Origin of the sequence: Bacillus sp. XF8, assembly GCF_017498755.1 — a bacterium.
Taxonomy (GTDB): domain Bacteria; phylum Bacillota; class Bacilli; order Bacillales; family Bacillaceae_G; genus Bacillus_A; species Bacillus_A bingmayongensis.
Genome location: NZ_JAGDQK010000044.1, coordinates 1 through 51,653 on the forward strand (window position 1 = coordinate 1; position 51,653 = coordinate 51,653).

Annotated in this window: 56 protein-coding genes and 5 pseudogenes; 43 read left to right on the plus strand and 18 right to left on the minus strand. The window is 33.9% G+C overall.

Annotation, left to right across the window (positions count from 1 at the left end; all coding sequences use genetic code 11):
* Positions 1-345: 345 nt before the first annotated feature.
* A complete protein-coding gene (locus J4P91_RS23770; RefSeq protein ID WP_207996045.1) occupies positions 346-621 on the minus strand; it encodes a DUF1292 domain-containing protein in 276 nt (91 codons plus the stop codon).
* Between the two features lie 613 nt (positions 622-1,234).
* Here J4P91_RS23770 and J4P91_RS23775 point away from each other — a divergent pair.
* From J4P91_RS23775 to J4P91_RS23795, 5 genes are all read left to right on the plus strand, one after another.
* Positions 1,235-1,729, plus strand: a complete 495-nt coding sequence (locus tag J4P91_RS23775) for a transglycosylase SLT domain-containing protein (RefSeq protein WP_207996046.1) — start codon at positions 1,235-1,237, stop codon at positions 1,727-1,729.
* Between the two features lie 109 nt (positions 1,730-1,838).
* On the plus strand, positions 1,839-3,635 hold the full coding sequence (locus tag J4P91_RS23780) for a Xaa-Pro dipeptidyl-peptidase (RefSeq protein ID WP_207996047.1): 1,797 nt from the start codon (positions 1,839-1,841) through the stop codon (positions 3,633-3,635).
* Positions 3,636-3,816: 181 nt separating this feature from the next.
* Positions 3,817-4,047: a hypothetical protein gene (locus J4P91_RS23785; RefSeq protein ID WP_003198034.1), complete on the plus strand. Its 231-nt coding sequence runs from the start codon at positions 3,817-3,819 to the stop codon at positions 4,045-4,047.
* Positions 4,048-4,751: 704 nt separating this feature from the next.
* Positions 4,752-5,225 (plus strand): ankyrin repeat domain-containing protein, encoded by a 474-nt coding sequence (locus tag J4P91_RS23790; protein ID WP_207996048.1) that lies wholly within the window; start codon positions 4,752-4,754, stop codon positions 5,223-5,225.
* A 46-nt stretch (positions 5,226-5,271) separates the two neighbouring features.
* Complete coding sequence (locus J4P91_RS23795) at positions 5,272-5,871, plus strand: DJ-1/PfpI family protein (RefSeq protein ID WP_207996049.1); 600 nt, start codon at positions 5,272-5,274, stop codon at positions 5,869-5,871.
* 76 nt (positions 5,872-5,947) lie between these two features.
* Here J4P91_RS23795 and J4P91_RS23800 read toward each other — a convergent pair whose 3' ends face one another.
* A complete protein-coding gene (locus J4P91_RS23800; RefSeq protein ID WP_207996050.1) occupies positions 5,948-6,874 on the minus strand; it encodes an aldo/keto reductase in 927 nt (308 codons plus the stop codon).
* Positions 6,875-7,162: 288 nt separating this feature from the next.
* Here J4P91_RS23800 and J4P91_RS23805 point away from each other — a divergent pair, with 288 nt between their 5' ends.
* The 8 genes from J4P91_RS23805 to J4P91_RS23840 all read left to right on the plus strand — a co-directional run bounded on the left by J4P91_RS23805 (position 7,163) and on the right by J4P91_RS23840 (position 14,998).
* Positions 7,163-7,519: an FtsB family cell division protein gene (locus J4P91_RS23805; protein ID WP_207996051.1), complete on the plus strand. Its 357-nt coding sequence runs from the start codon at positions 7,163-7,165 to the stop codon at positions 7,517-7,519.
* A 180-nt stretch (positions 7,520-7,699) separates the two neighbouring features.
* Positions 7,700-8,452, plus strand: a complete 753-nt coding sequence (locus tag J4P91_RS23810; RefSeq protein ID WP_207996052.1) for a serine hydrolase — start codon at positions 7,700-7,702, stop codon at positions 8,450-8,452.
* Positions 8,453-8,581: 129 nt separating this feature from the next.
* On the plus strand, positions 8,582-8,908 hold the full coding sequence (locus J4P91_RS23815; protein WP_207996053.1) for a DUF3870 domain-containing protein: 327 nt from the start codon (positions 8,582-8,584) through the stop codon (positions 8,906-8,908).
* Positions 8,909-8,975: 67 nt separating this feature from the next.
* Positions 8,976-10,025 (plus strand): dipeptide epimerase, encoded by a 1,050-nt coding sequence (locus J4P91_RS23820; RefSeq protein WP_207996054.1) that lies wholly within the window; start codon positions 8,976-8,978, stop codon positions 10,023-10,025.
* 78 nt (positions 10,026-10,103) lie between these two features.
* Positions 10,104-11,105, plus strand: coding sequence for a C40 family peptidase (locus J4P91_RS23825; protein ID WP_207996055.1), 1,002 nt, complete (start codon positions 10,104-10,106; stop codon positions 11,103-11,105).
* 39 nt (positions 11,106-11,144) lie between these two features.
* The gene (locus tag J4P91_RS23830) at positions 11,145-12,767 is read left to right on the plus strand and encodes a peptide ABC transporter substrate-binding protein (RefSeq protein WP_207996056.1); all 1,623 of its coding nucleotides are present in this window, start codon (positions 11,145-11,147) and stop codon (positions 12,765-12,767) included.
* Positions 12,768-13,423: 656 nt separating this feature from the next.
* Positions 13,424-13,582, plus strand: a complete 159-nt coding sequence (locus J4P91_RS23835) for a hypothetical protein (RefSeq protein ID WP_207996057.1) — start codon at positions 13,424-13,426, stop codon at positions 13,580-13,582.
* Between the two features lie 75 nt (positions 13,583-13,657).
* Positions 13,658-14,998 carry an amino acid permease gene (locus J4P91_RS23840; protein ID WP_207996058.1) on the plus strand — a complete coding sequence of 447 codons (1,341 nt, stop codon included), beginning with the start codon at positions 13,658-13,660 and terminating at the stop codon, positions 14,996-14,998.
* A 180-nt stretch (positions 14,999-15,178) separates the two neighbouring features.
* Here the strand turns inward: J4P91_RS23840 and J4P91_RS23845 are convergent, their stop codons facing one another.
* Together J4P91_RS23845 and J4P91_RS23850 are read right to left on the minus strand one after the other, a co-directional pair.
* A complete protein-coding gene (locus J4P91_RS23845; RefSeq protein ID WP_207996059.1) occupies positions 15,179-15,805 on the minus strand; it encodes a LysE family transporter in 627 nt (208 codons plus the stop codon).
* 261 nt (positions 15,806-16,066) lie between these two features.
* Positions 16,067-16,828, minus strand: coding sequence for a YqcI/YcgG family protein (locus tag J4P91_RS23850; protein ID WP_207996060.1), 762 nt, complete (start codon positions 16,826-16,828; stop codon positions 16,067-16,069).
* Between the two features lie 913 nt (positions 16,829-17,741).
* Between J4P91_RS23850 and J4P91_RS29110 the strand changes: the two are divergent.
* The 3 genes and pseudogenes from J4P91_RS29110 to dltD form a co-directional block, all read left to right on the plus strand.
* A pseudogene (locus tag J4P91_RS29110) lies at positions 17,742-17,902 on the plus strand (small, acid-soluble spore protein, alpha/beta type).
* A gap of 387 nt (positions 17,903-18,289) precedes the next feature.
* Positions 18,290-18,589, plus strand: coding sequence for a WGxxGxxG family protein (locus tag J4P91_RS23865; protein ID WP_207996061.1), 300 nt, complete (start codon positions 18,290-18,292; stop codon positions 18,587-18,589).
* Positions 18,590-19,061: 472 nt separating this feature from the next.
* Positions 19,062-19,862: pseudogene (gene dltD / locus J4P91_RS23870) on the plus strand (D-alanyl-lipoteichoic acid biosynthesis protein DltD); the annotation flags it as partial.
* 332 nt (positions 19,863-20,194) lie between these two features.
* Here dltD and J4P91_RS23875 read toward each other — a convergent pair.
* Positions 20,195-20,377 (minus strand): hypothetical protein, encoded by a 183-nt coding sequence (locus J4P91_RS23875; protein ID WP_207996062.1) that lies wholly within the window; start codon positions 20,375-20,377, stop codon positions 20,195-20,197.
* 260 nt (positions 20,378-20,637) lie between these two features.
* Positions 20,638-21,399, minus strand: a complete 762-nt coding sequence (locus tag J4P91_RS23880) for a DUF1836 domain-containing protein (RefSeq protein ID WP_207996063.1) — start codon at positions 21,397-21,399, stop codon at positions 20,638-20,640.
* 263 nt (positions 21,400-21,662) lie between these two features.
* Between J4P91_RS23880 and J4P91_RS23885 the strand changes: the two genes are divergently transcribed.
* The 3 genes from J4P91_RS23885 (at position 21,663) to J4P91_RS23895 (ending at position 22,954) form a co-directional block, all read left to right on the plus strand.
* Positions 21,663-22,112, plus strand: coding sequence for a hypothetical protein (locus tag J4P91_RS23885; protein ID WP_017149286.1), 450 nt, complete (start codon positions 21,663-21,665; stop codon positions 22,110-22,112).
* On the plus strand, positions 22,100-22,408 hold the full coding sequence (locus tag J4P91_RS23890) for a YxcD family protein (protein ID WP_207996064.1): 309 nt from the start codon (positions 22,100-22,102) through the stop codon (positions 22,406-22,408). The genes J4P91_RS23885 and J4P91_RS23890 overlap by 13 nt, the downstream gene beginning before the upstream one ends.
* Positions 22,409-22,588: 180 nt before the next feature.
* The gene (locus J4P91_RS23895) at positions 22,589-22,954 is read left to right on the plus strand and encodes a carboxymuconolactone decarboxylase family protein (protein ID WP_017149288.1); all 366 of its coding nucleotides are present in this window, start codon (positions 22,589-22,591) and stop codon (positions 22,952-22,954) included.
* A gap of 97 nt (positions 22,955-23,051) precedes the next feature.
* Here J4P91_RS23895 and J4P91_RS29115 read toward each other — a convergent pair.
* A pseudogene (locus tag J4P91_RS29115) lies at positions 23,052-23,480 on the minus strand (zinc-binding dehydrogenase); the annotation flags it as partial.
* A 330-nt stretch (positions 23,481-23,810) separates the two neighbouring features.
* Here J4P91_RS29115 and J4P91_RS23905 point away from each other — a divergent pair.
* Positions 23,811-24,500: a lytic polysaccharide monooxygenase gene (locus J4P91_RS23905; RefSeq protein WP_207996065.1), complete on the plus strand. Its 690-nt coding sequence runs from the start codon at positions 23,811-23,813 to the stop codon at positions 24,498-24,500.
* A gap of 60 nt (positions 24,501-24,560) precedes the next feature.
* Here the strand turns inward: J4P91_RS23905 and J4P91_RS23910 are convergent, their stop codons facing one another.
* Positions 24,561-25,367 carry an alpha/beta fold hydrolase gene (locus J4P91_RS23910; RefSeq protein WP_207996066.1) on the minus strand — a complete coding sequence of 269 codons (807 nt, stop codon included), beginning with the start codon at positions 25,365-25,367 and terminating at the stop codon, positions 24,561-24,563.
* Positions 25,368-25,566: 199 nt separating this feature from the next.
* On the opposite strand from J4P91_RS23910, the gene ppaC reads away from it, so the two are divergent.
* Both ppaC and J4P91_RS23920 read left to right on the plus strand, forming a co-directional pair.
* Positions 25,567-26,499, plus strand: a complete 933-nt coding sequence (gene ppaC, locus J4P91_RS23915) for a manganese-dependent inorganic pyrophosphatase (protein WP_207996067.1) — start codon at positions 25,567-25,569, stop codon at positions 26,497-26,499.
* A 258-nt stretch (positions 26,500-26,757) separates the two neighbouring features.
* The gene (locus J4P91_RS23920; protein ID WP_207996068.1) at positions 26,758-27,207 is read left to right on the plus strand and encodes a DUF6884 domain-containing protein; all 450 of its coding nucleotides are present in this window, start codon (positions 26,758-26,760) and stop codon (positions 27,205-27,207) included.
* 34 nt (positions 27,208-27,241) lie between these two features.
* Here the strand turns inward: J4P91_RS23920 and J4P91_RS23925 are convergent.
* A pseudogene (locus J4P91_RS23925) lies at positions 27,242-27,427 on the minus strand (tyrosine-type recombinase/integrase); the annotation flags it as partial.
* 19 nt (positions 27,428-27,446) lie between these two features.
* Here J4P91_RS23925 and J4P91_RS29460 point away from each other — a divergent pair.
* Both J4P91_RS29460 and J4P91_RS23930 read left to right on the plus strand, forming a co-directional pair.
* Complete coding sequence (locus J4P91_RS29460; RefSeq protein ID WP_279538695.1) at positions 27,447-27,572, plus strand: hypothetical protein; 126 nt, start codon at positions 27,447-27,449, stop codon at positions 27,570-27,572.
* Positions 27,573-27,595: 23 nt separating this feature from the next.
* Complete coding sequence (locus tag J4P91_RS23930; protein ID WP_207996070.1) at positions 27,596-27,814, plus strand: hypothetical protein; 219 nt, start codon at positions 27,596-27,598, stop codon at positions 27,812-27,814.
* A 149-nt stretch (positions 27,815-27,963) separates the two neighbouring features.
* On the opposite strand, the gene J4P91_RS23935 is transcribed toward J4P91_RS23930, so the two are convergent.
* Positions 27,964-28,389: an Imm70 family immunity protein gene (locus J4P91_RS23935; RefSeq protein ID WP_026591426.1), complete on the minus strand. Its 426-nt coding sequence runs from the start codon at positions 28,387-28,389 to the stop codon at positions 27,964-27,966.
* 6 nt (positions 28,390-28,395) lie between these two features.
* Complete coding sequence (locus J4P91_RS23940) at positions 28,396-28,782, minus strand: hypothetical protein (protein WP_207996071.1); 387 nt, start codon at positions 28,780-28,782, stop codon at positions 28,396-28,398.
* Between the two features lie 68 nt (positions 28,783-28,850).
* Here J4P91_RS23940 and J4P91_RS23945 point away from each other — a divergent pair, with 68 nt between their 5' ends.
* Positions 28,851-29,141, plus strand: coding sequence for a hypothetical protein (locus J4P91_RS23945; RefSeq protein ID WP_243763985.1), 291 nt, complete (start codon positions 28,851-28,853; stop codon positions 29,139-29,141).
* 59 nt (positions 29,142-29,200) lie between these two features.
* On the opposite strand, the gene J4P91_RS23950 is transcribed toward J4P91_RS23945, so the two are convergent.
* The gene (locus tag J4P91_RS23950; RefSeq protein WP_207996072.1) at positions 29,201-29,569 is read right to left on the minus strand and encodes a cytoplasmic protein; all 369 of its coding nucleotides are present in this window, start codon (positions 29,567-29,569) and stop codon (positions 29,201-29,203) included.
* A gap of 975 nt (positions 29,570-30,544) precedes the next feature.
* Positions 30,545-31,807 carry an APC family permease gene (locus tag J4P91_RS23955; RefSeq protein ID WP_207996073.1) on the minus strand — a complete coding sequence of 421 codons (1,263 nt, stop codon included), beginning with the start codon at positions 31,805-31,807 and terminating at the stop codon, positions 30,545-30,547.
* Positions 31,808-31,941: 134 nt separating this feature from the next.
* On the opposite strand from J4P91_RS23955, the gene J4P91_RS23960 reads away from it, so the two are divergent.
* The 13 genes from J4P91_RS23960 (at position 31,942) to J4P91_RS24020 (ending at position 44,035) form a co-directional block, all read left to right on the plus strand.
* Complete coding sequence (locus tag J4P91_RS23960) at positions 31,942-32,856, plus strand: LysR family transcriptional regulator (protein WP_207996074.1); 915 nt, start codon at positions 31,942-31,944, stop codon at positions 32,854-32,856.
* Positions 32,857-32,905: 49 nt separating this feature from the next.
* Positions 32,906-35,023 carry a DNA helicase RecQ gene (gene recQ / locus J4P91_RS23965; protein WP_207996075.1) on the plus strand — a complete coding sequence of 706 codons (2,118 nt, stop codon included), beginning with the start codon at positions 32,906-32,908 and terminating at the stop codon, positions 35,021-35,023.
* 23 nt (positions 35,024-35,046) lie between these two features.
* Positions 35,047-35,442, plus strand: a complete 396-nt coding sequence (locus tag J4P91_RS23970; RefSeq protein WP_207996076.1) for a gamma-glutamylcyclotransferase family protein — start codon at positions 35,047-35,049, stop codon at positions 35,440-35,442.
* A gap of 277 nt (positions 35,443-35,719) precedes the next feature.
* Positions 35,720-37,072, plus strand: a complete 1,353-nt coding sequence (locus J4P91_RS23975; protein ID WP_207996077.1) for a DUF4026 domain-containing protein — start codon at positions 35,720-35,722, stop codon at positions 37,070-37,072.
* 385 nt (positions 37,073-37,457) lie between these two features.
* Positions 37,458-39,554, plus strand: a complete 2,097-nt coding sequence (locus J4P91_RS23980; protein ID WP_207996078.1) for a HelD family protein — start codon at positions 37,458-37,460, stop codon at positions 39,552-39,554.
* 80 nt (positions 39,555-39,634) lie between these two features.
* Complete coding sequence (locus J4P91_RS23985; protein WP_207996079.1) at positions 39,635-39,973, plus strand: DUF952 domain-containing protein; 339 nt, start codon at positions 39,635-39,637, stop codon at positions 39,971-39,973.
* A 232-nt stretch (positions 39,974-40,205) separates the two neighbouring features.
* Positions 40,206-40,985: a serine hydrolase gene (locus J4P91_RS23990; RefSeq protein ID WP_207996080.1), complete on the plus strand. Its 780-nt coding sequence runs from the start codon at positions 40,206-40,208 to the stop codon at positions 40,983-40,985.
* 128 nt (positions 40,986-41,113) lie between these two features.
* Complete coding sequence (locus J4P91_RS23995; RefSeq protein ID WP_207996081.1) at positions 41,114-41,536, plus strand: GNAT family N-acetyltransferase; 423 nt, start codon at positions 41,114-41,116, stop codon at positions 41,534-41,536.
* A gap of 62 nt (positions 41,537-41,598) precedes the next feature.
* Positions 41,599-41,958, plus strand: coding sequence for an MmcQ/YjbR family DNA-binding protein (locus tag J4P91_RS24000; RefSeq protein WP_207996082.1), 360 nt, complete (start codon positions 41,599-41,601; stop codon positions 41,956-41,958).
* A gap of 3 nt (positions 41,959-41,961) precedes the next feature.
* Complete coding sequence (locus J4P91_RS24005) at positions 41,962-42,516, plus strand: YdcF family protein (RefSeq protein ID WP_207996095.1); 555 nt, start codon at positions 41,962-41,964, stop codon at positions 42,514-42,516.
* A 101-nt stretch (positions 42,517-42,617) separates the two neighbouring features.
* Positions 42,618-43,235: a DUF4241 domain-containing protein gene (locus J4P91_RS24010; RefSeq protein ID WP_207996083.1), complete on the plus strand. Its 618-nt coding sequence runs from the start codon at positions 42,618-42,620 to the stop codon at positions 43,233-43,235.
* 15 nt (positions 43,236-43,250) lie between these two features.
* Entirely contained in the window at positions 43,251-43,631 is a 381-nt protein-coding gene (locus tag J4P91_RS24015) for a GNAT family N-acetyltransferase (RefSeq protein WP_207996084.1), read from the plus strand.
* Between the two features lie 17 nt (positions 43,632-43,648).
* A complete protein-coding gene (locus J4P91_RS24020) occupies positions 43,649-44,035 on the plus strand; it encodes a ribosomal maturation YjgA family protein (protein WP_207996085.1) in 387 nt (128 codons plus the stop codon).
* A gap of 141 nt (positions 44,036-44,176) precedes the next feature.
* Here the strand turns inward: J4P91_RS24020 and J4P91_RS24025 are convergent, their stop codons facing one another.
* Complete coding sequence (locus tag J4P91_RS24025) at positions 44,177-44,632, minus strand: GNAT family N-acetyltransferase (RefSeq protein ID WP_207996086.1); 456 nt, start codon at positions 44,630-44,632, stop codon at positions 44,177-44,179.
* A gap of 111 nt (positions 44,633-44,743) precedes the next feature.
* Between J4P91_RS24025 and J4P91_RS24030 the strand changes: the two genes are divergently transcribed.
* Positions 44,744-45,196, plus strand: a complete 453-nt coding sequence (locus J4P91_RS24030; protein WP_207996087.1) for a MarR family winged helix-turn-helix transcriptional regulator — start codon at positions 44,744-44,746, stop codon at positions 45,194-45,196.
* A 65-nt stretch (positions 45,197-45,261) separates the two neighbouring features.
* Here the strand turns inward: J4P91_RS24030 and rpiA are convergent, their stop codons facing one another.
* Positions 45,262-45,927 carry a ribose 5-phosphate isomerase A gene (gene rpiA, locus J4P91_RS24035; protein WP_207996088.1) on the minus strand — a complete coding sequence of 222 codons (666 nt, stop codon included), beginning with the start codon at positions 45,925-45,927 and terminating at the stop codon, positions 45,262-45,264.
* A gap of 12 nt (positions 45,928-45,939) precedes the next feature.
* The gene (locus tag J4P91_RS24040; RefSeq protein ID WP_207996089.1) at positions 45,940-46,260 is read right to left on the minus strand and encodes a 2Fe-2S iron-sulfur cluster-binding protein; all 321 of its coding nucleotides are present in this window, start codon (positions 46,258-46,260) and stop codon (positions 45,940-45,942) included.
* Between the two features lie 148 nt (positions 46,261-46,408).
* On the opposite strand from J4P91_RS24040, the gene J4P91_RS24045 reads away from it, so the two are divergent.
* Together J4P91_RS24045 and clpP are read left to right on the plus strand one after the other, a co-directional pair.
* A complete protein-coding gene (locus J4P91_RS24045) occupies positions 46,409-47,098 on the plus strand; it encodes an RNA polymerase subunit sigma-70 (RefSeq protein WP_207996090.1) in 690 nt (229 codons plus the stop codon).
* 21 nt (positions 47,099-47,119) lie between these two features.
* The gene (gene clpP / locus J4P91_RS24050; protein ID WP_017149314.1) at positions 47,120-47,701 is read left to right on the plus strand and encodes an ATP-dependent Clp endopeptidase proteolytic subunit ClpP; all 582 of its coding nucleotides are present in this window, start codon (positions 47,120-47,122) and stop codon (positions 47,699-47,701) included.
* A gap of 53 nt (positions 47,702-47,754) precedes the next feature.
* Here the strand turns inward: clpP and J4P91_RS24055 are convergent, their stop codons facing one another.
* Positions 47,755-48,612: a glycine betaine ABC transporter substrate-binding protein gene (locus tag J4P91_RS24055; protein WP_207996091.1), complete on the minus strand. Its 858-nt coding sequence runs from the start codon at positions 48,610-48,612 to the stop codon at positions 47,755-47,757.
* A 204-nt stretch (positions 48,613-48,816) separates the two neighbouring features.
* Here J4P91_RS24055 and J4P91_RS24060 point away from each other — a divergent pair, with 204 nt between their 5' ends.
* Together J4P91_RS24060 and J4P91_RS24065 are read left to right on the plus strand one after the other, a co-directional pair.
* Entirely contained in the window at positions 48,817-50,022 is a 1,206-nt protein-coding gene (locus J4P91_RS24060; protein ID WP_207996092.1) for a quaternary amine ABC transporter ATP-binding protein, read from the plus strand.
* Positions 50,015-50,854, plus strand: a complete 840-nt coding sequence (locus J4P91_RS24065) for an ABC transporter permease (RefSeq protein WP_017149317.1) — start codon at positions 50,015-50,017, stop codon at positions 50,852-50,854. The genes J4P91_RS24060 and J4P91_RS24065 overlap by 8 nt, the downstream gene beginning before the upstream one ends.
* A gap of 85 nt (positions 50,855-50,939) precedes the next feature.
* On the opposite strand, the pseudogene J4P91_RS24070 reads toward J4P91_RS24065, so the two are convergent.
* Positions 50,940-51,183, minus strand: a pseudogene (locus tag J4P91_RS24070) (hypothetical protein).
* Positions 51,184-51,653 lie beyond the last annotated feature (470 nt).

Here is a 51,653-nt window from a genome sequence, read left to right on the forward strand (position 1 = left end):
ATTGAGCCCTGTGGAATACAGAATCCAATCCTTATTAGCTGCTTAGAATATTTGTCTAACTTTTTGGGTTCACTTCACTAACCATTAATGAAAGTTGTTTTTTTCATTTAAATTATCTTTATTGATGTAGCGACTAATCCCACTGCTTAATAGTCGGTACCTGCTATATATTAGATTAAACTTTTATAATGCTTTCAGAACAAAACGTGATGTCTTTTATGGCAAACAAGTTTATTTTTATCGTTTTAGGGTATTTACTTTTCTTAGGTTGATGGGCATGGGGCGGTACCCCTATATACAAAAACAGAGGGCAGATATGCATCCCCCTCTTGTGTCCAACCAATATTATTCTTGCTCGTCCATAATTTTCTCAAACGCAGCAGATACTTTTTCAAATTCCTCGTCACTCTCAATGTATGAGAATTCATTATCTTCTTCTACTTTTAAAAAGAAGATATCAATGTCTTCCTCTGTTTCCGTTTGAATGTCTTCTACAAAGCCAACAGCAATGTATTCTGCTCCTTCGACATTCATCGTTCCGAGCACTTCAACTTCCTGCTCCTCATTACTCTCATCGCTAAGGGTAAAAATTTCGCCTACTTCAATTTCTGACATATTCATTCTCCTCCTGTTATACTCTAAAAAATAGAACGTTTAAATCGTATACTTACTAGTATATCTTTCCATAAAAAATCAAATTAATGCGCAAAGAACAACAATTTCTTGCTGCTTCAGCGTAAGAATCCAACTAAAAGGACATCATCTGTGAGTATGAATGAATACATTTTGGGTTCTCGTCACATGCCCATTAACTTAAGAAATGGTTTGCACCAAAAACGAAAAAATGAGTTGAACTCTCATAAATAACTGTAAAATAATAAAATTTTCGTTTTGGGGACATTTCAAAATATTAGCTTGATGGGCATGTGGCGGTACACATAAGTAGCAGGAAATCAAGATCCACTTAACAGAAAAAATATATAAACTATTATCTTACTCGATTCATACACAGTTTATCTTAACTGTACATGAATACTGCCAGTATATTTACCAGTTCATCGTCGTTTGGATTTATGCTCCTATATTGAATATAGTATCCTCTTCGAATTATAGTACGTTTAACAAAAGTCAGCTCTTTTTATTCTTTAATTACATTCTGTCAAATAGATGTCACATGCCCATTTTATAGTAGGGGTATACAGGATTAAACATACACAATATAGGGGATGAATCTATGAAACAATTATTAAAATATATAGTAGTAATTTGCACGTTGACACTTTTATGCTATGCAGCTTATATGAAGCATGAAAAACAAAAGGAAATTGAAAATAATAAATTAGTAATTTGTGAAGTCTCAAAACAGTACGGTATACCAGAATGGATTCTACTTACAATTGCCGATCATGAAACAAAATTTAATCGAAAAGCTGTTGGAGATAATGGGACATCCTTTGGCTTATTTCAGTTACATCGGTGGGGATTAGCACCTGCGCAACTAACAGAAGAGAATTTAAAAGACGCAAAAACGAATGCGACAATAGCAACCTCGCATATGGTGAGTTCCTATAAACGTGGAGTAAACAAAGGATTAACAGAATTAGCGCTTTTGAAATATGTGGCCAATACATCAGGATGGCCTGGGAATTTAGGAGAAGATTGGACAGATAATAATACGAAATACAACGTAGGATTAGAGCAATCTTATGAATTATATAAGAAAGGTTAAAATAAAATCTTACAAATTTCTCAAGTTTTCACCTGTTTATAAACTGAACTTTCTGTTATTTCATTGTATAGTGAAAAGAGTAATAGAAAAATATAAGGGGGGAAGGAGCTTGAAGAAAAAACAGTTTGTAATTGCGCTTTCAGCAATGTTTTCATTAACACTTACATCAGGTATCTCTAGTGTTACTGTACATGCAGAACAAAAAGAAGAGAATTCAAAGAAAGTTAGTTTACCGTTTAACGGGAAAGTACCAGAAACATTAGCTCAATCAACAAAGATTGAGTTGGAAAATGGAATGACGAAGCCAATTTATTCAATTGATGAGGCGATTGTAGAAAATGTATTTGTAGAAACTGAGATTGATAGTGACCGAGATGGGAAAAAGGATCGTGTATCGATAAAGGTAATGCGACCGAAAACAGAACCGGGTGTGAAGATTCCCGTTATTTATGAAATGAGTCCTTACCGTTCGGGAATAAAAGACGTACCAGTTTATAATGTAGATGAAGAATTACACCCTACCGGAGGCAAACCTTATGCAGGGCCAGCTAATCTCGGTTCATACGGAAATTACTATGTTCCTCGTGGATATGCCGTTATTTTAGGAGAAAGCATTGGCACCGGGAAATCAGATGGATGCCCAACAACTGGTGACGAACAAGAAATTCTTGGTACAAAATCTGTCATAGATTGGGTAAATGGAAGAACAAAAGCATTCACAGAAGATGGTAAGGAAATAAAGGCGGATTGGTCTACAGGAAATGTTGGTATGACAGGTGTTTCCTATAATGGTACATTGCCGAATGCGGTTGCAACAACAGGGGTTGAAGGATTAAAAACAATTATTCCGATTGCAGCAATTAGTAGCTGGTATGATTATTACCGTGCAAATGGGGCAGTTGTTGCACCAGGTGGTTACCAAGGTGAAGATGCAGATAATATGGCCGAAGCAGTATTAACAAGAGAGAATCCTGTCATTTGTAAAAAAATTACAAAAGAGCTAACTGATGGACAAGACCGAAAAACAGGAGATTATAATGATTTTTGGGATAAACGTAACTACGTGAAGGATGCCCAAAATATAAAAGCGAGTGTATTTGTTGTACATGGCTTAAATGATTGGAATGTAAAGACAAAACAGTTTGCAGAGTGGTGGAAAGCTCTTGGAGAAAATAATGTTCCGCGTAAAATGTGGTTACATCAAGGAGGACATGGCGGAACATCTAGTAATAACTGGCAGCAAACGCAAAATAAATGGTTCGATTATTGGTTATATGGAATTGAAAACGGGATAATGAATGAACCGATGGTAGATGTACAACGAGAAAATAAAGCGTGGCAAAAATTAAAAAATTGGCCAGACCCTGCAGCAGTTCCGTCTAAAATACGTATGCTTTTAAGTAATAAAGCAGTAGATTTACCACTTAGAATGGGCGCGGTGCAACAAGTATCCTCATTATTAGATGATGCAAAAATAAAATCGAATCAATTGGTAGCAACTCCAGAATTAGAATCACCAAATCGGTTAGTATACGTAATGCCTAAGCTAGAAAAAGAAATGCGAATAAGCGGTACACCGAAAATTTCATTTAAGGGGAATATTGATCGTCCAGTTTCAAATTTAACGGCGCTACTTGTTGATTATGGTGGTGCGAAGCCAGAAATTGTTACGAGAGGATGGATGGATCCGCAAAACTTGAATGGGGAAAAACAATCAACGCCAATTATCCCAGGAAAAGATTACACACTTACATGGGACATGCAGCCAGATGATTATGTATTCCAAGCAGGCCATCAAATAGGAGTCGTATTAATTGCAAGTGATTACGACTATACAATTCGTCCAAAAGCAGGGACGAAACTTACAGTAAAATTAAGTGAATTAACATTACCAATTGTAAAATAGAAGGAAGCCTCCGAATTCGGAGGCTTTTTTTGTACTGAAAAAAGTAGGAGTTTAAAGGAATACTATATTTCTCTAGTATAAATCTTATATTATTTTGAAATAATATAAGATTTATTATATAATATTTTCGTATTAATAATGGATAATCATGATTTTTAAAATGAGGAGAATGGTAATATCTATGAAAGATGTAGATTTTATACTAGAAAGTGACGAAACATTAAAGCCATCTGAACGATTAGTATTATTACTATTAGAAAAACATAGAATTTTATATACAAATGATCTGCTGGCACTATCTAATTTATCATATAAAACATTAACGGATTCATTAACGGAGCTCGTAGTAAAATCATACGTATTAAAAGAAACGGGAAAGGGAAGAAGGCAAAATTGCTATAGGTTAATGTAGGAATTATTGTATCTATAAAAGAATATAAATTTAATCTTTTTCAAATAAAATATAAAAATCATTTTCAGATTTCATTTGAAAAATAAAATTTGATCAGGTACCTATTAACGATTATTTTTATATTAAAACCAGTTAATCATTTTCGCATTTACAAAAAATAGATACGAAATAAAAAAATAAAGTGTAACAAATTCACTAGGGTACGGAGATTTTTTGTTTAGTGCAAAATAAAAATACATAGTATTGCAACCAAAAAGTACACACACGGTTTTACATGAAGAGGCAAGTATGATAGTCTCTTAGGCAATGCCAAATGCTTGTCATTGCAGCGTTATTGGCGTGTGAATCATGCTTGTAGAGGCTCCATGTCAAACCAATATTGCTCTGCATTTTTCGTTGCAATTGTCTGCACTTTTGTTTTGCAGAAAACAGATTTTTTATTTTCATATAAATACAGCAGTGTGTTTTATGGAAAATACAAAAATATATTTTGATTAAATCCTAAACGGTTCATTCTAAAAATGAACCGTTGTTTATTATAAAAATATTTTTTATAGGATAACAAATTAAGAATTAATGAAAACAAAATAGTTATCATAATATTGTTATGTAAACTAAATTGGGTTAAAAAGGAATTTTCTATATTTGATAGAATTATTTCATAGTTAGAAAATGAAACAATTTTATGAAAGAGGGAGATAACGATGAATCCAATTGTAGCAATTACAAATGCTGTAATGAAGGGAGAACAGGAGAATGTAGTTGCATTAATAAATGAAGATCAAAATCTTGTGCATTCTTATAGTGAAGATGGTTGGACGCCTCTTCATTTAGCTGCTTATTTTGGTCATAAAGAAATTGCAAATTTTCTTCTGAAAAAGGGTGCCAATTTACATATAAAAGCGAAGAATCGAAATGAAAATACACCTCTTCAAGCAGCAATTGCAAACAAGAAAATTGAAATGGCTACATTTTTAATAGGGCAAGGAGCGGATGTCAATGCTGTACAGAGCGGCGGTTGGACAGGACTTCATGAGGCGGTATTATTAGGTGATGAAGAGATTGTAGCATTACTTATTGAAAACGGAGCCGATAAAAGTATTAAGAAAAATGATGGTAAAACAGCGTATGATATCGCATTAGAAAAGGGACATCAGCACCTTCTACACCTTGTATAAAGGGAATCAAAATAAAAAATTCATATTTACAAAAGGAAGCGATTATATGATAAACCATTGGAACGTGGGGATTTTTTTATTTAATGAAGTAGAAGTATTAGACTTTGCGGGGCCATTTGAAGTTTTTTCAGTTACAACAGAAATGAATGGAGTTCATTCGTTCACTGTTCATACAGTCAGCCAAGATGGAAATATGATTACAGCAAGAAATGGATTAAAAGTGCAACCGGATTTTAGTATTAAAGATTTACCACCAGTTGATATTTTAATAATTCCGGGTGGATTAGGTGCTAGAGAATATGGAATGAAAAATGAGATTATTATAAATTGGATCAGGCAGCAAATGAAAGAAGTAAAATTAATGGCTTCTGTATGTACTGGAGCATTACTTCTTGCGAAAGCGGGTTTACTTGATTCAAGAAAGGCGACAACACATTGGGCAAGTATTGAAAGATTTCGAGATGAATTTCCAAATGTAGAAGTATTAGAGAATGTAAAGTTCGTTGATGAAGGGCATATTATAACATCTGCGGGGATTTCTGCTGGAATTAATATGTCATTTCATATAGTAAAAAATTTATTAGGTATAGAAATCGCAGAAACAACGGCAAAAAGAATGGAGTATGATATTAAGCTTCGTAATTAGTTTTATATTAAAGTTGTTTCATATAATGTAATAAAAAAAAGATCAGTGACAATGAATTGCTACTGATCTTCTTCATTTAGAGCTCTCGTATATATGTTAACTCTTCTTCTAATAGAAGTGGTCGTACAGAAGCAGCGGTATTTTCGGTTGCTTGATTAGCTGTTTTTGCTCCAGGGATAGCAACAGATACAGCGGGGTGCGAGAGTACATAACGAAGAGCCAATTGTCCTAAAGTTCGTTTAGAATTTGAAAGGGACCTCAATTGTTCAACCTTTTGTAAATCATCTTGAAACCATGTTTCTTTTGGCCAATCTTGTCGTAAATCACCATCAGGGAATGTTGTTTGCTCTGTAAACTTTCCAGTTAGTATCCCCATTTTTAATGGTCCACGAATGACAGTTCCTAAGTTTTGTTCTTGTAAGTAAGGTAATATATCATTTTCAGGTGTCCGGTTCAGTATGCTGTAGTCAAGTTGTACAACATCAATTTCCCCATCTTTATTAAAGTTTTTAATATATTGTAAATCATGTGTAGAAACACCGACAGCTTTAACTTTTCCATCCCGTTTTAAAGTGTCAAATGCGCGAAGGAACGCTTCGGTTTCTTCTTTTTTGTCCCACCAAATATGACAAAAATAAACATCAATGTAATCGGTTTGCAGGCGAAGTAAACTAGTTTCGAATACTGCAATGACTTTTTCTGCTGTGTCGTAGACAGGTTCTCCATTAGGATCGTAGTGATGACCAATTAAACCTCCCTTTGTAGAAAGAACAATATCATTTCGATGTTCTTTTATTGCTTGTGCCACTAATTTTTCACTATGACCTAAACCATATACATCAGCAGTATCAATAAAATTCACTCCGTATTCAATTGCCTTTTTCATTGCTGCGATAGAATGTTTGTCATTTACAGGACCCCATTCATCACCACCAATTGCCCAAGCGCCAAATCCGATTTCAGAAACAGTTAAACCGGTTTTTCCTAATGTGCGGTAATGCATCTCTTTTTCTCCTCCTCCTAAGAAATCCCTAATAAATTATTCAGTGAAAACGCGAATGTGTTTGAGAGATAATTTTGCTTAGATTGGATTAAAAACATAAAACACTAATTTATAGCACAAAACATAAAATTTTCATCTGAAATATAGAGATGTCGTCGAAAGATATCTCTAATTGGTTAATTTATGAGATTTTTTTATAGAGGAGCTTATTTTACGAGAAGAGAATTTAGATTAGTAAGAGTAGATGCCTGTGGGAGTGAAATAAAATGGGTTAGGGGGATTTAAAACATGAGGAAACTCAAGAAAGTAAATGTTCCTAATACACCACACCAGCAAACACAGTCTAATGAATATCGAGTTATGAATAAGAAAAAGTTGCGTCGGTTTATTGTAGTTTTTATTTTTATTTTTTCAGCCACTTTTTATGTTCAATATATCCTTACTAAGCAACAAGAAATGATCGTAAAAAAGCGAGACACGATTAATAATCAGCAAAAGCAATTAATTTCTTTAGAAAAAGATTCACGTTATTTAAAGAGCGAAGTTAAAAATTTGACAGATAATGAAGAAGAAATTTTAAAATTTGCGAGAAAAGAGTATCAATTCTCTAAGCCGAATGAAACTATATTTGTATTACCTAAGTAGATAAGCAGTGCTGAAAAGGAAAACGTCTGTTTAAAAAACAGTTAGCAAATTGAACAGCACCTCCAATTGTTAGACACAACCTAACAATTGGAGGTGCTGTTTTTTTTGACTGCTTTTAAGGGGAAGTGTGTCATAATTGAACAGTTGTAGGTGATATAATTTTCAAAAAGGAGGGGTTATATGAAAAAAGCGAACTTTATATATGAACTAGAAAAACGAATTGAAAGTATAAACGGAGATGTAAGCGTCATGATACAAGGGGAAATTGTGTATCGATACAACGAACAATTTGTGCATCCATCAGCTAGCCTTATTAAGTTACCTATTCTTTCATGTGCTATAGAAAACATGAAGGATGGAGCCTTAAATCCATATGAACTAATTCCTGTTTCATCTCTAAAAAAAGCTGGAGGAAGTGGTATTGTTGCTTCGTTACATACACCCAATATAACGATACAAGATCTCATTACATTGATGATTGCAGTTTCTGATAACGCTGCGACAAATTGGCTTATAAATAAGTTAAAAATGAATCACATTCAAAAACATATTGATTCACTGCAGCTAAATGGAACGAAACTACAACGATATATGATGCAAGCACATAAAGAAACGGGAAAGGATAATTTTACAACAGCTGAAGATATTGTATCTCTACTAATGCATTATGAAAACGAAGAACAATTTTATAACCCACTTGAGAAGCAACAATTTACCTATAAATTATGTGGGAAGTTAGAAGGAATTGAGGGATTAGAACTAGCAAGTAAAACAGGAGAACTGCAAACTGTTACACATGATGCGGCACGATTGAAAATAAATAACCAAACGGTATATATAGCTGTTTTAAGTTCAAATGTTGAATGTGTAAGTTATACAAATTATATATTTTCAGAGATTGGGCATTTAATTGTACAATATCTACTAAAATAAATATTGTTAAAATTCTGTCAATTGTATATAATATGTAGTAAGAGGATACATTCCTTAACTAACGATGAGTCTTCAGCTTATTCGCCTGTTAAGAAAACCGTTATTCTTGTATAAGAAAGGAAGATTTATGTGTACGCTTCTAATACGATTTATATCGTAGGGGACGCAAAAGCACCTCAAAACAATCCAATTACAGAAAAATTTAAAAGCTACTTTGTTGCATTTGTTGTGGAAAAAGATACAGGGAAAATTGTGGATGCGGATTGTTCAGCAACTATTTCATTAACTGCCCAATTTGTAAAACATTTATTTCTACATAGAAATATAAATGACGCGCAATTAGTAGAAGAAATTAAAAATCGTTATTTCGGATCATCTCAAAAAGCATTGCTTGTAGCATTAAAGGATGCACAAAAAAAATATAATCAAATTGCTGCTTTGTCTACACATTCATAGACAAAATCCAGCCATAAGATCCATTCTTATGGCTGGATTTTTTTATTGGACAGAAAGGATGAATGAAATGAAAATCATGGATCTAACCGTAAAACGTCGCTATATCAAGCTTCATACACCATTTAAAACAGCTTTGCGAACTGTAACCGAAATTGAAAGTATTGCTGTTTTTATTCACACAGATGAAGGGATTGTAGGAAAAGGCGCTGGGGCTGCGACTCCGGTTATTACCGGGGATTTTGCGAGTGGAATGGAAGAAGCTATTTTAGGACCAATCCGCTCTGTATTAATCGGGAAAGATTTGCAGCAATTTCAAATATTGTTGTTACAGATTCAAATGAGCTGTGTAGGAAATACGAGTGCGAAGGCAGCAGTAGATATTGCTTTATATGATGTGTATTGTCAGTTTCATAATGTTCCGTTATATGCGTTATTAGGTGGAAAGAAAGAGATTCAAACAGACATTACAGTAAGTGTTGATGAACCTTTATTAATGGCGAAAGAAGCAAAAAAACATGTGGAAAAAGGATTTTCCACATTGAAAATTAAAGTTGGTAAATCAACAGATTTAGATTTAAAACGCATTGAAGCAATCAGAAATATTGTACCAAAGGATGTTACTTTACGATTAGATGCAAATCAAGGCTGGAGTCCGAAAGAAGCAGTGTCGATTATTCGAGAAATGGAACATAGGAATTTAAATATAGAATTTGTGGAACAGCCCGTTCATGCGAAAGATTGGGAAGGGATGAAATATGTAAAAGATCATGTGCAAACACCAATTATGGCTGACGAAAGTGTTTTCTCAGCGCAGGACGCTTTAAAGCTTGTTCAAGGTCAATACGCGGATTTATTAAATATTAAATTAATGAAATGTGGCGGGATACGAGAAGCATGGAAGATTGCCGATATTGCCGGTGCTGCCGGTGTAAAGTGTATGGTTGGTAGCATGATGGAATCATCGCTTTCTGTGGCAGCAATTGCACACGTAGCAGCCGCTCATCCAAATATTCACTACTTTGACCTGGATGCTCCTTTATGGTTAATGGAAGAGCCGAGCGGAATCACATATAACGGACCAAAGGTAAACCTGCATCATGCAGTGAATATAAAATAAAGTTTCAGTGGAAATGTTGTCTTAGAAGTCACGTTCTGTTTGAACAGGGAGAAATATTAATAGAAGGAGGATGTGTTTATGAAAAAACTCACTACTGTGTTTTTTAGTTGTTTATTAGTATTTTCATCTTTTTCTGTTGCGAATGCTGAAGAGGTAAAAAGTAATCAAGCGTATGTAGATGTGGCGGCTGCAACATTATGGACTGGTCCAAATTTGCTTCGCCCAATTGATGAGCCAAGTGCGACGAATCCTGTTGATCTATGGAAATGGACGAAATCGATGACGCTCGATGAAAAGCTTTGGTTAACAAGTACAAATAAATTAGAAACGCAAGCTTTATTGGGGCAGGAAGTAACAATCATTGATCGGCAAGGTGAATGGGCAAAAGTAGTTGTTCATGGTCAGCCAACGCCAAGAAATGAAGCGGGTTATCCAGGATGGATGCCAGTGAAACAGCTAACCTATAATCAAGAATTTGCAAAGAAAAAGGAGCAACCATTCGTTCTTATTACAAAACCGACAGCTATTTTATACATTAATCCATCTGATAAATATAAATCTTTAGAGGTTAGTTATAATACACGCTTACCACTAATAAGTGAAGATAGTATGTCGTATCGTGTATTATTACCAAACGGAAAAAAAGCATGGTTACGGAAAAATGATGGAAAGGTTTATAAATCGCAAAATGACATTCCTGTTCCAACGGGTGATGATTTAGTGAATACTGGGAAGTTATTTTTAGGATTGCCGTATATTTGGGCTGGAACAAGTGGTTTTGGCTTTGATTGTTCTGGTTTTACACATACAATTTACAAATCGCATGGTATTACAATCCCACGTGACTCTGGTCCACAATCAAAAGCAGGTATTGCTGTTGAAAGAGAAAACTTACAAAAAGGTGATTTATTATTTTTTGCTTACAATCAAGGAAAAGGAAGTGTTCATCACGTAGGAATGTATATAGGGGATGGGAAAATGATACATTCTCCAAATGCAGCGAAAACAGTTGAAATTATACCAGTAGATACACCAGGTTACATTGAAGAATATGCAGGTGCACGTCGTTATTTACCTTAATAAAAATAGATTAATAGAAAAATAAAAGGGGGTTTTTGAATGAAAAAGGTTGTTCGTTTTTCATTAGTTAGTACGTTACTTCTTTCTTCATTTTTAGCTGGTTGTGGAAATGAAAAGACTACTACAAAACCAAAAGAAGAGAAGAAAGTATTGCAGTTAACAGAGACAGGAGAAATTCCATCATTAAATTCCTTAAAAGTAACAGACGCTGTTTCATTTAACGTATTAAATAACGTAATGGAAGGATTATTTAGACTTTCAAAAAACGATGAAATCATTCCTGGAATTGCCCAAAAGCATGAGATTAGTAAAGATGGGAAAACATATACATTTTATTTGCGTGATGCGAAATGGTCTAACGGTGATCCTGTAACAGCTCATGATTTTGTATATGCTTGGAAGCAACTTGTTAATCCAGAAACGGGCTCTGAATATGCATATATCATGTATGACGTGAAAAATGCAGAAAAAATAAACAAGAAGCAAATCGGATTGGATGAATTAGGAGTAAAGGCTCAAGATGATAAAACGTTTACTGTAGAGTTAGAACATCCTGTCCCTTATTTTACAAAATTACTTTGTTTACCATCCTTTTATCCAATTAATGAGAAGTATATGAAAAAACAAGGAGATAAATATGGTTTAGAAGCGAATAAGACGCTATATAATGGACCATTTACATTATCAGAATGGAAGCATGAAGCGAGTTTTACTATGAAGAAAAACGATCAATATTGGGATGAAAAAGAAGTGAAGTTAGATGAAGTAAACTACCAAATTGTTAAAGAAATTTCGACGGTAGTAAATTTATATCAAACAGATAAAATTGATCGTGCTGTTATTTCAACAGAATTTGTTGATAAATATAAAAACGATAAGGAATTGAAACAGTATACAGATCCTGTGATGTATTTCTTCCGCTTTAATGAAAATGTCCCAATTCTTAAAAATAAAAATGCCCGCCTTGCACTAAGTATGGCTTTTGATAAAAAGGGACTAGCAACTTCATTTTTAAATGATGGATCAGTACCTGCAAATTACTATGTTCCAAATGGCTTTTTAAAAGGGCCGGATAAAAAAGATTTCAGGGAGACTGGGGCAGAGTTTAATAAAACGAATGTGAACAAGGCAAAGGAATATTGGGAAAAAGCTAAACAAGAAACAGGAACAAATGAAGTTACGTTAGAAATGCTAAACTATGATTTAGAAAACTTTAAAAAAGTAGGAGAATATATTAAAGAACAATTAGAGAAGAACTTACCAGGATTGACGATAAATGTGAAACTACAACCACACTCTCAAAAACTAGCGTTAGAGAAAAAGAAAGAATATGAAATGTCATTATCACGTTGGTTGCCGGATTATCCAGATCCGATGACTTACTTAGAAGTCTTTATTTCAGAAAGTGGTGTCAATAATACTGGTTATGCAAATCCAGAATATGATGCATTAATTAAAAAGACAAAAATGGAGCTAGGAAATGATGAAAAGGCACGCTGGAAAGCGATGCAAGATGCAGAAAAAATGTTGCTTGATGATGCGGTAATTGCACCAGTGTTCCAGCGCGGATTATCTTACTTGCAAAAACCATATGTTACAGATTTATATGTACATCAATTTGGACCTGCAACTAGCTTGAAATGGGCGGATGTGAAAAAATAAAATAGAATACAAAAAACAGACTGTACTTGAACAACAGTCTGTTTTTTGTATGTAAAGGTATCTTCAAAATTAAAAACTTCCTTTTAAACATTTAATTATGTTTGATTAAAAATAAAGTCTTTTAACATTAAACCATATAACTAAATGTTATTCTGTATTTTGTAGGGAGAAATATTAAGCTTCTTTTATCAATTTATATGGAATAACTTTTTCAAAAGTTTAGATTAAATTTACTCAATTTTAGGTTATACATTTTTTATACAGAGTAGCATCTACAAAATGAGAACTTATTACAATGAATTAATAGGTTGATAATGATCCTTTAGTTTGTACATACTATACCAAATAGGAAGTTTATTTGAAAATCAATATCATTGTTAATTAGATGACTCATTCAAATGTTAATTATTGGAATGGAGTATCTCCTCAGACACCTATTTGCTATGTGGTTTTTAAATAAACAATAGAGTTTAACTTTGTTTTATTCGATCTTAAGAATGACTTTTAAATCAAGATGGGACAGAAATTTCGAATAGGAGATCTAACTATGGGGAACTTATCTATGTGTCAACATTTATTTTATGAAATGTATAGAGATGGAAATGGACGATTTATAAAATTTCTTTGGTTAATTGAAATAGTAAGGAGTGAAATGAATGAAGTATGAAGCAATATATACTGTTGAAGTTTCCGTAGGTAGTGAATTAGTAGTAAAGCACGATATTAAGGCTCAAGGTATTGAAGAAGTCATTAGAGAACTTTCAAAAAAATATTCAGATAGAGATGAAAATTTGTTGGATAATATGGAGAGATAAGGACTTTGTATAAAAAATACAATGCTTTTGAAATATGAGGGTAGAATGAATAGGCTTTTTCAAGGAGGATAAAGAATGACATGTCACGATAGTGAAAACCGGATAGAAGAGCAGAAAGATTTAAAATGGTGGCAGCTATCGCTTATTGGGATTGGTTGTACAATAGGAACTGGCTTTTTTTTAGGATCAAGCATAGGAATTAAGCTAGGTGGACCTTCAATTGTATTCATGCTTATTTTGTCAGGATTTACCACGTATATTGTATTTGAGGCTTTAGCAAAAATGACAATAGCAGATCCACAAAAAGGTTCCTTTCGTACATACTCTCGAAAAGCATTCGGACATTGGGCAGGATTTTGTCATGGATGGACATACTGGTCCTCAGAACTATTAATCATGGGTAGTCAATTAAGTGCATTAGGGATATTTTCTCGATATTGGTTTCCTAATATCCCTCTTTGGATATTTATTTCTATTTATGGGGTAGCTGCTTTAGTGGTCATTTTCATTGGTATTAAAGCTTTTGAACGTTTGGAAAATTGGATTGCAATAATAAAGGTCATAGCCATTATAGGATTTATAATAATAGCAATCATGGTCATCTTTGGAGTGATTCATGGTGGTTTTCATAAACCACAGTTTCCTAAAAATATAAAAGAACTTTCCCCAAAAGGTTTACAAGGTTCTTGGTCCTCTCTTATTTATGCTTTTTATGCATTTGGTGGTATTGAAATTATGGGTTTGATGGCAACAAGGCTTAAAGAGCCTAAAGATTCAACTAAGTCAGGTAAGGTAATGTTGTTACTCTTAACAATTATTTATATATTATCTATAGGGTTAGCTATAATTATAGTTCCACTTCATTATTTTAATATGAAAGAGAGCCCATTTGTAGTCGCTTTACAGGACTACAATTTACCGTACATTCCATTCGTTTTCAATATAATCTTAATTTTAGCGGGATTTTCGACATTGGTAGGCTCATTGTTTGCGGTAAATAGTGTATTGATAAATCTAGCTGAAGAAGGAGACGCACCAGCTTTATTTGCAAAAAAAGGGAAAAGAAATATCTCTTTCCCGGCTTTAATACTTATAGTAATAGGACTAGGAGCTTCTATTATTACAGCCTTATTGCTTCCTAAAAGTATATATGAGTACATAACAACCGCGGCTAGTTTAATGCTGTTGTATACTTGGGTTTTAATTCTTCTTTCTTTTAGGAAGTTAATGGATCCTAAAGGTTGGGAGCATCTCAAAAACATAATAGGTCTAACAATTATTGCATTGGCTATAAGCGGAACAATATTTCAAAAAAAAATTCGGTTAGGTTTTTTGGTCAGTTTTTTGTTCCTAGGTATTATCATAGGAGTGACAGTTATTATGCATTTTTTATGGAAGAAGAAGGAAACTGTCTAGTATGAAAGAAATAACAAGAAAAGATTTTGAATTTTGCAACTGTGGTGATCGATCCTCCATTCCAAAGTAATGATTTTATTGAAGGAAATTTATAAGTTAAGAGAGCATAGTTATACTCAAATGTTACGTTTCATACATATGTATCGATTCTTTATGATTTAAATTATTCTATATTATTAGTTACTGAAAAATGATCTGGCATGTTTGAAATCCAAAGTATATCCCATAAATAATGAGCGATATTCCAGATATAACTGTAATTAGAGATAACATACGTACATTTAACATTTTACGGAATATACTAGAAGTACTTGCCATGGTAATATCCCATAAAAAGATACCTAAAATGATACCCAAGCTGTATACCCAAAGCTGTTCTTTACTATAAGAGGTAGCAGCTTTTGCTAATATAGAACCGAAAATTCCAAGCCAAAATAGAATGGTTAATGGATTGGATAAGGACATAAAGAAGCCAGAAAAAAAAGTTCTAATAATTGAATCCTCACTTTTCCTGCTTGTAATATTAATTTGATTTGCACCTTTTAAACTTTCTATACCTGTATAAATCAAAACAAAGGCTCCGAAAGACCATAGGAAAAGTTTTATGACATCTTTTTCAAGAAAATGAATTACACCAAAATAAATAAGTATCATATACAAAATATCTGCTATTAAGGCACCTATTCCTAGAATCCATGCATGAAAAAAGCCACTTCTAATACCTTTTTCAAATTGTGCAGCATTAATAGGCCCAATAGGAGCAGATAATGATAAACCTAAGAAAACATAACTTAAAAATATGCTCACTTATAACAAGCTCCTCCCACTAAATTTTATCTATACTAAATCTATTCAGTAGTTAATGTTTGTACAACTAAATAATAAATGTTTTAATCTTGAAACCTTTATTATTTGTTGCTTTTCCATATAGAAATACATCAATTATGTATTGTCTATTTAAAGTGAACATAGCAAATTATTTTGATATGCATTTAGTAATATTTTCATATTAAAATAATTTGCTAAAATCAGAAATTAATCCTCCTAATGAAAAAAAGGTTTTATTACTTATAACTTATTCTTATGCAAAAATTTTATTATTCGGGAAAACGGGCACTTTGATGGAATTGTTTCGTCATCACGCAAAAAATATTGCTGCCATTCGTAATTTTCTTTTTGACCATAACTTTTAAGTGAAGGATGAACTGGAGCTGTGTCATAGGTAGTCAAACGTTGACGAATTAAGTTTTTAAGTTTCTGACTGCGTTTGTGAGACTCCATAATTCCTTGTAAGACCCATCGAGGGGTTATAGCAAGCATCATACATGGAAAATGTCTACTTTGTCTTTTGACATGGGCAGGAGTAGCACAATAAACAAAATATGATTCATTATGGAAACAAAACTCCCATGTGTTTTCCATAGGGTCATTTGGAATATGATTAGGCCATTCCTTCTCGTCCAATTTGCTAGTTTGATTAAGAATAGACCAATAAACATGTTCAAATTTTTTAACTGTAGCTTCTTCGGCAAGTTCCTTTGGTGTTTCAATAAAAACAATAAGAGAAGCGTATTTACCTGTGCCTTTAGAGCATTCTGTGTATGTCTTAAGTAACTTAGCTAACTTTTTGCTAGCATTTGGCTTTCTAGGATCACCTATAAATCCATATCTGAGGTGGTTGGATGTAAAACCATGTTGTGCAGGGATACAAGGAAAAGGCCTATCTTTATCGGTCATTTTTAAAACGAAAGAATGGAAAGCATGTTGTTGCCACTTTGGAAGATTAGTAATGTCCCTTTGTAGAGAAACTTTATCGTAAAGTGTAATCATGTTTTATTCCCTCCATAAGCAATAATATATAGGGTATTAATTATTAAAGAATAGGTGACTGACTAGATAACAGTCTTGTGCCTTTATAACCTGCTACAATAATTGGATATGGTTAGTATTTCTTCAGAAGTTGCTGTTTTTGCTCATGATATACACTTTTGCTATTCCATAAAATTTGAAAAGTATAAAAAACATGACGGTACAATGTTCCCATTAATTCTTTTTTACTAATATGTTTTTAAGGTAATAAGAAAGGGTGTATCGTTATGAGTGAATTTAAGGATGGGAAAATCCGCTTTATAGATTGCAAAGGAAAGGAGATAATTTTGAAGATTAAAACAAAGAATGTAAAGGAAAAGTGAAAGGGAGGTAAGTATATTTTCATATCATTTATGTTCAAATAAATTGCTTAATTATCTTATCAAAATTAAACTACCTGTAAGTTTCTTTTATAAAATTAACTTCAGAAGAATAGGAGGGGCCCTACAAAGGCGGTTATGTTAAAATGAGAATCCATAAAGTGATAGTATGATTTTCTATTGATAAAAATAAAGCTATTAAGTAAGAGTATTAATTTTTTACTTAATAGCTTCTTGCTGTTTTCTTAGCTTAATCCTGTTTTGAGCGAAATGATAATAGACTCAAATTCAAAATACAGCCAAATGAAAAATCCATATCTTGCAACCCTGGACTGTGTTTATTGGGTATTTATGGAAGTTTAGAGGGGCAGGAAAACCTTTTGGTGGCTCTGTTACACTTCATGTTCGTTTGTTTCTACTTGGTGATGCACCTTGGAATATTTCTCCCATTCTTGTTGAATCTAATCTAAAATTGAACTGAGCATTATGGAAGTCCATTTCTATATACTTTCTACACTCTGGGTATTTATTAATGTCGTAGTTTGGTACCGGGAATAGTTTTCCCCATTCAACTCCTAAGGTCTCTAAGGCTTTCGCAAATGCATTTTGGTGTGCAACTTGGTGCAGACGCAACAATCGATCTGTTGGTGGTGAAATTACAAAACGTCTAGTATCATTAGCTGAACAACAACTTGGCGGTAGAGTTACTCGCTAATCATATATAATACATGGACATAAAGGAGAGACTATTCGCCTCTCCTTTTTAAATTCGAAAAAGTTATTGGGTATAATAACTAACAATATACAAGTTGCATTTTAAAATTTCATTATAATAATAACTCAAAGTATATCTTTCGTAATTTTTCTCATTAAATCAGCCTCGGCTCACCTGTAAAAGATATTCATCCAAACCTTTGGGTATTAATAAATAAAGTATGCAGCAGTGATAGATTTCTTTTACTTTATTGTATTTGTCGGCACTTTTAGTAATACAGAAAGTAAACACTGATAAAAAATTTAATCTAAAAGATTTTATAAACCCTTGAACGAATGATGGCCAGAGAGGTAGGGAATATTACTAAATATAAAAGGAGGGAAAAACATGAAGAAAAAAATATCATCTATATTAGGTACTTTATTATTAGCTTTTATGGTTTTAGGTACAAATGTTCATGCTGAATACAATGACAATAACATCGATAGAGTTAATAATAATGATATTACAACTCGAGTTAATGACAATAACATGAATAGAGTTAATAATGATATCAGAACTCGGAATGTAAATACAACAAATGACTTGAATAATGCTCGAGATAATGATAATAATTGGGCATGGCTTGGTTTATTAGGGTTGGCAGGATTATTTGGTCTTAGAAGAAGAGAAAAAGAAACACGTTAATGTAGAAGAAAATATTTAAATTTAAAGTATGCTTATTTATCAAAAGAATGGAAAAGAAGAAATATAAGTCGCCTTTAATAAGGCGATTTTTTAATTTCTCAAAAACATTAAGAATTACGCAGAGGGGCATATTATTAATATTGAAGAAATATAAAAAAGTGCCAGCAAGTTTGCAAATGAACTTGCTAACACCATAAATAAGAAGAAATGAAATATCGCTGATATACTCTTAATTTTATATTAGATTTGCAATAAAAAATAACAAGAAATAATTATGAATGAATCAACATTTAAAGGAGGAAAATAAATAAGAGATTTATAGAATGGAGTATTTGACAGGATAAAGGAGAAGAAAAAGAATGATGAAGTGTTGTAAACAAGGGTTAGAATTATTAGTAGACATGCAATATCGAGGTAATAAGAGAATGAGTATAAGCGGTTCTATTATGTATAAAAGAAAGTGGTTCAACAAATGAAGATGAAACATGCTTTTGGCCCAATCATTTTGTATGTATAATCTTTATGGTTATATCGCTTATTCCATCTAAACATTTCGTTTCACTCATTAGTAATGAAAAGGTAGAAGATGCGGCGACTTCATTACAAAAAGAGAAGTTACAAGGTATTTTCTTGCAACAAAAAATGTTAGAGAATTCGAAGTATTTACCGATGTATGGTTCATCTGAATTTTCCCGGATGGATGCATATCATCCGTCTAACTATTTTAACGTAAAGCCTGAAGGGTTTACGCCATTTCTAGTAGGGACTGGTGGGACGCAGAGTCTCGCTCATATTTTAAATGTGACTTCCACAGGATCAATTAGAAGGGAAAAAAGTAGTATCTATTCTTTCACAACAATGGTTTACCAAGCAGGGTGTAAATGAAGGGAATTTTAGTAGCAACTTTTCAAAACAGCAAACAAATCATTTTATTTTTAATGATGAAATAAATCCTGAAATGAAAAAGAAAATCGCGGATTGGTTATTAGATTTTAAAGTTGTCCACAACGATTTTATATTAAAAAATTCATTAGAAGGTATTGTATATAATGATACAATTCATAAGATAAAAGCAGGAGTATTTAAGCCGGTTGCCTATATAAACCGAAACTTTGCGGATCATAAAGGTTTAGTGAAATCTATATTTAATATAAAGCCAAAAAAAGAACAAAGAAATATGGAATTACGTTCACTTTCTTGGGAAGAAACAAGAAGACATGCTGAACAAGTTGGGAAAATGGAGTCTACATCAAATACATTTGAAATTGATAACCTTATTAGCCGATACGATACTAGGAAACGCTCAAATTATATTAGAGAAATAGCTAGCTTACCATTAAAAGAACATACTTACTTTTTGGAAAAAGATGGGTTGACCATAAAAAAATAGGACAAAATTGCTCCTGTTTTTTTATGGTCGTATAGAGAAATGGTAAAGCTATTCTCAATATTGATACGATCTGTTATTAATAATAACAATTATGGATAATTCCAAATAAATTTTTCTAACATATGTCATCCTAATATTGGAAAGAGATGTGTATTGATAATTCTATGTTTAATGTATGAAAAATTTATCTGTAGCCTTTGTATTACGAGTATTAATTATTGATTGTTATTAGTGTTATTTCCATTATTTCCATTTTGTCTTTCATCTTGCTCTTTTTGTTCAGAAGGTTCTTCTGTTGGATCTGGTTCTTGTTCATCCACACCATTATTGCAACCAAATAATAATCCTGTCGATAAAACTGTAGCCATTAGAGCAAATAAATACTTTTTCTTTTTCATGGAATGTTTCCTCCTTTTTATCAGACTGCCATTAATATTTACTTGGAAAGAGGATACTATGTAGAATTCAGCTTTACTTTTTTTTCCATTATATCTAGAGGTATCTTATTTGGTTTGGTAAAATCAATAAAATTTATCACAAAGTGGTTAGAAGGAGATGCGTTATGCATTCAAACTTTTGATTGTACAATATAGTTAATAGTAGCTTTGGATCGTTGACTATACTTTTGTGTAATGAAAAATAGGAGCATTTTATGCTCCTATTTTATGTCAAGATGCTGTAAGAATAAAGTGGCTGAAACATAACGTTTCGCTAACATTTGTACATATGCGGTATGGACAGAAAGGGTTGCGATAATAATCGCATTACGAATAGCTTCTCGTTGTTCATTGTTGATTTGGTCAAATTTACTTGCGATTTTATCCGCTTTTTCTTTTACAGTATTTTCAATTGTATGAATGGTATCAGTCGCGTTTAATTGTAAACAGCCGCCTTGATTCAGCTCTTCAAATAAAGAGGAATAAGCGACGTATAAATGAACAGGATTGATTAAATCATCACTACGATCGGCTGGGTCATTTACAATAAGTCTTAATAACTTACGTATAGATTCAAAGTCCAGTGCGGTTTTTAAATCTTCTACAATAAATAGTAATGCTGCTTGTTCAATTGAGTATTTTTTTCCTTTTTGTGGTGAACCAATCATTTCTTTTATATCTCGTTTTACCCAGTTTTGCATAGCTGTTACAGAAAAACTGGTATTTTCAATTTGATTACCAAGCGCAACAATCTCATTTAAAGAAAAACCGATATCTGTGTCTTCAATTTTAATCAGCTTTTCAAAAATAGGTGAAAGAGCGGTTGTAATAAACGCTGTAACACTTTGGCCGCACTCAATATCTTTTTTATGTGACTTTGCCCAAGCTTCTTGTAAAATAACGAGAGGTTTTTTTGCATTCCATCCTCTAAGAGATAGAAGGAGCGTCGCCATTTCGTTTCGTGTGAGATGAAATGTTTCCATCTTTTCACCTCCAAAATTTAAAAAGTTCTTATGACCATATAATATGTTTTGTTGCTTGTAAAGTCAATTCTGTTTTTCTTTATTTTTCCTGTTTATTTATATTGTTAATAAAGTTAAGTAAATAATACTTGCTTATTATAGAAAAAGTTCATATAATAAGTTCATAAGAACTTTTTATTTAAGTTTAAAATAAATCTATCATTCTTATTTTAAAGAAAGATAGATTTAACATATATCTATAGTAAAAGGAGAATGAATATAATATGTTGAAAAAACTCGTTACAGTAATGACCGCATTAATGGTTGTTTTTGGGGCTAGCAGCTTTGTATTCGTAGATCATGCAGCAGCGAAAAGTTACAAATCTGGTAAAAAATCATTTACACCAAGTTCAGGTCAAAAGTCAAAAGTTGATTTAAACAAAAAAGATTCCAATGTGAATGCACAGAAAACAAATCCTGATACAAAAACAAAAGCATCAAACACAGCACCAAAGAGTAATAAAGGAAGCTTTATGAAAGGTTTATTACTTGGTGGTCTTGGTGGCTTACTAATGGGAAGCTTATTCGCAAACATGGGAGCACTTGGTTCTGTATTAGCATTCATGGTAAACATGTTAGTAATGGCTGGTATCGTAATGTTAGCGGTTCGAGCATTTAAATATTTCAAAAACCAACGTAAGAAACAGGCGGAAGAAGCAGCATGGAGACGATAAAAATTTCGGAACAAGAGCTGATAAACGCACTGTGTGTATATATCGCAGAAAAGCGTCATGTTGGACCAGAAGCGGTATTAGTTGAACTGATGTATGATGATGACTATGGTTTTTCTGCTGAAGTAGAAGTAAATGGTCGTGAGCAAATTTTAATTCAAGCAAATTTAATTGAAGCACTTCGCTTATGGCTTGATAGGGAATACAATGTCAATCCGTTCGCAGCAAGATTACAGCTTGAGTTAGATGATGAAGAAGGTATTACCGCACTAGCGAATTTAAATAACTCGGATGAGTAGTGAAAAGGAGCTGTTGAGAGTAATCTCGACAGCTCTTTTTAGTATGCGCATTTTTAAATGGTGTAAGGATAGAAGTCAACGGTTCGAAAAAAACAATGACTAATAAGATGTTATAGAATACAATGCTTGTTTTTGTAAACACTAAGTTTCGTACATAGTTCAAGTAACGGAGGGAATACGATGGAATATCAACAACATGGTTCTACAAATGATACATTACTTCATTTTAAAGAAGGTCTTGGAAAATTCACACAGCAAATCCCTGAAATTGCAGAAGCGTATAATGCATTTACACAAGCTTGTTTTCAAGAGGGAGCCTTAACGAAACGCGAAAAGCAGCTTATTGCACTAGGTATTAGTTTAGCGACGCAAGATGAATATTGTACGATTTATCATACAAAAGGGTGTATTGATCAAGGATGCTCTGATAAAGAAGTTTTAGAAGCATGTGGTGTTTCGGCAGCGTTTGCTGGTGGAGCTGCGATGAGTCAAGCAGTAACTTTAGTACAGGAGTGTATGGTAGAACTCAAAAGTCAGAATCATTAAATGAAAGAGGTATCTTCTTAAAAATAGATTTTTTCATTTTTAAGGAGAGCCTTTTTATTTTTTTAGATATACAAACTTGAAGTATTAGAACTTTCCATTACGGTATAAGTAAAATTCTTCCGCTTGTTTTTCTTTGTTCAACGGCTTCATGAGCGAGGGGAGCGTCTACGAGTGAATAAGTGCGATCGATTTGTATTGAAAGCTTACCATTTTGTATCCATGTAACGAAATCTTGAATATATTGAGACCAATTTTTCATGTAAGGAAGACCGTTCGTTCTTGTTATAAAGAGGGAACCTTTTTCTTGAAGGGTCATTAAATCGAATGGGGGTACATAGCCACTAGATTGCCCATAACTTATAAAATATCCATCAAGAGAAAGACTATTTAGATTTGCTTCAAATGTATCTTTTCCAACGCCATCGTAAACGACATATACTCCTTGGCCGTTAGTAATTCGTTTCACTTCTTTCGCAATATCAGATTGCGTGGAAATGATTACTTCATCAGCACCAGCTGCAGTTACATATTGAGCTTTTTATTGCTTTGATGTAACACCAATGACGCGGCCACCACGAATTTTTGCCATTTGGCATAGAAAAAGTCCAATTCCACCAGCTGCTGCTTGAACCAAACACCAGTCATCTTTTTTTATAGGATAGGCGTGATGTGTAAAGGCCCAAGCTAGAAATCCTTGAATTTTAGATTTTTAAGTATATATAAACACCTTATGAATTTGAGAAAGTTTAAAAACGGTTCTATGGACAAGTTCCCTTGATCTATAAATGATGTAGAGAAGATGACTAGGCAACTGGATGTTTTCATCTGCATTCAACATAAGAAAGGGGACAAAATGATGAAAAGGAAAAGTAAACACTTTCAAGTTTTTCAAAAGGCTATGCTAAGTTGCGGGGTATTATTTACGGGAGTATTTACATTTGGTTTTACAGAAAAAGCTTCAGCGCACGGATATGTAGAATCGCCAGCCAGTCGCTCTTATTTATGTAAACAAGGAGTGAATACAAACTGTGGGCCAATTCAATATGAGCCTCAAAGTGTAGAAGGACCTGGTTCATTTCCTCAGCTTGGACCATCTGACGGACAAATCGCGGGAGCGGGACATTTCCCAGATTTAGATGTGCAAACGGTTGATAGATGGAAGAAGGTGACATTAAGTGGTGGAAAAAATACATTTCAATGGAAATTAACGGCACCACATAGCACAAAAGAATGGAAATACTATATTACGAAAAAAGATTGGGATCCTAATAAACCATTGAGTCGTTCTGATTTAGATTTAGTTCCTTTTTATGTAAAGAATGATGGGGGAATCAGGCCAGGGACAACAGTTATTCATGAGGCCAACGTACCTACTGATCGAAATGGATACCATCTTATTTTAGCTGTTTGGGAAATTGCTGATACTGGAAATGCTTTTTATCAGGTGATTGATGTGAATCTTGTAAATAATGGTGTGACTGATTCGGCGCATCAATCTTCATATCTTGATTTACCTTCTTCGCATCTATTTTTAGGTCAACAGTAAATAAGGAAAGGTCATTCATTGTATAGAGTGAATGACCTTTTTGTTAATAAAAGTATAAAACTAGGAAAGAGATTGAATAAAAGAGTCTAGTACAGTATTAAATCGCTCTGTTTCTTCTAAAAATGGGCAGTGACAGCTGTTCTCAAAAATAACGAGTTTGGAATTATGAATATGTTCATGCAAATGTTCTCCTGCGGAAACCGGGATTAATTTTTCTTCTCTTCCAAAACAAAGCAAAGTTGGTTTTGTGATTGTCTTTAACTCTTCACGGTAATCAACAATAGATTGATCAAACAATATAGCGCTCGCAATAGATGCCGGAACTTTTGTGACTTCCTCAAGCATCCAAGTTGAATCTTCTATGGAAAGTGGATTTTTAAACATGAGAGGAATAAAGCCTTTTAGAAACTCAGTTTGATTTGTTTGAATCTCTCTCATGAAATGAATTAGCGTCGGAAAATCAAAGGCACCAATAGGGAAATCAGGCCATTTAAAATCTGATGCCAGTTCATCTACGATTACAGAACCTTGTATATTTTTTTCTCCGAATTGCTTTATATATTCCCATACAACAAATGCCCCCATTGACCAGCCTACTAAGATAACATTTTTTAAAGATAAACGCTCTATAAAAACGTGTACATCATGGGCATAGTTTGTAATTGTATGTCCATTTTCAATATGAGGAGAGCGCCCGTGACTTCGTAAATCAATTGAAATCGCACGATATTTTTCACTGAAATAAGGGATTTGCTTATGAAAAAAACGGCTGCTCATCCAAACTCCGTGAATAAAAAGAACGGGAGTACCTTTTCCTTGGTCTTCGTAGTATAAGTCCACACCATTTTCAAGCTTTATAATAGGCATAATGGAAAACCTCCTTTTAATAAATGGTCTTTTAATGATTTTATTCCGCTTTTCAAACTTTTTTCCTCTTATATAGGAGAAGTAAGGTGTTTTTTTGTGTAAATATAATAGAAACTTGATTTTATTTATAAAAAAATGCGCTTAAAATATTGTCATATTTGCTTCTTTAAGATATCCTTTTCATGAAGAGGTGGAAATCATGGAAAAAGTACTAGTTTTCGGGCATAAAAACCCAGATACAGATGCAATTTGTTCTGCGATTGCTTATGCAGAGCTGAAAAAAGAATTAGGAATGAATGCTGAGCCTGTACGTTTAGGTGAAATCAGCGGTGAAACTCAATTTGCGTTAGATCATTTTAAAGTAGAAGGACCGCGTTTTGTTGAGACAGTAGCAAACGAAGTGGACAACGTTATTTTAGTTGACCATAACGAACGTCAACAAAGTGCTAACGATATCGAATCTGTTCGTGTGTTAGAAGTTATCGATCATCACCGTATTGCTAACTTTGAGACAAGCGATCCTTTATACTATCGTTGTGAGCCAGTTGGTTGTACAGCTACAATTTTAAACAAAATGTACAAAGAAAACGGCGTTGCAATTCGTAAAGAGGTTGCAGGTTTAATGTTATCTGCAATTATCTCAGATTCTTTACTATTTAAATCTCCAACTTGCACAGAACAAGATGTAGCTGCAGCTCGTGAATTAGCGGAAATCGCTGGTGTTGACGCAGAAAGCTACGGCCTAGAAATGTTAAAAGCTGGTGCAGATTTAAGCGGTAAAACAATGGAGCAATTAATCTCACTTGATGCAAAAGAATTCCAAATGGGTGATGCAAAAGTTGAAATCGCACAAGTAAACGCTGTTGATACAAACGACGTTCTTGTACACCAAGCGGAATTAGAAAAAGTAATCTCTGCAGTAGTAGAAGAAAAAGGTTTAGACCTATTCTTATTCGTTGTAACTGATATCTTAACTAACGATTCTGTTGGTCTTGCGATCGGTAAAGCAGTACAAGCTGTTGAAAAAGCATACAACGTAACGTTAGAAAACAATACAGCTACTTTAAAAGGTGTTGTATCTCGTAAAAAACAAATCGTTCCTGTATTAACAGAAACATTCCAAGCTCTATAAGAGTAACTTTGAAGGTAAAAGAACAAGCAGATATACAGTCTGCTTGTTCTTTTTTGTTTTTAGGAAGGATAAAATTCCAAACATTAACGTCTGTTATTTTAATATTCTCTATAGGGAAAATCGAAATTGGATAGGAAGAAAAGAAAAACCTGACATTTTTATCTTAGAATTAAAAATGCTATGATTTTATTATTAAATTTAAGAGAATATGAAGTAAAGTATATGGAATTGAAGGAGCAAAGAGGTGAGAACATAACAATGAAGAAATTATGCATCATTCCATGTGGAAAAAAGAAGATTTGGGATAAGTATCCTAATAAAGGACCAATGGAAGCGAAAAATGTATACATTAGTCCATTCGGAAAAGCATGTCAAGCATATGCTTCTCAATTTTTTACACATTGGGTTATTTTATCGGCAAAGCATGGATTTTTACTTCCAACCGATATCGTAAAAGAAAACTATGACCTTGCTTTTAATTCGAAAAGCGATGAGATTATTCGTATAGAACAATTAAAAAAACAGATGATTGATAAAAAGCTGTTAGATTTTGATGAAATTATCTTGCTTGCAGGAAAGAAACATAAAAAAGTGGTGACAAAGTTATATCCAGAAGAGATCATTTCTTATCCATTAGAAGGCTGTAAAGGGATTGGGTATATGTTGCAGAGGCTGAAGAAGGCAGTTGAAGAGGGTGAAGAGATTTAATTCATCTTCTTAACTTGATTGGTCACATTTTTGATCACATTTTGATTATCTTTTCTAGTTCATCCGATACCGACTTATCCATACTTGGTAACACATGGCTATATATATCTAAAGTTGTTTTAATTGAACTATGGCCAAATCTGGAAGAAATTAACTTTATATTCACGTTTTGCTCTATCAACATTGTAACATGTGTATGTCTTAAGTCATGTACTCTAATTAATAGGGAGATGACTCACGTGCAGATGGAAATTTTTGATGTTAACGAATCCGTTTCATGTATCATCAAAGTACCAGTAGAAGCAAACGAATACACGTTTCTGTTCCATAAGGATTTAATTCTTGGCGAGTCGATATTTTTATAGAAGATGAGAGACAGTATAGCCTGATGAATGAAGAGATAGTTGCAAAAATAGGTGCCATTACATCAGAGCAACTCAAGAATGATTTTTTCGGAGACTTGAAAGGTTGGGTTTGGATTGCGGTTGATGATGTTGATTTATATAGAAGAAAAGCGACAGAGCAAGAGGTAGAAATCTATTGGCATATAAAAGAAAATATAAAAGCTAATTTAATAGATAAGATGAGAAAAGCCCCTCTTATATAAGAAGGGCTTTTTATTTTTACCGTCATCCTGTAATTTACTTATCCGTTTTCTATATTTTTATTATAACTTACTTTTAAAACTTCAATCAAATTGAACTCTACGTTTTTGACAAAATAAAACACCTCAGAATTTCTCCTAAGGTGTTTATTTCAACTATATTTCTTTTTAATTATTACATCCATTTTTGTTTTTTCAGAATCCTTTAGAGAATTAGTTAGTAAAGTGAGAAATTCTGTTCCTCTTTCTGTAGTATGATATTCTGCTAGGTTAGTTATATTAGCAGGGATTTTATCTCCATAAGGTGGTCTTTTGGTTATGTCCTCAATGTCCCATATTACTTCTGATGGAGGTATTTTACTTAATGTTTCCCTAATCTCTTCCACATTTTTAAGAGCCTTACTAGCATTCTCCCACTTTAAATTCTCAAAGTATAAATCTTTCATTAATAAAGGATATTTTGTGCCCCATCCATCAGGCTCACAATGGTATGAGATAGTTGAGAAAAAGCTGTGTACAAAGTCAGGGTGTCCTGCTTGATAGAAAAATATATCTACTTTAAATCCTACAATTGACATTTAGTATCAATCCCCTTTTATAAATTCTACTTCAGGTAATGTATTAGCTTTCTTGCTTATTCCTGCTACAATCTCCCTTAAATGTTCATCAGGAATAGTTTGTCCCCTTGTATCAATAATAACAGTTTGTTTTGTACCTTTAGGTAAATGAATATCCCTGTCATTTACTTGCTTGACAATTACATTCACTAGATTAGTTCTTTTTGATTTGGTGGACAAGTCATAATTTTTAAGCTCTACACTATGACCTTCTACATGAAAATCAGGTCTAGTACTCCCTTTTGTGTTCTTAGATACTTCTTGTCCATCTTTGAAAGCCACTTGGTCATTATAAACAGGATGCATTTCACCAAACTCAGTTTCTGTTTTTCTCCAAGATGGTCTAGCAAACATGAAATAACCACTTAATTAATTACCCAAATGACCCGGAGGTAGAAATTTTAGATATTACAGAAGAAATGATGCCTGTTTATATATTTTCAAGAGATGAATTTGAGGAAGGACAATTAGGTTATCGTGTAGGAGGGTTAGAGAATGAATCTTTTATTGGAAATGAAAAAGGAGATTGGCAAGAAAGCTGGTTTGTTATTGGATATGAGGAGTTAATGGGCGATCCATTTTTTGTTGATGTAAAAGATGTAAATTTCCCAGTGTATACAGCTGAACATGGAATTGGGGAGTGGGATCCACTTTTACATAGCGATTCACTAGAAGAATTTTTAACTGAATTAACATATCGAGATGAAGATTAATCATTCGTTCATGAAAAAAGGGGGCTATAGAAATTCCCCCTTTTTTTGACAGAGAAACTTCATTTAGAACATGTATAATTTATTACTTGTTCCATACGGCTTCTTATTTCTTTAACTGGTGGTTTTTTATCGTATACATCAACATATGAAAAATGATAATTTAAATTTCTAATAAGACCTTTTCCAATTTTTGCACTTAGGAAAGGAAATACTTGTCCGGTGTAGTCATCAAGGGATTTGCAGTAGTATTTTTCATCTAAATAAATACTATATTTACATGTTAGTTCTACTAATGGATTCCCCTCAGAATCATATACATCTTTAGATTCAATAATATCTATTAGTGCAAATCTATCATTAAGATAAACTTTCTTCTTCTTTTCAGGCTTATTAGAAAGAATAAAAGCGAGACCTAGTGCATTAATCAATACGTTTCCTCCTACAAATGTAAACAAAGATATTAATAAAATATATCGAGATATGCTAAATGTAAAGAGATAAAGTGAATGGTAAAAGATTACTGTAAATATTATTAAAGGATTTCTAGAAGATAAAAGTATTATAGAGTTGGATTTATATAAAATTATAAAGACAAGATTCTTGCGTAAATTGTAGGGAATTTAGCTGAAGTAGGTGTTGCAAGTGAATAAAAGATAAAAGAAGCCCTGCAAGGGAAGTAGCAGGGCTTCGTAAGGGTATTGTCGAGAATGTCGGACTCGACAAAGTAATCTTAACATGAATTTCTTGGAAAGAAACCTGGTAAATGTGTCCAAATGAATGGAGGCCTAGTGCGGATAATATAAGAAACCTTTCAAACAAAGTCAAAGAGACCTACTTCCCGCTGCAGGTCTCACTGACTAGATAATGTTGATGAGCAATAACCCATCTGGAGTACTTTTATCATAACAAATGAAATTAACTTTGTGTATTGAGAAAAAAATGAAATTACAACCGATGTTAGCTGTATCTACAACGCCTTTTTTTGTTTTGATGTTTTGTATGATTTACATGCTAAGTATAAAATGAAAAAAGACCTGCAAGTAAAAAGCAGGTCGTGAGAAGGGGTTTAATCCAATAGATTACTTAGATGTTGACAATTGTGATGAGTGAAGTCCATAGGTAGTGTATTGAGAAACTTTGCATGAATGATATTAACGCCTTGTTTTCTTGAAAAAGATGCTAAAAAGTTTTCTGTATGAAAATAAAGGCCGATATTTATAAATAGATTCATATTTCCAAGCATCACGATTAGAAAATTTGAGTTGTTTATTTAAAGAACGAAAACCAATTAGATTGTTGTTACATTTCATAAATAAACCTCCCGTAATTTGATGCGGATATATTATAGAAGTGAATGTGTAATTTGTATGAGAAATAGTTTTAATGAGAATCTTTCCTTTTCATTATCTTATTGAAATCTCTTTTTCATAAGTGTCTTGTTTCTTCTTAATGTGTTGTAACCCATAGAAAGCAACTAACACCCCAATACTTATTAAAATCCAAAAGGAAGAGAAAGAGAGAATGATAAGGAAACAAACTATTAAACTTGAAGAGAGTACTTTATTAAATAGACCTGGTAATAATTTATATGCTGCAAAGATTCCACAAATGGCATTACAGATAAAGAAAGCATTTGCAATAGCTACGATTTGTTCAACTGTAATGAGATGATTATATAGACAGATAAATACAATGGCATGTATGCCGATTAATAAAAGTAAAGAATAGGTTGGTACGTTCGATTTCGTGCGATATGAAAGTTTAGATAGCTTCGTAATATGTTTTGTTTCAGATGCGATAAGACGTGAGACCCCTCCAACAACTAATAAATATGTACTCATGCAAAGTACAGTAGTAATAAAGGCGATAAGAGGAATAGCAAACTCTCCAAATAAAGTAGCTAATATGGATGTTATCCGTAAATTTTCTTGATTTGAACCAGAAATTTCAATCCACTGGGTAGCACCTGCTACAACAAGGCAAACAATCGTTACAGTAAGCGTACTTATAGCAATTGCTTGTGGAATAGTTTTCTTTCTATTTTTGACATCCATACTGTAGTTCCCAATAATCTCCCAACCAACTAAAGCCCAAAAGAGCAATAAGATGCTATATCCAAAATCTTCGAAAGAAAATTGTGTTTGAAATAGCTGTTCTGATCGAAAATGAGGAATAGAACTGATTCCTCCACTTAATAAAAGAACGGTTGCAGCTGTGGAAAAAATAAATGATACTTTTCCAATAGATGAAATATCTAACAATAGAATCAATACACAAATTCCCATTAAAAGAACGCCTAAACCCTCTAGCGGTACTTTAAAGTTTGGAAATAAAGCAGTTATATATTGACTAGCTGTCATGAGAACAGCAGTAGGTCCTAGACATCCTGCTATTATAAAGAAAATAGAAGTTAATTGTTTCATAGAAGGTCCAAATGCTTGATCTACTGCGTGCGCCACTCCAGATTCACTAGGGAAGTGAATACTTAACTTACCAAATAATGAAGCAAAAAGAAATCCAACCCCCATAATAAGGAGCCAAGCAATAATGGCGTAATCTCCAGTTGTTTTGTAAATAAGTGGGGGGAGCAAAATGATTCCTGATCCTAAAATTGGACCGATAATTAAACCGCTGAGAAGTACGGGTCCTAATTTTTTCTTTCTCATACTTGAATACATCTCCTTTTGAATAATTAAAATCTATGAGTTTCTTTTATTGTAATTGGGGTTTATCTATCAGTAAAATAGATATATACGAAGTTAATAATCGGAAATCGTGATGTTAGAATGGAGAGATTGAAGTGGAGATTCGGCATTTAAAAACTTTTAAAACGATTGTTGAGTTAGAAGGGTACACACGAGCAGCCGACTTTTTAGGATACGCTCAATCTACTGTAACAGGGCATATTCAAGCAATTGAACAAGAAATGGGACAACCTTTATTCAATCGGTTAGGGAAAAAAATGGTGTTAACAGATGTAGGGAAGCATTTACTGCCTTATGCGAATGAAATGATTGCTTTGTCCGAGAAAGCAAAACAAATCCCAAGCGTGAATAATGAGATTACTGGAAAAATTGTAGTTGGTGCTCCAGAATCATTAACAATTTACCGATTGCCCTCTATTCTTCATGAATACAAAAAGAAGTATCCAAAAGTAAAAATTACATTAAAAGCTTCAACGTGTAGGGAATTGAGAAATGATTTAAAGAGTGGAAATATAGATATTGCTTTCCTCTTAGACACCGAGCGGCATGAAGAGGATTTACATATTGAGCAACTTGTAATGGAGCAAATGGCTTTTGTTTTTCCGAAAGAATATATTGTTACACAAACAGATTCGCAAAATGTCCAATTTTCTCAAGAGGAAACCTTTTTGTACACAGAACGCGGATGCAGTTACCGAGCATTTTTTGAGCATTATTTACAAAGACAAGGAATTCAGCATGAAAGTACGTTTGAATTTTGGAGCATTGAGGCAATCAAGCAATGTGTAATGTGCGGATTAGGAATTTCATTATTGCCAATTATTACGATTGAGCAAGAACAGAAAGACAAGAGACTACATGCTGTTATTTCAAATGAAACAAAGTTTACAACACAACTTGCCTATCATAAAAACAAATGGATTTCTCCAGCTTTACATGAGTTTTTAACGATTATACGTAAGCATGCGAAGAAATGGAGGGAAGTAGAGAGTACAATGAGTTTTAAGTGATGATATAATACTAGTAGATGAAAGAATAAGAAAAGCAGGTGAATCTTTTTTGTTTACAAAAGCACAAGAACTTTTAGCGTCCTATTTTGGTTACTCGTCATTCCGCAGAGGGCAAGATGAGACAATTAAAAATGTACTGGATGGAAAAGATACCGTTTGTATCATGCCAACAGGCGGCGGGAAATCGATTTGTTATCAAATTCCAGCATTAGTGTTTGAGGGGACGACATTAGTTATCTCGCCTCTGATTTCACTTATGAAGGATCAAGTAGATACATTAGTACAAAACGGGATTTCAGCTACATATATTAATAGTTCAATTTCTATTACAGAAGCAAACCAACGAATTCAGTTAGCGAAACAAGGTCATTATAAGCTGTTATATGTGGCGCCAGAGCGTCTTGATTCAATGGAATTTGTGGATCAATTAATAGATATGAAAATACCGATGATAGCAATTGATGAAGCGCACTGTATTTCGCAGTGGGGGCATGACTTCCGCCCAAGTTATTTACATATACATCGTATTTTAGACTATCTTCCAGAAAAACCACTTGTACTTGCGTTAACCGCAACTGCGACACCACAAGTGCGTGAAGATATTTGTCGTGCGCTAGAAATCGACCAAACGAATACAATAATGACAACCTTTGAACGGGAAAATTTATCATTTTCGGTGATTAAAGGACAGGACCGAAATGCATATTTAGCAGATTATATTCGTCAAAACAAAAAGGAATCTGGAATTATTTATGCAGCGACAAGAAAAGTTGTCGATCAGTTGTATGAAGATTTATATCAAGCAGGAGTTTCAGTTGCGCGTTATCATGCCGGAATGAATGATCATGATCGTAATGAACAGCAAGAGCGATTTTTACGTGACGAAGTGAGTGTAATGGTAGCAACATCGGCATTCGGTATGGGGATTGATAAATCAAACATACGGTATGTTATTCATTATCAACTTCCGAAAAACATGGAAAGTTATTATCAAGAAGCAGGACGTGCTGGTCGTGACGGATTAGATAGTGAATGTATCTTGTTATATTCTTCGCAAGACGTACAAGTGCAGCGCTTTTTAATTGATCAATCTACTGGGGAATCACGTTTCTCAAATGAACTAGAAAAATTGCAGCATATGACAGATTACTGCCATACGGAACAATGTTTACAATCATTTATTCTAGAGTATTTTGGTGAGGAACCGAAAGAAGATTGTGGACGCTGTGGGAATTGTACAGATGAACGTGAGAGCGTCGACGTTACGAGAGAATCACAAATGGTCTTATCGTGTATGATTCGAACAAACCAGCGATTTGGAAAGCAAATGATTGCACAAGTGTTAACCGGATCAAAAAATAAAAAAGTAATTGAATTTAATTTTCATACATTACCAACGTACGGTCTTTTATCGAATCGTAGCGTAAAAGAAGTAAGTGAGTTTATTGAGTTCTTAATTTCAGAAGAGTTAATTGCAGTGGAACATGGGACGTATCCAACCTTAAAGGTAACAACAAAAGGGAAGGAAGTGTTACTCGGAAATGAAAAAGTGTTACGGAAAGAAAGGGTAGAAACAAGACAAATTGTGCAAGATCATCCGTTATTTGAAGTGCTACGTGAAGTGAGGAAAGAAATTGCACAAGGAGAAGGCGTACCACCGTTTGTTATCTTCTCTGATCAAACGTTAAAAGATATGTGTGCGAAAATGCCACAAAGTGAAAACGAGTTACTACAAGTAAAAGGGATTGGAGAACATAAACTTGCGAAGTACGGTTCTCACTTTTTACAAGCAGTCATTCATTTTATTGAACAAAACCCAGATTACGCTGAAACGATTAAAACAGAAGTTGTTACGGAACGCAAAAAATCTGGAAAAGCATCAGCAAATTCTCACTTAGAAACGTATGAAATGTATAAACAAGGAACTGAGTTAAGTACAATTGCAAAAGAAAGAGGTTTATCACGCCAAACTGTCGAAAACCACTTAATTCGTTGTTATGAAGAAGGTATGGAAGTAGATTGGCCAAGTTTCGTTCCAGCAGAATACGAATCTCTTATTGAATCAGCAGTACAACATGCGGAAGGCGGATTAAAATCTATTAAAGAACAACTTCCAGATGAAGTGAGTTACTTTATGATTCGTTCTTATTTACAAATAAGAAAATAGAGAAGTATTAAGGGGATGGGGACATGCACTATGTATTTGTTTACGGCACATTAAGAAAACAACAAGCAAATGCGCATTATTTACATGGGACAACATGTATAGCTGAAGAAGCATGGACTCATGGGGAATTATTTGATACAAATGAAGGTTATCCTGCAATGATTCTTTCAGAAAATAATAAGGTATATGGGGAACTGTATGAAGTAAGTGGTGAGATTTTAAGAAAGTTAGATGAACTTGAAGAATATACAAGTAATCCTGAAAAAGATTTATATGATCGGATTACGCAAACCATCTATTTTGGGGATGGAAATATAAATGCATATGTTTATGTTGCGCAAAGTAAAGGGATGTTACAGAGACTAATAATTACTGGTGATTGGGTGAGTTACAACAAAACTTCAACTAAAATGACTTAAGTTATTCTTTTTTAACGAAATCAACATGTTTCAAAACTATCCTGCATGAACGGTCAGTAATATTTCTAATTCAAGAACTTGGAAAGAAAATGGGAGAGGGATAAACGAACTGTAATAAATCCACGGAGCTAAACCATTTAACGTATTATAAAAGAGAATTCGGAAGACGTTTAGACCACTTTTTGTGTCAAGAAGATGCATATGTAAGTTTAAAGAGGCTATAGCATTTAAATAAAGAGTGATAAAGATTCTTTTTTAGGTATGGGAGAGAGAGTAGATGCAAGTACAAACAGAAACATATCGTGCAGCAATGCAAGGAACGTTAGAACGCCATTTTTCGGATATGATTGCTGTTATACCGGAAAAACTTACGATGGATCAGCTAAAGCGACGTTTAGAAATCGTTGCTGCTACAGTAGATGAGTTAAAAATTGCCTATAGTGACGAGATGAGCCTTATCGTGGAATTACATATGGATGAGAGAGTCATACCGTATGAAATATATATTGATGTAACGAGAGATGCAGAGGAATACAAAATGTACTACAGACAAGATTCCACGATAAAAGATGATATTTTTGAAGATGCTTCTCTAGGGACTGAAATCTTTACACGTACACTTTTTGTCGGTGATGTGCTCAGCTGTTTTTACTATCAATTGCAATTTTTATGGCAGCTTGCACCTGACTTATTATTTGTGATCGACTCGAGTGCATCGATGAAAGTACTATCTAAAAGATATATCGAATATCACGTTGAAAATAAACTATTACCAGACATCCCTGACTTATATGTAATTCATTCAGTTTATGAAGACGGTAAAGAGGGAGAACCTACTCAATATTGGTTTCATACGCACGGGCTATTAAGAGCAGGAGTAACAGAAGTTGAATTAATTATTCCAAATCGTCTATCTACTTACTATGGTATTCCCGATCTCTTTCAAACATTTGCTAATAACGCAATTGAAGATGGACACGTCTCTATTAATGAGCCTGTAATTATAGCACAAAGTCAGCAAGGTACGATACATACTGTAGCTGTTCCATGGGAAAAAGGACTATCTTATATTGGACATAAAACGAATATTAAGAACTTAACTTCGATTGAAGAGGACGAAGTACATATTCAACCAATGGATGCAAAAAATACATTTCTTGGAGGAATGGATGCTCGAGACGAATACCATCAGCATCCTTCTGTTCTCTTGTTTTATTTTAATGCTGCAGAAGGATATATTGAGAGCTTTTTCACTGAACAAAAAGAAAATACAGGATTGATGTTCTACAAAACAAATGCTGAAACAGAAAGAATGTCTTACAATGCGAAGAACAGCTTTGGCTATTTCGCTAACATTTTTAGCATAGAAAAAAACAATGAAGACTTTCGTTTTATTGCCAAATTTGGTATTCCTTACGAAGAAGAGAAAAGTGAACACATGTGGTTTGAAATGAAGAACATAACAGAAGACAACATCGAGGGGTTACTCATTAACCAGCCATATTTTATTGAAAATATGACTGAAGGAACTTCATACAATCTAGATTTCGAAAACTTAACAGACTGGGTAATTTATGCAGGAGATGAAGCCATAAAACCTAATAACTTATATCTTTTTTTGAATGAATAGCTCGCCAAAGCACTCGCGCTTTGGCGACTGCAATGAAGAGAATTTAGGAAATCGAAATCATTAACCATTCCGCAATTTGCTAACGAACTAAATATTAGTCATACTCTAATCGGTATGTACAAAAGAAGTATGAAATGTCCTGACACTATATAAAGACGTTACACAACTGTTCGAATACATCGTTAAATAAACAAACGTTAAGATTTTAGTTATAGGATAGTTAATTTATTTAATAGAGCGGATAAACAAAAAGGCAAGGTCGTAAATCCTTTGCCTTTTTTATATTGTAGAAAATTCTTACTTGACCTATTGACTTTGTAACTGTATTTTTTATACAATTGTATTTCGACTGAAAATTTCGAACAGACAGGAGGGAATCATCACAATGAGTACTATATTTGAAGAAGAATTACAGCGAATGAAAAAAACTTTATCTACAATGGATGAGCAATTAGACAGACTAGAAAAGATTCCAGTTTATTATGGGGATGATTTTAAAGAGCAAATTCTTGAAAGTATGAGGGAGTCAAGTAGGAGAAACTTACGTGTTGGTGTACAAGAACCATACTTTGGTCGACTAGATTTTCAGGAAGATGGACAGTTAGAGCCAAATCCGATTTATATCGGTAAAGTTGGTGTTTCAGATGAAGAAACGATGAAACCAATTGTCATTGACTGGCGTGCACCTGTTGCGAGTATGTTCTATTCATTTACCGGTGGTGAAGAACCGGCTTTTTATCATTCACCAGATGGATTAGTAGAAGGTGATGTGTATTTAAAAAGAAACATTGCCATTCGCAAAAGAGAACTAGAACGTGTTGTTGATACATACGTAAAAGGAAGTGAAGATGTATCTCTTGCGGATGATTTTCTTCTATATCGGTTAGGTGAAAATAAAGATAATAAATTAAAAGATATCGTTTCAACGATACAATCTGAACAAAATGATATTATTCGTGCAGAGAAGAACTTGCCATTATTGATTCAAGGGGTTGCAGGGAGCGGGAAAACAACAATCGCTTTACATCGCCTTGCTTTTTTAATTTATGAATACCGTGAGCAGCTAGAGGCGGAGAGAATGATTGTATTTGCACCAAACAGTTTGTTTTTAGATTATATTTCTAGTGTACTTCCTGAGCTCGGCGTCGGAAATATTAGGCAAACAACATTTCAAGATTGGGTATTGCGTACATTAGATGATGCGGTGAAATTGAAACAGACTGAAGAAAAGTTGAAAGAAGCTTTTTCAATAAATCGCGATGATTACAAGGTTATGCTCGGTAAATTAAAAGGAACGATGAAGTTTAAAACTTTCATTGAAGAAAGCATGATTCAATTTGAGAAGAATTTAGTACCAACAAAAGATTTTGAGGCATGGGATAGAGCTGTCATTCCAGCGGAAGAAATCAAAAAATGGATGCAAGTGGAATATAAGCACTATCCATTAAAGAAGCGAAGAGAAAGATTAGTTGGCCGGATAAAGCGCTGGATTGAGATTGAACTTAAAAAGTTTGAAGGAACAAACGAGAAAAAAGTACTAAAAAAAGAGGCGACAAAGAGATTAAATGCTTATATGAAATTTTGGCCTAAAATGAGTCCGTTATCATTTTATAGTTTGATGATGAAGCAAAAAGAAATATTGGAACTTTTGCCTGAAGAACTTGTTCAAGAAACCGAAAAAAATTGCCGTAAAAAAGAAGTGTATGTAGAAGATTTAGCGCCTCTTATTCATATTCACCATCGATTGGCAGGTATTGAAATCGGGCAAAAATTCCACCATGTTGTAATAGATGAAGCGCAAGATTTTTCACCATTCCAAATTCATATATTAAAAGAGATTACAATGGGCAACTCGTTTACAATTTTAGGTGATTTATCGCAAGCAATATATGATTATCAAGGAATTGAAGACTGGAATGACTTTAAAGAAGTATTTCAAGAAACCGGTTATTATGAACTGACGAGAAGTTATCGTTCTACAAAAGAAATTATCGAGTTTGCAAATGAAGTCATTAAAAATGCGGACATCCCAGTAGGCCTTGCAACTCCTGTTTTTCGTAGTGGTGAGAAAGTAAAAGTTATTTCTACGGACGACCAATTTGCCGCAATTGTAAAGACTTTACAACATATGCAGAATGCAAATGTGAAGACGATTGCTGTAATAGGAAGAACAGATGATGAGTGCCGTAACGTATATGAAAAATTAACAGTTGCAGGAATCACTGTCAATGTTATTGAAGCAAATCAAAGTAAATATGAGGGTGGTATTTCAGTAGTACCTGTTTATTTAGCAAAAGGCTTAGAATTTGATGCGGTACTTCTTATCGATGTTGATGAAGTACATTATAAAGGTACAAAGCATGATGCAAAATTATTATATGTTGGATGTACGAGGGCTCTCCATGATTTACGGATTTTCTATTCTGGAGAAGTATCACCTTTAATCCAAGGAATACAAGAAGAATTTTATGAAAGTAAATAGTAGATGTTTAAAGAGGATTTTCAAGTAATAAGCGGGAAAGTCCTCTTGTTTTTTATAAATAGGGAAGAAGGGGATTGACTATGATTACAAAGGTCATGAGAAAAAGAGAATGGGAAGTAGGAAAAGCAAAAGAAGAAATAATCGAAGCCTCACTTACGACAGAAGGATTTATTCATTGTTCTTTTTTAGAACAATCTCTTCAAGTTGCAGAAAAGCATTTTCGTACTGAAATGGAGGTAGTCTTACTTGTAATTGATCCGTCGTTAGTTGATGCGGAGATAAAATATGAGTTGGCGTCTAATGGTCAAAATTATCCACATATATATGGGGCTGTAAATGTTGATGCAGTTGTGAATGTAGTAGAGCTTCATAAAGAAAATGGAGTATACGTTTTACCAGTAGAGTTAGAACAAAAATAGCAGAATACATTTATTAACTTTATCTCGCTATTAACGGGAAATAAGAGTCCAACCTTCAAAATTCGGTGAAAGCAAAGAGCCATCAACTACCTGTAAAAGCATGATTGATAAGGGCAAATAATCAGTGGCAAATGAAGAAACTCCTTACTGATTTTCGTTTTATAAAAGGACTTTTGATTCGTATTATCGAAGTACTGAAAGGGATAAAACGAAATCGAGAAGAGGCGTACAGATGGAAGAAGTAATCAAGAAAATAAAGGAGATAAAATCAGGTCAGGTAGGTATAGTTGTTTATTCAGCAGAAAGCCAAAATATTGTCGCTTTATATAATGATGATATATTGGTTCCATTAGCATCGGCAGCAAAAGTTGCAATTGGGTTTGCTATAGCTAAAATGGTTGAAGAGAATCAGGTTCGTTGGAGTGATAAAATCGACAATATATCATTTAGCCATAAAGAGGATAGTAAAGAAATATATCCACATTTGCAGGGAAGAACAGTGTTAACACTCAGAAGTGCTGTGGAAGTAATGATTGCATGTCATGACAATTTTATTGCACAGTCTGTTGTGGGCTTTTGCGGGGGATGGGAAGAAGTAAATAGGAGAATTCAAAGCACTTTTTCAAAGATTTATATTACGAAAGACCCAAGGGATGCGAAAAACGTTGGGAAATTAAAACAAGTTCTTAAACTTTTAATTCGTATATTCCAAGGATATGAATCAAATCCAGTATTATGGGAACCAATAATAAATGGAATGGTGAGACAACAAGGGAGTTATGAGGGAATACCAAGTTACCACTTGGCACATATGACAGGTGGATTGCCTACAGCCGTTATGAATATTGGTATATTAGGAATATTTCATGAAAATCCATTACTTTATGTGATTGGCGGAATGGATTTACCAAATCGTTATGAGAATCAAGAAGTTGATTCTAAAATAATAGAAGTTTTAAGGTGTCTGTATAAAGAGTGTATAGAAAAAGAAATGAAATATGTTCGCATATAAGAAGAAGTTGTTATTGTTAGTATTTTGGCTAGAAAAAATAAAGATAATTAAATAGTGTGGACTAAAAGCTTCTTAGTAAAAGAGACTTTTAGTCCTTATTTCATTGATAGGAAAGGAAGTATTATTATATGAAAATTACCGAACAGTACACGCCAAATGAAAGTGAGTATATAAAAAATAAAGTAATCCAATACAATATATCTGTACTACCAGATGAAGTAAAAAGCCCATTAGAGCATGTAAGCTTTCTACTAAAAGACGATGCTGGCAAAATATTTGGCGGCATAACAGGAACGATGTATTTTTATCATCTTCATATTGACTTCTTATGGGTAGATGAGTCAGTACGCCATGAAGGATATGGTAGTCAATTATTAAATAAAATCGAAGAAATTGCCCAAGAGAAGAACTGTAGACTTATATTACTTGATTCATTTAGTTTTCAAGCCCCTGAATTTTATAAAAAACATGGTTACAGGGAGTTTGGGGTCGTTGAAGATCACCCTAAAGGTTATAGTCAGCACTTTTTAGAGAAACGTTTGGAAATATAACATAATTATATTATGTAACCTTATAATCTGAGGATCAATAAATGTAAGAGGTGAAGAAAACATTGGAAGCAACACGTACACACTGTCTTTCAAAAAGAAAAGCAACGGAAGATTCTCCAGATGGATGGAATGCAACATGTATGAGAATTCATAATAAAATATTTGCGATTTTAAACCATGAAAAAGGGGGTAAAGCAGCAATTACATTGAAATGTGATCCAAATGTTGCATTGCGGATTCGAGAAGCATATCCAGATTCAATTACTCCTGGCTATCATATGAATAAAAAGCATTGGAATACAGTTTACATAAATAAAGGATTAGGACAAGAGGAAATTAATAAAATGATAGATTGGTCTTATAATTTAGTTCTGCAATCTTTTTCGAAAAAGGTACAGAAAGAGATTTTGGGAGAGGAATAAATGATGTCTTATCCATTCGATTGCATTACTAATTTTATTTTTGTTGAAACTGAAATTGCCCCAGCAGATGTAATTTTAATTCCTGGTGCTAATCACCCTCCCCTCATGGAAAGAGCTGTTTCCTTGTATAAACAGGGCTTAGCACCATACATACTTCCATCTGGCGGATATAAACCACACGTAGGAACGACTGAATGGGATTTTTTAAGAAATATTGGTATTGCGAACGGAGTGCCTGAAGAAGCCATTTTCAAGGAGGATAAAGCACAACATACTTTGGAAAATGCACGTTTATCATTGGAAGTTTTACACAAAACAGGCATATATCCTAACAAAGTGATAATTGTCTGTAAAGCAGGGCATTCTCGTCGAGCATTATTATGTTATCAAACCGAATTTCCAAAAGAAACGGAATTTTTCGTTGCACCAGTAGTGGACAGGTATGGAATTACGAAAGGAAATTGGTTTTTATCTGAAAGAGGGATTAGTCGTATAATGACTGAAGTTGAGAAAATCGGTAAATATTTTGGTCCTCATATTCAAACTTTGATGAAATAAAATGTGAATATTGTCTATCTTACCATAAACAAGAGAATGGATCGATTTTCCCTTTATTTAGTAAAGTCTATTAATAAGAGAATGAAAGGAAGAGAAATATGATGTCAAAGCTACTACATGAATTAACTAAACCGAATAGTGAGGTTTTACGTCCTGAAGTATTGGAGCATTTGAAAGTTACTTCAGGTAAAATGGTTGCTTGTGATCCTCTTATTTTTAATAAAAATCACTTCGAACATAAAATTCAACCAGGTACATATCCAATTGTTGATTGGTGGAACGAGGAAGATGGTGTAATTGCTGGTGCTGAATTGAAAGTATCGGAAGCAAAAGTGACAGAATGGAAGATGGCAACAAAGCCAGGACAGAATGTAAGTGAACTGGAAGACGGATATATTTTCGGTTACCCAGTTGATACGGGGCTAGGATGTTTTGCAGATGTGGAAGCAATTGATAAATTAGAAGAAATAGAAGATAGATTACAACAAGAACTAGGAGACGAATTTATTAGTTTGTATGATGATTTGATTGATGACGTACTAACTGAACATGATGATGATTGGGGAAATTGTGTAGTTTGTGAGGAAACAGGAAGCAATGTTATTATGTTCCGCTCAGGTTATGGTGATGGTTTTTATCCTTCCTATTGGGGAATTGATGAGAAAGGGAAGATTGTTTCACTTGTTACTGATTTTAATGTGTTACATGAGGAAGGTTGAGAATGAACCGTATTAATGAAACATCTTGGTTATCCAACAACGATAGAAAAAAAGAGAATAAGACTTCAAAATATTTTTTCTCATCTAGAGTATTATACGTTAGTAGCAGAAGTTAATGAATGTGTTATTGGTATGATTGGTTTATATACGGGCATGTTTTACACTGAAGATGGAGTATACGCTCGCATTATTGCGTTAGTAGTAGATGAAGAGTTTCGAAAGCAAGGAATAGGTAAGAGATTAATAAAAGCAGCAGAAAAATGGACATTAGAACAAGGGACAGATTCGATTGGCTTAAATAGTGGGAATTGTGAGGAAAGAAAACATGCACATCAATTTTATAAAAGAATGGGCTATATTGAAAAAAGCACAGGTTTTGTAAAAAGTTTGTTGTGATAAGAGAGGATTTAAGAATGAGTTATAAACGAAATAGAATACTGTATGCGGTATTAACAATAACAGTAATCATCTTAGGTTTGGGATCAAGAAAGTTTGCGTATACTTTACCAGATTTATTAAATGCTTATTTAGGGGATGCGCTGTGGGCACTAATGATCTTTATTGGTTTTGGATTTCTTTTCAATAAGATGGAAACCAAAAAGGTAGCATTCATAAGTTTACTATTTTGCTATGGGATTGAAATCAGTCAATTATATCATGCAGAATGGATTGATAGTATTCGAGCAACGACTTTAGGTGGGCTTGTATTAGGGTATGGCTTTTTGTGGAGTGATTTATTGGCTTATACGATTGGAATTGGAATTGGTATGTTCTGTGAATTTGTTTTTCTTGAGAAATAGAAGTAACTGAACTATTAAAGTTAAATGAAAAAATGTTCTATTGAATAGTAACAAAAAGAAAGCCATGAAAAAAGTGTAAGAGAAGTATAAAGATATAATTTCAAAATCCCCTTTTCATGATCGTGGAAAGGGGATTTTGTTTTATGATTTAATAGATTTTTTTACAGAGAGGTCTTTTGTCATAAGAATATGTGGAATACCGTCTTCCATAAATACGTCTGAAGAAGTTTGATAGCCTAGTTTATTGTAAAATCCTTCTGCATGTGTTTGGCCGTGTAATTTGACTTTAGAGATTTCTTTTTCTAAAGCAATTTCTTCTAATGTTTGGATAATCACTTTTCCTAAACCATATTTGCGATAAGGTTGTAAAATGCAGATTCTTTCTAGTTTACCGATGTTATCAACGAATCTAATGCGCCCCGTCCCTACAGGTATTTCATTAAAATAAACTAAAATATGATGACATGCATCGCTTATTGTATCAAATGTATCAAATTCATCTTCGAGAGGAACACCTTGCTCTTTGACAAATACTTCTTTTCGAATTTGAAAGGCAGTTTCTAAATCAGTTATTTCTTTTATTTGTTTTGATTCCAACTTATTCAATCCTTTCTGGTATGATGTGAATATAAAGGTGATGTGTATACATAATGTATGATATAATGATTTTGTTGTAAATACAACAAAATGTTTTGAGGTGTAGGAAAGATGAAAGAAATACTTCGAGAAATTGGAATGATTGCGAGGTGTTTAGATTCTATTAGTAATATAGAATTTAAAGAAATGGACCTTTCAAAAGGGCAATACTTATACCTTGTTCGTATTTGTGAAAATCCGGGTATTATTCAAGAAAAGTTAGCGGAATTCATTAAAGTGGATCGAACAACAGCCGCACGCGCGATTCAAAAATTAGAAAAGCAAGGTTTGATTGAAAAGAGAAGTGACGCAGAAAATAAAAAGAATAAAAATTTATTCCCAACGAAAAAAGGGGAACAACTATATCCACTTTTAAAGAGGGAGGAAGAATATTCTCATCACGCTGCATTAGAAGGATTTTCTAAAGAGGAAATTGATACATTGTTTCAGTTACTACACAGAGCTAGAAAAAATGTTGAAGTAGATTGGGAATATGTAAAGAAAGGGAACAAACGAAATTATTAAGTGTAAAAGGCTGACCTAAAACATGTTAAATGATTAGAATCAGCCTTTTGATTATTAGAAAATGATTATAATTCTTTTATGCCTTTTTCTGTTGCGATAATCGCTGTATCTACCATATTAATAAATAAACCAGTTTCAATCACGCCGGTTATCATTTTTAACTGCTGATGAATTTCGGTTGGCTTGGTTATTTGGTTTGGAAAAACACAATCTAAGATCATATTTCCGTTGTCTGTTATAAATGGTTGATTGTTTTGGATACGTAAAATCGTCTGGCACCCAAATGATTGAATTCGTTTTGCAGTTTGTTCCCATGCGAACGGTACGATTTCAATAGGGAGAGGAAAGGTACCTAAGTCCATTACAAGTTTCGATTCATCAGCGATTATGATAAGTTTCTGAGAAGACATAGCAACTATCTTTTCACGAAGAAGGGCACCACCGCCACCTTTAATTAACTGCACGTCGGGGCTAATCTCATCTGCGCCATCAATGGTGAGATCAAGATAATCTATGTCACCTAAAGAGATTAAAGGGATAGATAGTTGTTGTGCCAATTGTTTAGTTTCTATTGATGTTGGCACAGCTTGAATAGATAATCCTTCGTTGACTAGCTGTCCTAATTTTTGTATCGTCCAATATACAGTGGAACCAGTGCCAAGGCCGATTTTCATTCCATCCTTTATGAAGTCAGCAGCATGTTCACCAGCTAAGCGTTTTAATTCCGTCATCGTTTTTCCTTTTCATTCTGCTGGTCGTGGTCCAGCATCTAATCCGGAGTTTTCAACTGTTAATATGGGACGAACGGTTAAATCAGTATGTACGTGCATTTGACACGACAATCGTAAATGATCTTCAATTCCTTTTTCAGTAATCGCATTCTTTTCAACATGTGTAGGCTCGCAAAAATCTCCGTCTACAATTTCTACACGGCAAGTGGTACAACGTGCTTTCCCGCCGCAGCGGTGGAGAATGTGAATACCATTATCCTCAAGTGCTAGTACTAACTTTGTTCCTTCTTTTACATCAAATGTTCCGCTACCTAGAACGGTTAATTTTGGCATATTGTTGCCTCCTCATGTAAAATTCTACATAACATATTTATGACCCTACTTTAATAATCATAAACGTTCTAAAAATTTTTTATTAAACCCGTAACTTTTTTCACAGTAAAATCGTTTATTAAGTAAGCGCTGAAAAGGAGTGGTTATTTTGTGCACAAAAGTAACTCGAGTTTTAAGAAATCATATCGATATGAATTATTCAAATATAAACTTTATTATTGAAAATTATGCGGAGTTAAAAAGGTACTGTACGTTTTTAACAAAAAGCAAATGGGACGGAGAAGACCTTGCCCAAGAAACGATTTGCAAAGTACTTCAAAAATATGTAGATAAAGATATCTGTATGACGCTTTTGTATAAAATCGCTCGAAATCAATGGCTAGATCAGGTGAAAGTAAAATCAGCTAAGAAGAAATTAGAGCAGGAGATTACATTTGAAGAACCACACGAAAAAATTGCTGATTTGCATGAGATGGTGGAGAAAATTTTGTCTTCATTAAATGTACAGCAATCCGTCATCTTCTTATTAAAAGATGTTTTTCAATATAGTTTATCTGATATTGCGGAGATATGTTCAATATCAGAAGGTGCAGTGAAGGCTTCGCTGTTTCGTAGTCGAAATAGGTTGAAAACGGTAAGTGAAGAAGAGAGTATTGAATTAGCCGGACAAGAAGATGATGTCGAGGTAGTAGTCACGGCTATAAGTGAACAGAAACCAGAGTTGTTAACACAATTACTTCCATCAATCCAATTTACACACCTATCATCTAAGCAACCAGTGCTATTATTCAATACGAAAAACCCTTCTTATTACGGCTTGATGTTATGCGCAGCTTAAAAAGTAGATGGAGGGATTTTTATGAATGCAATTCCGTATGTTGTAGAACAAACAAAGCTAGGAGAGCGCTCCTATGATATATATTCAAGACTGTTAAAAGACCGTATTGTTATGATTGGATCGGAAATTAATGATCAAGTAGCAAGTAGTGTAGTGGCACAGTTATTATTTTTAGAAGCAGAAGATGCGGAGAAAGACATCTTTCTATATATTAATAGCCCAGGTGGTTCAACTACAGCAGGATTTGCGATATTGGATACGATGAATCTTATTAAGCCAGATGTTCAAACCCTCTGTATGGGATTTGCAGCGTCATTTGGAGCATTATTGTTACTCGCTGGAGCAAAAGGAAAAAGGTTTGCACTTCCAAATAGTGAAATCATGATTCATCAGCCGCTTGGCGGAGTGAAAGGGCAAGCGACGGAGATTGAAATAACCGCAAAACGAATATTAAAGTTAAAACATGATATTAACAAAATTATATCGGATCGAACAGGTCAGCCAATTGAAAAAGTAGCGCATGATACAGAAAGAGATTACTTTATGACAGCGGAAGAAGCGAAAACATATGGTATCGTTGATGCTGTTATTGAGAAAAAATAATGTAAAATAGACCAGAGACTATTATCTTCTCTGGTCTATTTTTGTATGAGAAATTAGTCTTTTATCCACTGATCTACTAATGCCTGGTTCTTTTTAATCCATTTTCGAGCAGCTTCTTCAGGGTCCTTCGTTTTATTTAACATCACCATCAATGTACCAAGCTGTTCATCAGTCATTTTCCATTTATCGAAGTATTTCACAATTTCCGGATAATCTTTTTCAAAACCTTTTCGTACAGAGTAATAAATGTCGTCTTTTTCACCATATACTTTCTTAGGGTCTTTTAAATATTTTAAATCAAATTCTGAAAAGCCCCAGTGTGGATTCCAAAGCGTAACAGCGATTGGTTTCTTTTGCGTATAAGCTTTTTTTAACTCACTCATCATTGCCGCTTCTGAAGATTGGACAAGTTTTAGCTTGATATCATATTCTTTCATTGCTTTATCGGTTAAATTCATAAGGCTACTACCAGGTTCAATACCGATAATCTTATTATTTAATTCATCCTTATGAGTATTTAAATCCTCAATACTGTTAATATCTTTCATATAAGAAGGAACGACTAAACCAAGTCCAGTTCCTTCATACCATTTCGACTTTAAGACAATGTCATTTTTATACCGATCATTTAAGGGTTTATCGGTAACTGGGAGCCATACTTCTAAATTTGCATCAACATCGCCGCGGGCTACACCTGTCCAAATTGCCGCTTTTTCTAAATACATGAGTTCAACTTTATAGCCTTTTTGTTCTAATAAAACTTTCCACATATTTGCGGTTGCAATATTTTCTTTCCAACTTGTTACACCGAGTTTAATTTTCCCTTTTGTATTAGCATTTGTTGCATTACAAGAGGTAATAATCATACTGATAAATAACAAAATGCATATAAGCCATATTTTTCGTCTCATTGGAATCCTCCCGTTTTATCAATAGTGCATTTATAATTCTTTAAATAGAAGAGATTGCGTATACAAATAAATGTATAAGTGAACCTTCTTATTATGAACGGATACGAGAATTTTAAAAAAAGCATATTAATGTCATTTCTATGTAATATTTCTGTTTAAAATCGCTACACTATGTGAATAGATAGGCAGAAAAGGAGTCGTTTTATGGAAAATACAAAAGTACGTGTTGAAAACGTAACAAAAGTATTTGGAAAAAATCCTCAAAGAGCAGTTGCCTTATTAAAAGAAGGAAAAAGTAAATCAGAAATATTAAAAGAAACAGGAATGAACGTTGGGGTGAAAAAAGCAACGTTTGAAGTATATACAGGAGAAATATTTGTGATTATGGGATTATCAGGGAGTGGGAAGTCCACTTTAGTTCGAATGTTAAACCAACTAATAAAACCGACAGCAGGCCATATATACATAGACGGAGAAGACATCGCAACGATGGGGAAAGAAGCACTTAGGAAAGTCAGAAGAACGAAAATGAGTATGGTTTTTCAAAAGTTTGCGTTATTTCCTCATCGTACGGTTTTGCAAAACGTTGCCTATGGTTTAGAAATACAAGGGGTTCCGGTAGAAGAAAGAGAAGCAAAGGCTTTGGAATCGCTTAAATTAGTAGGATTAGATCACCATAAAGATAGCTTTCCAGGACAATTGAGCGGTGGTATGCAGCAACGCGTTGGGATTGCGAGAGCTCTGACAAATAATCCAGATGTTCTTCTCATGGACGAGTCATTTAGCGCATTAGACCCACTTATTCGAAAAGAAATGCAGGATGAATTGTTAGAGCTACAAGATAAAATGGAAAAAACTATTATTTTTATTACGCATGATTTAGATGAAGCGCTTCGAATTGGCGATCGTATTGCATTAATGAAAGATGGAGAAATTGTTCAAATCGGAACTCCTGAAGAAATTATGATGAGTCCTGCGAATGAATTCGTAGAGAAGTTTGTTGCGGATGTGAATTTAGGAAAAGTAATTACTGCTGAATCCATTCTGAAGAGACCAGAAACATTATTAATTGATCGAGGTCCTCGCGTGGCACTACAAATTATGAGAAATGCAGGTGTGTCTACCGTATATGTTGTAAACAAAAAGCATGAATTTTTAGGGGTATTAACAGCTGATGATGCGAGTAAAGCGGTTCAAAAACAGTGGCCAATTGCTGATTTGTTAATAAAAGATATTCCGCACGTGTATGTAGATACACTACTGGAAGAAACGTATGCGAAAATGGCGGAAATGAAGCTGCCATTACCAGTAATTGATGAAAAGAAAAGGTTAAGAGGTATAATAAAACGAGAAAGTGTCATTCAAGCCCTTGCAGGAAATATCGAGGAAGAGGTGAATGACGATGAATAGTATTCCGCGTATTCCGTTAGGTGAATGGGTTGATGCATTCGTTGCAAGTTTATATGCGCATTTTGAAGGCCTGTTTAGAGGATTTTCATATGTAATTGGTGGTTTCGTTGATTTACTTACGAATTTATTAACGTTGATTCCCGCATTTTTAATGATCATAATCGTATGTTTTCTTGTTTGGTACACAACTAGGAAAATATCTTTAGTGATTTTTGCGTTAATCGGTTTATTATTCATTTTAAATATTAATTACTGGGGACAAACGATGCAAACATTAGCGCTTGTTCTCACATCGGTTATTATTTCTATTATTGTTGGGATTCCAATTGGCATTTTGGCATCTCAAAATGAACGATTTTCAAAAATTTTAAAGCCAACATTAGACTTTATGCAAACAATGCCAGCATTCGTTTATCTCATTCCAGCAATTACATTTTTCGGAGTAGGTGTTGTTCCAGGTATTATCGCATCTGTTATTTTTGCGATGCCGCCAACAATTCGTTTTACAGACTTAGGAATTAGACAAGTACCAGAAGACTTAATTGAAGCTGCAAATGCATTTGGTTCTACCGCATCGCAAAAGCTATTTAAAGTTCAGTTACCTCTCGCAACGGGAACAATTATGGCCGGCGTAAATCAAAGCATTATGCTATCTTTATCGATGGTTGTTACAGCTTCACTTGTAGGTGCACCAGGACTTGGAGTAGATGTGTATCGTTCAGTTACACAAGTTAACATTGGAATGGGCTTTGAAGCTGGACTAGCTATCGTAGTCATTGCGATTGTGTTGGATCGAATCACTCAAGGATTTCATAGGAAAAGAAGAGTGTAAATAGAAATGAAACACGCATCATAAGTGAGGGTACTCATTATGATACGTGTTTTTTATTTGGATGAAAGTGTAGAATGAAACAGGGTTACATACGCACAATTACTGAACCTCCAGCTGGTGCACATACTTGATTTTGTTGTTGTTCCATCGCTTTTATTAATTGATTATTTTCTTCGATTAATGAAATCAATTTTGCTAATTGATTTTCAAGGTTTGCCATTCGTTGCATCATGTAATGAGAGTCATTAGAAATTGGTGAGGTAGTTCGTATAGTGTTGTTTGGATAGGAGATTGGGGGGATTCATATGAGGATTCCAATGTGGATGCATATGATTTGTTCCTCCTTTATTGAACTACCCCCACCTACCTCTATACGAGCTTGAGGTGAGGGATTCATATGTTTCTGCCCAAACAAAAACACTTCCTCTCGTTCAACAAAGAGGATACAACGATATAGAAATTCAGTAGTGTCCTTATGCAAGACGACCTCTTTCTCTCTTCCGAGGAAAACAGAAAAGGTACAGCTACTTTCTTCCTATATCGAGACGAAGAACACCATGCCATGCATCCAGTTCCTAGACCTGTTATCTGCTCTGGTGCCAAGCGTAAGAGACTGGGACAAGGGGCTCTTTTTTTATTATGCAAACAGTTTTTCCAGTTTTTTCTTTTCACTTTCAAATAAGTCTAATCGCTCAATTTGTAATGCCTCTTTTGGCTGATTTACATCATATAACTGATAGAAATGATGTGTACGAATATCCAATCGATTGTTTAATTGATGCCAATGGCTCCAGTGGTG

What these genes read in the sequence shown, in the direction of transcription:
- J4P91_RS24040 (WP_207996089.1), bottom strand. Translation starts at nt 46,260, where the DNA reads ATGCCAAAATTAACCGTTCTAGGTAGCGGAACATTTGATGTAAAAGAA.
- J4P91_RS24065 (WP_017149317.1), top strand. Translation starts at nt 50,015, where the DNA reads ATGAATAGTATTCCGCGTATTCCGTTAGGTGAATGGGTTGATGCATTC.
- J4P91_RS23850 (WP_207996060.1), bottom strand. Translation starts at nt 16,828, where the DNA reads ATGATTACACTTTACGATAAAGTTTCTCTACAAAGGGACATTACTAAT.
- J4P91_RS23840 (WP_207996058.1), top strand. Translation starts at nt 13,658, where the DNA reads ATGACATGTCACGATAGTGAAAACCGGATAGAAGAGCAGAAAGATTTA.
- J4P91_RS23800 (WP_207996050.1), bottom strand. Translation starts at nt 6,874, where the DNA reads ATGCATTACCGCACATTAGGAAAAACCGGTTTAACTGTTTCTGAAATC.
- J4P91_RS23955 (WP_207996073.1), bottom strand. Translation starts at nt 31,807, where the DNA reads ATGAGAAAGAAAAAATTAGGACCCGTACTTCTCAGCGGTTTAATTATC.
- J4P91_RS23980 (WP_207996078.1), top strand. Translation starts at nt 37,458, where the DNA reads ATGAGTACTATATTTGAAGAAGAATTACAGCGAATGAAAAAAACTTTA.
- J4P91_RS23770 (WP_207996045.1), bottom strand. Translation starts at nt 621, where the DNA reads ATGAATATGTCAGAAATTGAAGTAGGCGAAATTTTTACCCTTAGCGAT.
- J4P91_RS23790 (WP_207996048.1), top strand. Translation starts at nt 4,752, where the DNA reads ATGAATCCAATTGTAGCAATTACAAATGCTGTAATGAAGGGAGAACAG.
- J4P91_RS24055 (WP_207996091.1), bottom strand. Translation starts at nt 48,612, where the DNA reads ATGAGACGAAAAATATGGCTTATATGCATTTTGTTATTTATCAGTATG.
- J4P91_RS23885 (WP_017149286.1), top strand. Translation starts at nt 21,663, where the DNA reads ATGTTGAAAAAACTCGTTACAGTAATGACCGCATTAATGGTTGTTTTT.
- J4P91_RS23890 (WP_207996064.1), top strand. Translation starts at nt 22,100, where the DNA reads ATGGAGACGATAAAAATTTCGGAACAAGAGCTGATAAACGCACTGTGT.
- rpiA (WP_207996088.1), bottom strand. Translation starts at nt 45,927, where the DNA reads ATGACGGAATTAAAACGCTTAGCTGGTGAACATGCTGCTGACTTCATA.
- J4P91_RS23865 (WP_207996061.1), top strand. Translation starts at nt 18,290, where the DNA reads ATGAAGAAAAAAATATCATCTATATTAGGTACTTTATTATTAGCTTTT.
- J4P91_RS23945 (WP_243763985.1), top strand. Translation starts at nt 28,851, where the DNA reads ATGCCTGTTTATATATTTTCAAGAGATGAATTTGAGGAAGGACAATTA.
- J4P91_RS23905 (WP_207996065.1), top strand. Translation starts at nt 23,811, where the DNA reads ATGAAAAGGAAAAGTAAACACTTTCAAGTTTTTCAAAAGGCTATGCTA.
- J4P91_RS23880 (WP_207996063.1), bottom strand. Translation starts at nt 21,399, where the DNA reads ATGGAAACATTTCATCTCACACGAAACGAAATGGCGACGCTCCTTCTA.
- J4P91_RS23970 (WP_207996076.1), top strand. Translation starts at nt 35,047, where the DNA reads ATGCACTATGTATTTGTTTACGGCACATTAAGAAAACAACAAGCAAAT.
- J4P91_RS23835 (WP_207996057.1), top strand. Translation starts at nt 13,424, where the DNA reads ATGAAGTATGAAGCAATATATACTGTTGAAGTTTCCGTAGGTAGTGAA.
- J4P91_RS23995 (WP_207996081.1), top strand. Translation starts at nt 41,114, where the DNA reads ATGAAAATTACCGAACAGTACACGCCAAATGAAAGTGAGTATATAAAA.
- J4P91_RS24020 (WP_207996085.1), top strand. Translation starts at nt 43,649, where the DNA reads ATGAGTTATAAACGAAATAGAATACTGTATGCGGTATTAACAATAACA.
- J4P91_RS23930 (WP_207996070.1), top strand. Translation starts at nt 27,596, where the DNA reads ATGAATGAAGAGATAGTTGCAAAAATAGGTGCCATTACATCAGAGCAA.
- J4P91_RS23875 (WP_207996062.1), bottom strand. Translation starts at nt 20,377, where the DNA reads ATGAAAAAGAAAAAGTATTTATTTGCTCTAATGGCTACAGTTTTATCG.
- J4P91_RS23975 (WP_207996077.1), top strand. Translation starts at nt 35,720, where the DNA reads ATGCAAGTACAAACAGAAACATATCGTGCAGCAATGCAAGGAACGTTA.
- J4P91_RS23935 (WP_026591426.1), bottom strand. Translation starts at nt 28,389, where the DNA reads ATGTCAATTGTAGGATTTAAAGTAGATATATTTTTCTATCAAGCAGGA.
- J4P91_RS23805 (WP_207996051.1), top strand. Translation starts at nt 7,163, where the DNA reads ATGAGGAAACTCAAGAAAGTAAATGTTCCTAATACACCACACCAGCAA.
- J4P91_RS23820 (WP_207996054.1), top strand. Translation starts at nt 8,976, where the DNA reads ATGAAAATCATGGATCTAACCGTAAAACGTCGCTATATCAAGCTTCAT.
- J4P91_RS24010 (WP_207996083.1), top strand. Translation starts at nt 42,618, where the DNA reads ATGTCAAAGCTACTACATGAATTAACTAAACCGAATAGTGAGGTTTTA.
- J4P91_RS24005 (WP_207996095.1), top strand. Translation starts at nt 41,962, where the DNA reads ATGTCTTATCCATTCGATTGCATTACTAATTTTATTTTTGTTGAAACT.
- J4P91_RS23985 (WP_207996079.1), top strand. Translation starts at nt 39,635, where the DNA reads ATGATTACAAAGGTCATGAGAAAAAGAGAATGGGAAGTAGGAAAAGCA.
- J4P91_RS24015 (WP_207996084.1), top strand. Translation starts at nt 43,251, where the DNA reads ATGAAACATCTTGGTTATCCAACAACGATAGAAAAAAAGAGAATAAGA.
- J4P91_RS23795 (WP_207996049.1), top strand. Translation starts at nt 5,272, where the DNA reads ATGATAAACCATTGGAACGTGGGGATTTTTTTATTTAATGAAGTAGAA.
- clpP (WP_017149314.1), top strand. Translation starts at nt 47,120, where the DNA reads ATGAATGCAATTCCGTATGTTGTAGAACAAACAAAGCTAGGAGAGCGC.
- J4P91_RS23895 (WP_017149288.1), top strand. Translation starts at nt 22,589, where the DNA reads ATGGAATATCAACAACATGGTTCTACAAATGATACATTACTTCATTTT.
- J4P91_RS23920 (WP_207996068.1), top strand. Translation starts at nt 26,758, where the DNA reads ATGAAGAAATTATGCATCATTCCATGTGGAAAAAAGAAGATTTGGGAT.
- J4P91_RS23775 (WP_207996046.1), top strand. Translation starts at nt 1,235, where the DNA reads ATGAAACAATTATTAAAATATATAGTAGTAATTTGCACGTTGACACTT.
- J4P91_RS23940 (WP_207996071.1), bottom strand. Translation starts at nt 28,782, where the DNA reads ATGTTTGCTAGACCATCTTGGAGAAAAACAGAAACTGAGTTTGGTGAA.
- J4P91_RS23810 (WP_207996052.1), top strand. Translation starts at nt 7,700, where the DNA reads ATGAAAAAAGCGAACTTTATATATGAACTAGAAAAACGAATTGAAAGT.
- J4P91_RS23910 (WP_207996066.1), bottom strand. Translation starts at nt 25,367, where the DNA reads ATGCCTATTATAAAGCTTGAAAATGGTGTGGACTTATACTACGAAGAC.
- J4P91_RS23990 (WP_207996080.1), top strand. Translation starts at nt 40,206, where the DNA reads ATGGAAGAAGTAATCAAGAAAATAAAGGAGATAAAATCAGGTCAGGTA.
- ppaC (WP_207996067.1), top strand. Translation starts at nt 25,567, where the DNA reads ATGGAAAAAGTACTAGTTTTCGGGCATAAAAACCCAGATACAGATGCA.
- J4P91_RS23825 (WP_207996055.1), top strand. Translation starts at nt 10,104, where the DNA reads ATGAAAAAACTCACTACTGTGTTTTTTAGTTGTTTATTAGTATTTTCA.
- J4P91_RS24060 (WP_207996092.1), top strand. Translation starts at nt 48,817, where the DNA reads ATGGAAAATACAAAAGTACGTGTTGAAAACGTAACAAAAGTATTTGGA.
- J4P91_RS23785 (WP_003198034.1), top strand. Translation starts at nt 3,817, where the DNA reads ATGAAAGATGTAGATTTTATACTAGAAAGTGACGAAACATTAAAGCCA.
- J4P91_RS23830 (WP_207996056.1), top strand. Translation starts at nt 11,145, where the DNA reads ATGAAAAAGGTTGTTCGTTTTTCATTAGTTAGTACGTTACTTCTTTCT.
- J4P91_RS24030 (WP_207996087.1), top strand. Translation starts at nt 44,744, where the DNA reads ATGAAAGAAATACTTCGAGAAATTGGAATGATTGCGAGGTGTTTAGAT.